Origin of the sequence: Micromonospora sp. CPCC 205546, from assembly GCF_036902715.1 — a bacterium.
Classification (GTDB): Bacteria; Actinomycetota; Actinomycetes; order Mycobacteriales; family Micromonosporaceae; genus Micromonospora.
In genome coordinates this window covers 1-57671 of the sequence record NZ_JBAKHL010000037.1, presented here as the reverse complement: position 1 = coordinate 57671, position 57671 = coordinate 1, and the positions used below count along the sequence as shown (strand labels likewise).

Below are 57671 nucleotides of genomic sequence, written 5' to 3'. Positions count from 1 at the left end.
AGCTGGTCGACGTGGCCTCCGGCGTGGCGGTGCGGCCGGGTCGGTTCACCGCGCTGGCCGCGAGCGCGCCCGAGGACGCGGCGGCGATCGTGGACCGCCTCGGCCGGTACGTCGACTCGGACGCGACGCTGCACGGCGTACCGCTGCGGGCGGTGGCGCTGGCGACGGTACGGGAGCGGATCCTGGTGGCCGACAACGACGCGCACCTGTTCACCGGGCCGCTGCGCGCGGAACTGGACCCGCACGACCGGGCCGACGACGCGGCGATCGCGGCGGCGCTGGCGGCGGCGAGCGCGACCGACGTCGTCGAGGCCCTGCCGGCGGGGCTGGACAGCGCCGTCGCCGAGCGCGGCCGGGAGTTCTCCGGCGGCCAGCAGCAGCGGCTGCGGCTGGCCCGGGCGCTGGTCGCCGACCCGGAGAGCCTGCTGCTGGTCGAACCGACCAGCGCGGTCGACGCGCACACCGAGGCGCGGATCGCGGACCGGCTCGGCGCGGCCCGGGCGGGTCGGACCACCCTGGTCTGCACCACGAGCCCGCTCGTGCTGCACCGCGCCGATCACGTGATCTTCGTGGAGGACGGCAAGGTGGTGGCCGAGGGGTCGCACACCGCACTGCTCGACGGCGAGCCGCGCTACCGGGCGACGGTCAGCCGGGGGGAGGACTGATGGGCACCGAGCTGCCGGTCGCCGACGCCGGCCAGGTGCGGCGCTACGCCCGCACGCTCGTCCGCCGCCACCCGGCGGCGCTCGGGGTCGCGCTCGGCCTGCACGCGCTGGCCGCCGCGGCCGGCCTGGTCGCGCCGTGGCTGCTCGGCGACCTGGTCGAGGGCATCGCCCGCGGCACGTCCGGCGTCACCGTCGACCGGATCGCCCTGCTGATCGCCGGGTTCGTGCTGGTGCAGTCGGTGCTGGTCCGCTTCGCCCACCTTGCGTCGGCCCGGCTCGGTGAGCGGGTGCTGGCCGAGCTGCGCGAGGAGTTCGTCGACCGGATCATGGCGTTGCCCCTGGCCACCGTGGAGCGGGCCGGCACGGGCGACCTGCTCACCCGGACGTCCCGGGACGTCTCCGCGCTGTCGAGGACGGTCCGGTTCGCGGTGCCCGAGACGCTGATCGCGATGGTCACCGGCTGCTTCATCGTCGGCGCGCTGCTCCTGGTCGACCCGCTGTTCGCGTTGCCCTGCCTGCTCGCGGTGCCGCTGCTGTGGGCCGGCACCCGCTGGTACCTGCGCCGCGCACCGGCCGGCTACCTGCGGGAGAACGCCGCCTACTCCGACATCACCGACGGCATCAGCGAGACCGTCGACGGTTCGCGGACCACGGAGGCGTTGCGGCAGCAGGCGCGCCGCCGGGCCCGCACCGACGCCGACATCCGCCGGTCGTACGCGGCCGAGCGCTACACCCTGCGGCTGCGTACGGTGTTCTTCCCGATCGCCGAGATCGGCTACGTGCTGCCGGTGGTGGCCACGCTGCTCATCGGCGGATGGTTCTACCTCAAGGGCTGGGTCAGCCTCGGCGAGGTCACCGCCGCCACGCTCTACGTGCAGCAGCTGATCGACCCGGTCGACCGGCTGCTCTCCTGGCTGGACGAGTTGCAGGTCGGCGGCGCCTCGATGGCGCGCCTGCTCGGGGTGGCCGACGCCGACCCGCCGGCCGGCGCCCCGGCCCGGTCCGCCGCGGCCTCCCCGGGCCCGGCCGATCCCGCGCCGCCGGGGGACCGTCGGCTCGCTGCCCGGGACGTCCGGTACGCCTACCGGGAGGGCCGGGACGTGCTGCACGGGGTGACCCTGGTGCCGGAGCCGGGGGAGAAGCTGGCGATGGTGGGCCCGTCGGGCGCCGGCAAGTCCACCCTCGGCCGGCTGCTCGCCGGGGTGCACGCGCCCCGCACCGGCTCGGTCACCGTGGGCGGTCGGCGGCTCGACGAACTGCCCCTGGCGGAGTTGCGGACGCACGTCGCCCTGGTCACCCAGGAGCACCACGTCTTCATCGGCACGCTGCGGGAGAACGTGGCGATGGTGCGACCGGCGGCCGACGAATCGGCGGTCCGCTCGGCGCTGGCCGCCGTCGACGCGCTCGGCTGGGCCGACGGGCTGCCGGACGGGCTGGACACGGTGGTCGGCGCCGGCGGGCACCCGCTGTCGCCCGCGCAGGCGCAGCAGTTGGCGCTGGCCCGACTGGTGCTGGCCGACCCGCACACCCTGGTGCTCGACGAGGCCACCTCGCTGATCGATCCGCGCGCCGCCCGGCACCTGGAGCGGTCCCTCGCGGCCGTCCTCGCGGGCCGTACGGTCGTGGCGATCGCGCACCGGCTCTTCTCGGCGCACGACGCCGACCGGGTCGCGGTGGTGGAGGACGGCCGGATCGCCGAGATCGGCTCGCACGACGAACTGGTGGCGGCCGACGGCTCCTACGCGGCCCTCTGGCGCTCCTGGCACGGCACGGGCTCCTGACCCGCCGCGCCCTGTCGAGGGCGTCGCCGCCGGTGCCGGCGGGCAGAGGGGCCTGTTTCCGGGTTCGAGGGTGCCGCGCCGGAGAGCCGTACCACGATGGTGGAGCGGCAGGCGACGGCGCGCACCCGTCACCGCGGCGTCGGCCGGTGACGGGGGTGCGACGTGGGCGGTCTCGAACTGATCGTGGTGCTGGGCGTCACCGTGCTGGTCGGCACGACCCTCGGCGGTCGGTACAGCGTGGCGTCCCCGGTCCTGCTCATCACGATGGGCGCGCTGCTCGCGCTCCTGCCGCCGCTGTCGCACGTGGTGCTGGAGCCCGACGTGGTGCTGCTGCTGTTCCTGCCGGCGATCCTCTACAAGGAGAGCATCACCACCAGCCTGCGCGAGATCCGCACGAACCTCCTCGCGATCACGTTGCTCGCGGTTGGCCTGGTGGTGGCGACGATGGTCGCGGTGTCGCTCGTCGCGCAGCGGTTCGGTGTCGACCCGGCCGCCGCCTGGGTGCTGGGCGCGGTGCTCGCGCCGACCGATGCCGCGGCGGTCGCCGGCCTGGCCAGGCGGATGCCCCGCCGGATCCTGACCACCCTGCACGCGGAGAGCCTCATCAACGACGGCACGGCCCTGGTGCTCTTCTCCGTCGGGCTGGGCCTGATCGTGGGCGGCACCGAACCGGGGGTGCTCGGGCTGACCGAGCGGTTCGTCCTCGCGTCGGCCGGCGGCATCACCGCCGGCCTGCTTGTCGGCGGGGCGGTGATCCTGGTCCGGCGACGTCTCGACGACCCGCTGCGCGAGGGCGCGCTGAGCGTACTCACGCCGTTCGTCGCGTTCCTCCTCGCCGAGTTCGTGCACGCCAGCGGCGTCCTGGCGGTGGTGGTCGCGGGCCTCATGCTGGCGTACGCCGCACCTCGGGTCGTCCGGGCCCGCTCCCGGGTGCTGGCGTACGGCTTCTGGGACCTCGCCACGTTCCTGATCAACGGCGGGCTCTTCGTGCTCCTCGGGCTGCAGATCCCGCGCGCCCTGCGGGGGGTGACCAGCCTGTCGGTGGTACGGGCGCTGGTCATCGCGGTGGTGGTGACCGGCGTGGTGGTGCTGCTCCGGATGCTCTGGATCCACCTGGCGGCCTTCGCCTTCCTCGTCGTCGACCGCCGGGCGGCGCAGCAGGACGAGCGGGCCAACTGGCGGGTCCGTACGGCGGTCGGGTGGGCGGGGTTCCGGGGCGCGGTCTCCCTCGCGGCAGCTCTCGCGGTGCCGGTGGCGACACCCACCGGTACGCCCGTGCACGAGCGTGACCTGATCATCTTCGCCACCGCCGTGGTCATCCTGCTGACGATGCTGATCCAGGGCACCACGCTGCCCGCCGTCGTCGGGTGGGCGGGTCTGGTCGGCGACACCCGGCGCCTCGGCGAGTTGCGCCTGGCCCGGATGCGCGCCGCCGAGGCCGCGCTGGCGGGGCTGCCCGAGGCGGCCGAGCGGATCGGCGCCGGGCCGGAGGCCGTGGAACGGATCCGGGCGGACTACGAGCAGCACCTCGACGACGTCCGCTCCACCGAGGAGGGCCACTCGGCCGAGCAGGCCCGGGAACTCGACCGGCGGCTGCGGCTCGCCGTGCTCGAACACGGACGGCGTGAGATCACCAGGCTGCGGGACACGAACGAGATCGACGACATCGTCCTGCGGGAGCTGCAGGCGGTCCTCGACGTCGAGGAGATCCGGCTGCTGGGGCCGGAACTCAACGAGTAGCGGGATTTCTCCCTGCGCTTGCCGGACCTGACACCTCACCTCGCGAGGCAGGTGACGCCTGGCGGCGGGAGGAAGCCCGCGGAGGTCACTGAAAGTAGTGCACGGGCCCGGCCCTCGGATGGCCGGAGCAGACGCGCCCGACCACGAGCAGCCAGACCGTGGGCGGCCTGCCCACGATCGGCCAGACCGTGGGCCGCCGGGCCGTGGGCCGACAAACCCGCGCCCACCCGGGACGGCGGTCGGTCAGGTGCGGCGCAGGACGCGGTACGTGGCGATGCCGCCGGTGCCGAGGGCGGCGAGGAAGACCAGCCAGACCACCGTGCTGCTGACCCCGATCGGGGGGCCGGAGTTGGCGGAGGCGGCGGCCAGCAGGCCGTCCTCGCCGGGGGCGGGCAGGGCGGCCGGGGGCAGTTCCGGCCAGCGCACCAGCCCCGTGCTCTCCAGCATCTGCATGTGGTGCAGGACGAACCGGTTGGCGTCGTCGGCGAGCTTGCGGATCACCGGGTCGCGGGTGCTGGCGCGGACCGCCCCGATGACCGGGAAGATCTTGCCGTGGGCGACCCGGAGCCGGGTGACGAAGATCTGGTCGAAGCGGGCGCCGGAGGCGTTCTGCATTTCCGTCAGCCAGCCCTTCTGCTCGGCGGTGGGCTCGCTCGGGATGCTCGCCCCGAGCTTGTTGGCCGCCTCGACCGTGAGCCGGTCCAGTTCCTCGTGCTCGGTGGCGATGCCGGCGCCGATCTCGCGTACCTTCGCGCTCTGGCCCTTCTCGGCGGCCATCTGTCCGGCGGGCATCTCCCAGAGCCCCGCCAGGCGCACCCCGTTGAGCAGGGCGGCGTCGGCCGCGTTGAGCTGCTGGCCGCCCGGCGCCGCGACGGCCACGCCGGGCAGCACCCCGAGCCCGGCGACGACGGCGACGAGCAGCACCGCCAGGCGAGGTGCGCGGTGTCCCCGCGGGCGACGGGCGGATCTGAGCGGTGCCATGTCCGTGGTGCCTCCTCGGTCCGGTCCGAACGGGTCCGGGCCGGGCGACGCCTGCGCCCTCGCCCGTCCGCGCACTGGTACGGACGGGCCGACCGATCGGTTCACCGGTCGGCCCCCGCCGGCGCCCGCCCGCGGTGGGCACGGGACGAGGGCGGGGACGGTCAGCCGGCGTCGAGGGGGTCGGCGAGCAGGTGTTCGAAGGCCAGCTCGGCCGCGCCGATCAGCGCCGCGTCGTCACCGAGCTCGGGGGTACGCAGCCGGACGTGCTCCAGGCAGGCCGGCAGGGCCACCGAGTTGAGCCGGCTGCGCACCTGGGCCGCCGACGCGAGGTAGAGGTCCCGCATGCTGCCGCCGAAGATGACCATCTCCGGGTTGAAGATGTTGACCAGGTTGGCCACCCCGAAGCCGAGCCAGTCGCCGGCCTGGCGTACCGCCGTCTGCGCCCGCAGGTCACCCCGGTCGGCGGCGTCGAAGACGGCCAGCAGCGCGTCGCGGCCCCGCGCGTCGGAGCGGCCGGCCGCGCGCAGCAGCGCGTACTCGCCGATCTCGGTCTCCCAGCAGCCCCGGGAGCCGCACTCGCAGGGCGCGCCGTCCCGGACGACCACCATGTGGCCGACCTCGCCACCGTAGCCGCCGTGCCCCGTCAGCCGGCGACCGCCGGCGATGATGCCGGCGCCGACGCCCACGTCCCCGTACAGGTAGATGACGTTGTCGCAGCCGGCCGCCGCGCCCCGGGCGTGCTCGGCGAAGGCCGCCACGTCGGCCACGTTGCCGACCGTGACCGGTACGTCGCAGCCCAGCTCGGCGCCGAGCGCGGCGCCGATCGGCTCGTCCACCCATCCGGTGGTCGGGCCCAGCCGCACCAGCCCGTCGGCGCGCCGGACCATGCCGCAGACGGCGACGCCGGCGCCGACGCAGACGGCGTCCGCCGGCGCGCCCTGCTGCATCTCCTTGACCGCCTCCGCCAGCAGCGGCGCGGCTTCCGCGGCGGTCAGGCCCCGGGGGCGGTCCAGCTCCCGACGGTCGAGCACCGAGCCGCCGAGACCGACCCGCGCGGCCCGCAGCCGGTCCACCTCGATGCTGTACGCGTACGCGTGCACCCGGTCCGACTCGGGCCGGACGACCAGCGACGGTCGTCCGGCCCGGCCGGTCTCCTTCGGCGTCCCCTCGCTGACCAGCCCGGCGCCGGCCAGGTCGGCGGTCAGCGCGCCGATGGTGCTGCGGTTGAGCCCCAGCGTGGTGGTGAGTTCGGCGCGGGTGGTGGCCCCGTGCACGTGCACGTAGCGCAGCAACGCGCCCAGGTTCTGCCGGCGGATCTCGTCCTGGCTCGGTCCTGCGCGCATCGCCGTCGTCACTTCCGGTGCCGCGCCGTCAACGGTTGCCGGTGGAGGTGGAGCGCCGGCGGGAGAACGCGTCCACGCTCGCGGCGAGCAGCAGCACCACGCCGGTGACCACGTACTTCACCCCCGAGCTGTATCCCATCAGGCCCATTCCGTTGTCGATGACCGCGACGACCGCGCCGCCGAGGACGGCGTCGAGCACCCGGCCCTTGCCACCGAAGAGGCTGGTGCCCCCGATGACCGCCGCGCCGACCGCGTAGAGCAACACGTCACTGCCACCCGTGTTGGGGTCCACCGAGTTCGCCCGGCTGGCGGCGACGATACCGCCGACGGCCGCCATCGAGGAGCAGATGACGAAGACCGAGATGCGGATGCGGTCCACGTTGATGCCGGCCCGGCGCGCCGCCTCCTTGTTGCCGCCCACGGCGTAGACGTGCCGGCCGTAGGTGGTGCGCTGGAGCACGAAGGTCCAGAAGACCAGCAGCGCCGCGATGATCGGCACGACGATCGGCACGCCCTTGAGCGAGCTGATCACGACGTTGCGGCTGCGCTCCAGGTTGAGGATGAAGACCGCCGCGCCGAGGACGAGCGCCAGCCCGCCGACACGGGCGAACACCACCGCGATCGGGTCGGTGAGCAGGCCCCGGGAGGCCCGCTTACGGTGCCGGAGCAGCTGCACGGCCGCGTAGCCGGCGACCGCCACCGCGGCCAGGAGCCAGCCGAGTACGGGCGGCAGGTTGCGGTTGGCGATGGCCACCAGCACCTCGTCGCGGACGGAGATGTTGGCGCCCTCCTCCATCAGCATCAGCACGATGCCCTGGAAGGCGAGGAACCCGGCGAGCGTCACCACGAAGGACGGGATGCCGATCTTCGCGACCAGGAAGCCGAGGGTGGTGCCGATCGCCACGCCGGTGACGATCGCGGCGAGCACGGCCACGTACCACGGGTAGCCCAGCACGGTGACCACGTTGGCGAGGATGGCGGCGCAGACACCGCTGGCGAAGCCCGCGGAGAGGTCGATCTCGCCGAGCAGCAGGACGAAGACCAACCCCATCGCGATCAGCGTGACCGCGGCGCCCTGGGTGAACAGGTTGGCGAAGTTGCCGGCGCTGAGGAACGTCGGCCGCATGACCGAGAAGACCGTGCAGAGCACGACCAGGCCGAGTACGGCGGGCAGTGCGCCGATGTCGCCGCCGCGGACCCGGCTGACGTAGTTGCGGACGTGGCTGCCGAGGGTGGGCGGCGGTGTGACGGCCGCCGGGCCGTCCTTCCGCACGACGGTGCTGGTCATTGGACGCCTCCTGGGTTGCTGCCGGCCGGCTGCGCGCCGTGCCCCTTGCCGCCGTTGGCCGGCTCGGTGGCGAGCCCGAGCCCGCCGGAGCGGCCGGCGGTGATCAGCTCGACCACCTGCGAGTGGGTGATGTCGGTGGTCTTCACCTGGGCGACCATCTGGCCGAGGTAGAGCGCGGCGACCCGGTCGGAGACGGCGAAGACGTCGTTCATGTTGTGCGAGATGAGCACCACGGCCAGGCCGTTGTCGGCGAGCCGGCGGACCAGTTCCAGCACCTGGGCGGTCTGCGCGACGCCGAGCGCGGCGGTCGGTTCGTCGAGGATGACGAGCCTGCTGTTCCAGAGCACGGCCTTGGCGATCGCGACGGTCTGGCGCTGGCCGCCGGAGAGGCTGGAGACGTGCTGCCGCAGCGACTTCACGGTCCGTACGCTCAGCCCGGCGAGGGTGTCGGCGGCCATCTGCTCCATGGTCGGCTCGTCGAGCACGATGCCGCTGCGCTTCTCCCGGCCGAGGAACATGTTCTGCACGATGTCGAGGTTGTCGCAGAGCGCGAGGTCCTGGTAGACGACCTCGATGCCGAGCGCGGCGGCGTCGCGGGGGCTGTTGATGGTCACCGGCCGGCCGTCGAAGCGGAACTCGCCGGCGTCGGTGGGGTAGATGCCGCTGATGCACTTGACGAGGGTCGACTTGCCGGCGCCGTTGTCGCCGACCAGCGCGGTCACCTCGCCCGGGTGGGCGGAGAAGGCGACGTCGCGCAGGACCTGGACGGGACCGAAGCTCTTGTCGATCCCGCGTAGCTCCAGCAGGGGGGTTGCGGACACGGGGGCTCCTTCAGGTGGAGGGGAGGTCTCGGATCCCGTCCGGCGCGAACCGCCGCCCGGCACAGGGTCCGTGCCGGGCGGCGTGCGCGTGGAATCGGGTACGGGTCAGCTGATGCCGGCGTCGGCGCAGAGCTTGGCGTACGTCCCGGCGCAGACCTCGTCCTTGGTGACGAAGCCGTCGGCGATGACGTCCTTGACGTTCTCCTTGTAGATCAGCTTCGGGGTCAGCAGGACCGCCGGGACGTCCCGGCCGCCCTCCGGGTCCTTGACCGTCTGGCCGGTCTCCTTCTTCTCACCCTTGGCCACCGCGATGGCCAGGTCCGAGGCGGCCTTCGCCTCCTCCTTGATCGCCTTGTAGACGGTCATGCACTGGTCACCGGCGAGGATGTTCTGCAGGCCCTGCGGGGTGGCGTCCTGGCCGGTCACCGGGACCTTGCCGTTGAGCTTGTTCTTCTTCAGCACCGAGATGGCCGCGTTGCCGAGGCCGTCGTTGGCGGCGAGCACACCGTCGATCTTGCCCCGCTGCTGGGTGAGCATCTGCTCGAAGATCGTGGCCGCCTGGGCGTTGTCCCACTCCGGAACGTTCTGGTCCGGGCCCTTGGTGTACTCCTTCGAGTCGAACTTCGGCTTGAGCACCGAGTCGTACCCGTTCTTGAACAGGGTGGCGTTGTTGTCGGTCGGCGAGCCGTTGAGGTAGGCCACGACGGGGTTCTTGGCGCCCTTGTCGGTGAGGCACTTGCTGAGGCCCTCGCCCTGGAGCTTGCCGACGGCCTCGTTGTCGAAGCTGACGTAGTAGGTGGCCGAGCCGCCGAGGGTGAGCCGGTCGTAGTCGATGGTGGCCACACCCTGGGACTTGGCCTTGTCGAGCACGGCCTTGCCGGTGCCGGAGTCCAGGTTGACGATCATCAGGGCGGTCACGCCGTTGGTGATCATCTGGTCGGCGATGGTCTGGAACGCCGTCTTGTCGCCCTGGGCGTTCTGGATGTCGTAGTCGACGCCGGCGGCCTCGAACGCCTCCGTCAGGAACTTGCGGTCCGCGCCCTCCCAGCGGGCGGAGGACTTGCTGTCCGGCAGGATCACGCCGATCTTCGGCTTCTTCTCGGCGGAGCCGCCGGCCTCGGAACCGGAGTCGTCGCCGCAGGCGGTCAGGCCACCGGTGGCCAGCAGGCCCACGGCGGCGAAGGTGAGGAAGCCCTTGCGCATCAGCAGGGTCCTTTCGGGGGTGGGGGATGGTGTCGGTTTGTTGTGTCCGGCAACGTATTCCGCGCCGGCCCGTGGGCACAAGAGCGCCGAGGTGGCGAGTTTGTTGTCGGCAGTAACAATTCAGCAACGTCCCTGACACGCCGCCGTCGCCCACCAGGGGAGCGCTCTCTCGTCGCCGCCGGGAGCGGCGCGGCTCAGCCGGTCGACAGCGGGGCCGTGGTCGCCCCGGTGAGCGTCACCAGATCCTGCGGGGCGAGCCGGAGCTGGAGGCCGCGCCGGCCCGCCGAGACGTAGACGGTGGGATGGTCGAGCGCCGACGAGTCGAGCACCGTGGGCAGCCGCCGGCGCTGGCCGAGCGGGCTGATCCCGCCGCGTACGTAGCCGGTGGCCCGTTCGGCCGCCGCCCGGTCGGCCAGGGTGGCCCGCTTGCCGCCCACCGCCGCCGCGAGCGCCTTGAGGTCCAGCTCGCCGGTGACCGGTACGACCGCCACCGTCAGCGCGCCGTCGACCTCGGTCACCAGCGACTTGAACACCCGCTCGGGCGGCACCCCCAGCGCCGCCGCGACCAGCGCGCCGTACTGGGGCGCGTCCGGGGAGACGTCGTACGGGTGGGTGCTGTGCGGGATCTTCCGCCTCGTCAGCAGCGCCGTCGCCGGAGTGCCCCGTCCCGCCATGACGGTCAAGCTAACCCGCAGCCACGCGACCCGCGACCCGAAAGGGCGGGACGCCGGGGTGCACCGCTCGCGCGCTACCCGACCGGCCGGCAGAGCAGCACCGTCGGCGCCCCGGCGACCCGCGTCAGCACCAGGCTGGCCGCCTCGTTCCCGGCCAGCCGCAGGTCCCGGCGGAGCTTCTCCGGCTCCAGCGCGGAGCCGCGCTTGAGGATCTCCACCCGCCCGACCCGGCGCTCCCGCAGCAGCGCCCGCAGCCGCTTGAGCGAGAACGGCAGCACGTCGGTGACCTCCAGGCAGCGGGCGAACGGCGTCGGCGTCGGCGCGTCCGCGTAGAGGTAGGCGATGCTCGGGTCGGCCAGCGTCGCGCCCAGGGTGTCGGCCAGCTCGGCGACCAGGTGCGCGCGGACCACCGCCGGGTCCGGGTCGTACAGGAAGCGGCGCGCCGGGCCGACGGCGGCCTCGACGTCGCCGGAGCCGGTCAGCTGGCGGGGGCCGGCCGATCGGTCGGCCGGGCCCTCCTTCGCGCCGGGGGCGTCGACGGAGGGCCGTTCCCTGCCGCGCAGCACGGTGGCGCGGCGGGGGACCCGCGCCAGGTCGCCGCACCACAGGGCCGCCTCGACCAGGTCGCCGTCGACGCTCACCCACTCCGCCTCGGCACCCGCCGGGATCAGTGCGTGGTCGATGCCGGGCGCCACCTTCACGACGGTGTGTGGCACCCGCTCGGCCAGCCCGACCACGAAGTCCCAGGGCGGGGAGTAGGCGTTCGGGTCGAAGATCCGCCGCCCGGTGCCGGCCCTGCGCCGCGCCGGGTCGCAGAACACCCCGTCGACCCGGCCCACGTCGAACGCCGTGGCGTCGCCGCACTCCACCGTGAACAGCTCGGCCAGCCCGGCGGCCTCGGCGTTCGCGACGGCCATCGCGGCGGTCACCGGGTCGGCCTCCACGCCGTACACCCGGATGCCGGCGCGGGCGGCGGCGAGCGCGTCCGCGCCGAGACCGCAGCCGAGGTCGGCGAGGGTGCGCACCCCGGCGGCCCGCAGCCGCCCGGCCCGCCGCGCCGCGACGACGCCGCGCGTGGCCTGCTCCAGCCCGGCCCGGGTGAGGAACATCCCCGCCGCCACCGGCCCGAACTTGCCGACCGCCCGGCGCCGCAGCTCGGCCTGGGTCAGCGCGGCCGACGCGAGCCCGGCGGGCAGGCCGGCCGAGCGGAGCGCGGCCACCGCGGTCAGCGGGTCGCCGCCGGCCACCCGCGCGGCGGCGTCGAGCGCGGCCGACCCCTCGGGCGTACGCAGGGCGGCCAACTGGTCGAGATCCACCCCGTCATTGTGGTCGGCGGACCCGACGCGCCGAGCGGCGGGTTGGCACTCTCCTTGACGGAGTGCTAGCCGAGGAATAACCTGCGATTAGCACTCTCACCCCGAGGGTGCCAGCTTCCGGGCCCCGTGGCCCGGGCGCTGAACGCCAGGCGGACCGGCACCCGCGACGACGGCCCCGCCCGGTGGCATGTGGCAGATTGACGCTGGCCGGCTTGCCGGTCGGTAACGAAACCAGTACCCCAGGAGGGTATGCCCGTGACTACCGCGACCAAGGTTGCGATCAAGCCGCTCGAGGACCGGATCCTGGTCCAGGCGAACGAGGCTGAGACCACCACGGCGTCGGGCATCGTGATCCCCGACACCGCCAAGGAGAAGCCGCAGGAGGGCACCGTCCTCGCTGTCGGCCCGGGCCGGATCGACGACAAGGGCAACCGGATCCCGGTTGACGTCTCCGTCGGCGACACCGTCATCTACTCGAAGTACGGCGGCACCGAGGTCAAGTACGCCGGCGAGGAGTACCTGGTGCTCTCCGCCCGCGACGTCCTCGCGGTCATCGAGAAGTAAGCAACCGATCAGTGTCGTCGCCCCGGTCCGGCTCGCCGGGCCGGGGCGACGTCGCTTCGAAGGGACATACATGGCGAAGATCCTGAGCTTCTCGGACGACGCCCGGCACCTGCTCGAGCACGGTGTCAACGCCCTCGCGGACGCGGTCAAGGTCACCCTCGGCCCGCGCGGGCGCAACGTCGTCCTGGACAAGAAATTCGGTGCGCCCACGATCACCAACGACGGCGTGACCATCGCCAAGGAGATCGAGCTCACCAACCCCTACGAGAACCTCGGTGCGCAGCTGGTCAAGGAGGTGGCGACCAAGACCAACGACGTCGCCGGCGACGGGACCACCACCGCCACCGTGCTGGCCCAGGCGATGGTCCGCGAGGGCCTGCGCAACGTCACGGCCGGCGCCAACCCGGCCGGCCTCAAGCGGGGCATCGACGCGGCGGCCGCCAAGGTCTCCGAGGCGCTGCTCGACCGCGCCGTCGAGGTCGCCGACAAGGAGTCGGTCGCGCACGTGGCGACGATCTCCGCGCAGGACGCCACGATCGGCGAGCTGATCGCCGAGGCGATGGAGAAGGTCGGCCGCGACGGTGTCATCACCGTCGAGGAGGGCTCCGCCCTGCACACCGAGCTGGACGTGACCGAGGGTCTCCAGTTCGACAAGGGCTTCATCTCGCCGAACTTCGTCACCGACGTGGAGTCGCAGGAGTCGGTCCTGGAGGACCCGTACATCCTGATCACCACGCAGAAGATCTCGGCGATCGAGGAGCTGCTGCCGCTGCTGGAGAAGGTCCTCCAGAACAGCAAGCCGCTGCTGATCATCGCCGAGGACGTCGACGGCCAGGCGCTGTCGACGCTGGTGGTCAACTCGATCCGCAAGACCCTCAAGGTCTGCGCGGTCAAGGCCCCCGGCTTCGGCGACCGCCGCAAGGCGATGCTGCAGGACATGGCGATCCTCACCGGCGCCGAGCTGGTCGCCCCCGAGCTGGGCTACAAGCTCGACCAGGTGGGCCTGGAGGTGCTCGGCACCGCCCGGCGCGTCGTGGTCGACAAGGAGAACACCACGGTCGTCGACGGCGGAGGCCAGTCCAGCGAGGTCGCCGACCGGGTCGCGCAGATCCGCAAGGAGATCGAGGCCTCGGACTCCGACTGGGACCGGGAGAAGCTCGCCGAGCGGCTGGCCAAGCTCTCCGGCGGCATCGCGGTCATCAAGGTCGGCGCCGCGACCGAGGTCGAGATGAAGGAGCGCAAGCACCGCATCGAGGACGCGATCGCCGCGACCAAGGCCGCGGTCGAGGAGGGCACCGTCCCCGGCGGTGGTGCCGCCCTGGCGCAGATCCTGCCGGTGCTCGAGGACGACCTCGGCTTCACCGGTGACGAGAAGGTCGGCGTCTCGATCGTGCGCAAGGCGCTGGTCGAGCCGCTGCGCTGGATCGCCCAGAACGCCGGGCACGACGGCTACGTCGTGGTGCAGAAGGTCGTCGGCAAGGAGTGGGGCCACGGCCTCGACGCCGCCATCGGCGAGTACGTCGACCTGGCGAAGTCCGGCATCGTCGACCCGGTGAAGGTGACCCGTAACGCGGTCACCAACGCCGCGTCGATCGCCGGCCTGCTGCTCACCACGGAGAGCCTCGTGGTGGAGAAGCCGGAGAAGGCCGAGCCGGCCGCCGCCGGCGGGCACGGCCACAGCCACGGGCACGGCCACGGCCACCAGCACGGCCCGGGCTTCTGACCCTCGCCGTACGCCTCGTCGGGGCGCACCGTCCGCGTGACGGTGCGCCCCGACGCCTTCCGTCCCACCGGCGCGACTACCGGCCGGCCGGCGCATCGGAAACACTGGCCCGATGAGCAGCACGACGCGCGGCTACGCCGCCCTGGCGGGGGTCACCGCCGCCACGGTGGCGATCGGCTCCGCCGAACTGGTGGCGGTGCTGACCGGCCCCCGTTCGGCGCCACTGGTCGCCGTCGGGGGGCTCGTGGTCGACACGGTGCCCGAGCCGCTCAAGCAGCTCGGCATCGCCCTCTTCGGCACGTACGACAAGATCGCGCTGCTGGTCGGCACGGGCCTGCTGCTCGCCGCCTTCGCGGCGCTGCTCGGTGTGCTGTCGCTGCGCCGGTTGGCGGTCGGCCTCGCCGGCATCGCCGTCTTCGCCGCCCTCGGTGTGGCCGCCGCCGTGACCCGGGCCGGCGCCGGGCCCGCCGACGCGCTGCCCTCGCTGGTCGGCGCGGGGCTCGGTGCGGTGGTGCTCTGGGCCTTCGTCGCCGGTCCGCTCGAACTCGACCCGTGGCCCTGGTCCCCGCCCACGCCGCCGTCCGCCCGAGGGGCCACGCCGCCGCCCGTCCGAGGGGCCACGCCGCCGTCCGCCGGAACCCCCGCGTCGCCGGCCGTCGCGGCGTCCCCGCAGCCGTTGGAGCCCAGCGACCCGGCGTCGCGGCGACGGTTCCTGACCGGGGCCGGACTCCTGGTCGGCGCGGCCGGGGTGGTCGGGCTCGGCGGTCGGTGGCTGGCCGGCCGGCGGGGGGTGTCGGCGGCACGGGAGGCCGTCGTGCTGCCCGCCCCCGTGGCGCCCGCCCCGGCGGTGCCGGCCGGGGCGGACCTGTCGCTGACCCGGCTCGCCCCGTACGTCACGCCGAACCTCGGCTTCTACCGGATCGACACCGCGCTGGTGGTGCCGCAGGTGGACCCGGAGAGCTGGCGGTTGCGCATCCACGGCCGGGTGCGCAACGAGATCGAGCTGAGCTTCGCCGACCTGCTGGCCCGCCCGATGGTCGAGCGGTACGTCACCCTCGCCTGCGTCTCCAACGAGGTGGGCGGGGACCTCGTCGGCAACGCGCGCTGGCTGGGCGTGCCGATCCGGGAGCTGCTCGACGAGGCGGAGCCGGAACAGGGCGCCGACCAGGTCGTCGGCCGCTCGGTGGACGGGTGGACCTGCGGCACGCCCACCGCCGTGCTCCGGGACGGGCGCGACGCGCTGCTGGCGGTGGGGATGAACGGCGAGCCGCTGCCGGTGGAGCACGGCTTCCCGGCGCGGATGGTGGTGCCCGGCCTGTACGGCTACGTGTCGGCCTGCAAGTGGGTCACCGAACTGGAGCTGACCAGCTTCGCGGACTTCGACGCGTACTGGGTGCCGCGCGGCTGGTCGGCGCAGGGGCCGGTGAAGACCCAGTCCCGGATCGACACGCCCCGCCCCCGCAACCGGCTCACCGCCGGTGCCGTCACGGTGGCCGGGGTGGCCTGGGCGCAGCACCGCGGCATCCGCCGCGTCGAGGTACGCGTCGACGACGGACCCTGGCGCGAGGCGGAGCTGGCTCCCGTGGTGTCGGTGGACACCTGGGTCCAGTGGTCGTGGCGGTGGGACGCCAGCCCGGGGGAGCACACCCTCACCGTCCGGGCGACCGACGTCACCGGCGAGACGCAGACCGGGCGGCGTCAGGCGGTCGCCCCGGACGGCGCCACCGGCTGGCACGCCGTCACCGTGACGGTGCGCTGAGCCGAGCGCCCTTCCCGGTCCCGGGACGGGGCCCGCGTGCGGCCGCGGGGCAGGGCTCACGCCCGGCCGGGAACGCCGCGACGCCGCGTCCCTCGGGCGGGGACGCGGCGTCGGTGCGGTCTACGGAAGGCTGTGGTTCAGGCGATCTTGCGCTGGGCGGGGACGGTCGACCGGTGCGGCTGACCCAGTCGGGCCTCCAGCCGGGCCACGTCGACGCGGCTCTGGCGGCGGTCGGCCAGGTCCTCCCAGCCGACGGCGAGCAGCCGCAGCCGCTCCGACTCGCTGAACCCGCCCCAGACGCCGTACGGCTCGCGGACGGCGAGGGCGTGGGCGGCGCACTCGGCCCGTACGGGGCAGGCGCGGCAGACGGCCTTGGCACCGGACTCCCGGCGCAGGCGCGACGAGCCCCGCTCGCCGTCCGGGTGGAAGAACTGCGCGCTGTCCCGGCCCCGGCAGGCACCGAGCCGTTGCCAGTCCCACAGGTCGACGATGGGTCCGGGCAGTCTGCGTACGTTCGACATCAGCACCCCTCCTCCCGCGCGGCACCGCGCAGATCCTGGTGAATCGGCGTCCGGGCGACGGTCCGCGCAGGCGCGCCGTTTCCGGCCTGGGCCTGGAGTACCCGGGCGGTCGCCGACTCACACACCTGTGATCGAAAACTTCCGGCAAGAGGTGGCATATGCCCCACTTGTCGGAAAAGTTCGGAGGATTGCCGGAACCCCCTCGCGACCCGACCCGGTCATGGTCTGCTCTTGGGCGGAGAGGAGACCCACTGTGCGTACGGTTCTCGTGTGCGTTCGGACACCGCTCGCGGCGCAGCATCTCGCGTCCGCGGCGGCACGGCTCGGCTTGTCCGCCGTGGTGCGGACGGCGGTCTCCGATCCCGAGGTGATGTTGCGACTGGCCGAGCGCCCGGCCGACGTGGTGCTCGCCGACACGGCCCTCACCCGGCCGGACAGCGCGGGCTTCGTCCGGCGGGTGCTCGCCCGCGCGCCGCAGGCCTCCGTGCTGCTGCTCGGCACGGAGGAGTCGGAGGCGGCCGCGGCCACCATCAGCGCCGGAGCCCGCGGCCTCATCCAGGGCGTCGACCACGATCTGACCAGCGCGGTGGCCAAGGCCCTGCTGCTGCTCTCCTCGCCCGGCCGGGCGGCCCGCCGTCCGGTCACCGACCCGGCCCGGGACACCGCCGCGGTCGGCGGTCCGGCCCGGGCCGCCACCGCCGGCCGCTCGCCGGCCGAGTCCGGTCCCACCTGGTCGGCGACGTCCCCCGACGGCGCGCCCGGCGCCCCGACGATGGTGCCGGCGCAGCGCGGCGACGACCCCGCCGAGCCCACCGACGAACCGGCGGAGGCCGCGCCCCCGGGACGGCGGGGCGGGCCCGGCCCGCGCGGCGGCCGGTCCCAGGCCGGGCTGACCGAACGCGAACTGCAGGTGCTGCTGGGCATGGCGGAGGGCAAGAGCAACGCCGAGATCGGCCGGGAGCTGTTCGTCTCGGAGGACACGGTGAAGACCCACGCCCGGCGGCTGTTCCGCAAGCTCGGCGCCCGGGACCGGGCGCACGCCGTGGCGGCCGGCTTCCGCGCCGGCCTGGTGGCCTGAGCCGCACGCTGGCAGGCGCCGGGCAGCAGGTCTGGGTCCGCTCCGCCCGCACCACGGGCTCCGGCACGCCGTCGCCGGCCTGCCGCGCCGCCGGAGCCCACCCGGGGGCCCGCCGGCCTCAGCGTCCGGGCTCGGGCTCCTCGTCGGTGCCCTCGGTCAGCGTGTCGTGCACCCCGTCGGCGTAGCCGCGGGCGTAGTCCCACGTGACGTAGTGGTCCGGGTCGGGGTCGTAGGCCGGCTCGTGCACCCGGGGCCGCCCCGAGCTGAGCAGGTGGCGCAGGTTGCCCCGCAGCAGGTCCCAGTCGAAGTAGTGCGGCTCCCGGCAGTCCTCGCACTCGATGACCAGCCCGCGTACCCCGATCGGCGCCAGCAGCGCCTGGTAGATCTCCAGGTCGGCGAGATCCTCCAGCACGTCCTGTCGCTCGACGTCGGTCAGCGGGTCGAGTGGGGCGTCGTCGCCCGGATCGTGCAGGCCGGCGGCCGGATCGGCCGGGTCGCCGTTGAAGGGGTCGATGGGCTCGTCGTGCACCCCCTCACCGTAGACCCAACGCCAGGGCCGCGTCCGCCCCCGGCCACCGGTGACCTGGGCCGCCACCGACCGGGGACGGCCAGGGTCGGTGGGTACGATGGGACGACGCGCCCGTCACCCGGCGTGTGCCGGTGCCCGCCCGCGCCACCTCACTGAAGCCCGTACGAGCAGCTCAGGGGAGCAATCGTGGAATTTTCGCCCAGCACCGATCTACCTGCCGGCGCGGACAGCGGCGGGCTGGGCGGCCATCTGCCCGAGCTGCCCGCCGGCTCCGCCCGGGTGGTCCCGCTCGGGTTGACCTTCGACGACGTGCTGCTCCAGCCGGGCGAGTCGGACGTGGTGCCCAGCCGGGTCAACACCGTGACGAAGCTGACCCGCAACATCGACCTCTCGATCCCGCTGCTGTCCAGCGCGATGGACACGGTGACCGAGGCCCGGATGGCGATCGCCATGGCCCGCCAGGGCGGCATCGGCGTGCTGCACCGCAACCTCTCCCTGGAGGACCAGGCGCTCCAGGTCGACCTGGTGAAGCGCTCCGAGTCCGGCATGATCACCAACCCGGTGACCGCCAGCCCCGACGACACCCTGCGCGACGTCGACTCCCTCTGCGGGCGCTACCGCATCTCCGGCGTGCCCGTCGTCGACGGCGAGGGCCAGCTGGTCGGCATCGTCACCAACCGCGACATGCGGTTCGTCTCCGACCCGGCCACCCCGGTGCACCAGATCATGACGCGTACCCCGCTGGTCACCGCCCCGGTCGGGGTGAGCAAGGACGACGCCCTCGACCTGCTGCGCCGGCACAAGGTCGAGAAGCTGCCGATCGTCGACGACTCGGGCCGGCTGCGCGGGCTGATCACGGTCAAGGACTTCACCAAGAGCGAGCAGTACCCGGACGCCACCAAGGACGACGCCGGCCGGCTGCGGGTCGCCGCCGCCATCGGGGTGGGCGACGACGCCTACAAGCGGGCCCGGGCGCTCGTCGACGCGGGCGTCGACGTGCTGATCGTGGACACCGCGCACGGCCACCAGCGGGCCGTGCTGGACATGGTCCGCCAGCTCAAGAAGGACGTGACGATCGACATCGTCGGCGGCAACGTCGCCACCTACGCCGGGGCGAAGGCGCTCGTCGACGCCGGCGCCGACGGCGTCAAGGTCGGCGTCGGGCCGGGCGCGATCTGCACCACCCGGATCGTCGCCGGGGTGGGCGTGCCGCAGATCACCGCGATCATGGAGGCGGCGCGCGCCGCGCGGCCGGCCGGCGTCCCGGTGATCGGCGACGGGGGCATCCAGTACTCGGGCGACATCGCCAAGGCGCTCGTCGCGGGCGCCGACACGGTGATGCTCGGCAGCCTGCTGGCCGGCTGCGAGGAGAGCCCCGGCGAGCTGATCTTCATCAACGGCAAGCAGTACAAGGCGTACCGGGGCATGGGCTCGCTGGGCGCCATGCAGTCCCGGGGCCAGGCGAAGTCCTACTCCAAGGACCGGTACTTCCAGCAGGACGTGACCAGCGACGAGAAGCTGGTCCCGGAGGGCGTCGAGGGCCAGGTCCCGTACCGCGGACTGCTCGCCCAGGTCGCCCACCAGCTGGTCGGTGGGCTGCGGCTGGCGATGGGATACGCCGGCGCGGAGAACATCCCCGATCTGCACCAGCGCGGCCAGCTCATCCGGATCACGGCGGCCGGGCTCAAGGAGAGCCACCCGCACGACATCCAGATGACCGTCGAGGCGCCCAACTACCACTCCCGCTGACCAACCCCTGCGACAACTGGAGTCTCCCATGCGTGACGTGGTCGAGATCGGGCTGGGCAAGACCGCGCAGCGCGGCTACCACCTGGACGACATCGCCATCGTGCCGAGCCGCCGGACCCGGGACGTCGACGACGTCTCCACCGCCTGGCAGCTCGACGCCTACCAGTTCGGCATCCCCTGCGTCGGGCACCCGTCGGACGCGACGATGAGCCCGGCCTCCGCCGTCCGGCTCGGCCAGCTCGGCGGTCTCGGCGTGCTCAACGTCGAGGGCCTGTGGACCCGCTACGAGAACCCGACCAAGGTCCTGGAGGAGCTGTCCGGGCTCGACGAGGACGCCCGCGCCACCAAGCGGCTCCAGGAGGTGTACGCGGAGCCCATCCGCCCCGACCTGATCGCCGAGCGGGTCCGTGAGCTGCGCGCCGGCGGCGGCACGGTGGCGGTGCGGGTCTCCCCGCAGCACACCCTGGCGCTGGCCCCGGTGATCCTCGACGCCGGCGTGGACATCCTGGTCATCCAGGGCACCATCGTCTCCGCCGAGCACGTCTCGACCACCGACGAGCCGCTCAACCTCAAGGAGTTCATCGCCGACCTGGACCTCCCGGTCGTCGTCGGCGGCTGCACCGACTACAAGACGGCGCTGCACCTGATGCGTACGGGCGCGGCGGGCGTCATCGTCGGCATCGGCGGCGACGAGTGGTCCACCACCGAGTCGGTGCTGGGCATCCGGGTGCCGATGGCGACCGCGATCGCCGACGCGGCGGCGGCCCGCCGGGACTACCTCGACGAGACCGGCGGCCGCTACGTGCACCTGATCGCCGACGGCGACATCCAGACCTCGGGCGACATCGCGAAGGCCCTCGGCTGCGGCGCCGACGCGGTGATGCTCGGCGAGCCGCTGTCGCTCTGCGCCGAGGCGCCGGCCGGTGGCGCCTGGTGGCACTCCGCCGCCAGCCACCCGTCGCTGCCCCGGGGCGCGTTCGAGACCGCCGGCGAGCCGCTCGGCTCGATGGAGCGGCTGCTCTTCGGCCCGGCCGACGAGCCGGACGGTCAGCTCAACCTCTTCGGCGGGCTGCGCCGCGCGATGGCCAAGTGCGGCTACCGCGACCTCAAGGAGTTCCAGAAGGTCGGCCTGGTCCTCGACCGCTGACCTGCGCAAGCGGCACCACCCGCACCGGCCGCGCCGATAGGCTCGGCCGGTGCGTCGTACCCGCCGTCGGATCCGCCCCGCGCTCGCCGTCGCCGTCGTCGCGGCCCTGGTGTTCGCGGCCTGCACCGACGGCGACGAGCGGGGCGGCTTCCGGCCGGGAGCGGTCGACGTCGGCGACCCCTACGTTCCGGGGGCCGGCAACGGCGGCTACGACGTGGCGGGCTACCGGCTCGCCGTCCGCTACGACCCGGCGACCGACCGGCTCTCCGGGCGGGCCGCGTTGACGGCCACCGCGACCACCGGGCTGTCCCGGTTCAACCTGGACCTCGCCGGGCTGGACGTGTCGCGGGTGGCCGTCGACGGCCGGCCGGCCGGGTCGGGTCGCGACGGCGACGAGCTGGTGGTCACCCCGCGCGACGGCCTCTCCCCGGGGGCCCGCTTCACCGTCGAGGTCGACTACGCCGGCGTGCCGGCGGCGAAGGCCGACGGGCAGCTCGGCAGCGGCGGCTTCCTGCACACCGCCGACGGCGCGATCGCGCTCGGCCAGCCCTGGTCGGCGGCCACCTGGTTTCCGGTCAACGACCACCCGTCCGACAAGGCCACCTACGACGTCGAGGTGACCGTCCCGGACGGGCTGGCCGCGCTGAGCAACGGGGTTCCGGGGGAGAGGACCAGCGCCGACGGCTGGACCACCTGGCGCTGGGCCGAGCGAGCCCCGATGGCCAGCTACCTGAGCACCCTGGTGATCGGCGACTACCGGGTGCACAGCGGCACGCACGCCGGCCGGCCGATGGTCACGGCGGTGCCGGCGAGCCTGCCGGCGACCGGGCCGGAGGCCGCGTCGCTGGCCCGCACCGGCGAGATCGCCGACTTCCTGGCCAGCCGGTTCGGGCCGTACCCGTTCGACTCCTACGGCGGCGTCGTGGTCACCGACGCCCGGATCGGCTACGCGCTGGAGACCCAGTCACGGCCGGTCTACGGGCCGGGCTTCTTCCGCGGTGGGCGACCCAACCCGGGCGTGGTCGCCCACGAGCTGGCCCACCAGTGGTTCGGCAACAGCGTCGCGCTGAGCCGGTGGAGCGACATCTGGCTCAACGAGGGCTTCGCCACCTACGCGGAGTGGCTGTGGGAGGAGCACGACGGCGGCCGCACCGCGCAGCGCACCTTCGAGCTGGAGTACGCCGCCACCGACTGGTCCCGGCCGTCCGTCGACCCGGGACGGTCCCGGTTGTTCGGCGCGGCCGTCTACAAGCGCGGCGCGCTCGCCGTGCACGCGCTGCGCCGCACCGTCGGCGACGACGCGTTCTTCCGCATCCTGCGGACCTGGACCACCGAGCGACGCGACGGCAACGCCACCACCGACGACCTCATCGCGCTGGCGGAGCGGGTGGCCGGCAAGCCCCTGCGCCCGCTCTTCGACGCCTGGCTCGTCGGCGGGAGCGCCCCCGCCCTGCCCTGACACGGCTGCCGTCGCCGCTCGGTAGGCTGCGGCCGGACCCGGCGCGGCACCCGCCCGTCCGGCAGCCTTCGCGCGGCGGGGCGAGCGGCACCGGTCGGTGCGGGGGCCACCAGGGTCGCCGGTGGGCAGCCGGCGACGCAGGGAGGAGACGAGGCGATGACGCTGTCGCGGCGGACGCTGTGCGCGGGCACCGGCCTGCTGCTGGCCGGGACGCTCGGGCTGGCCGGCTGCGGGTCGGCCGAGGAGCCGGCCCCGGCCCCGACCAGCGCCGTGCCGGCCGCGGCGCGCCAGTTCATCCTCGGCGCGCCGGGCGCCGGCGACGCCTACTTCCCGACCTACGGCAACGGCGGGTACGACGTCAACCGCTACACCGTCAAGGTGCGCTACGACCCGGCGGAGGACCGGCTCACCGGGACCACCACCGTGCAGGCGGCGGCGACCATCGACCTGTCCGCGTTCAACCTGGACCTGGCCGGGCTGACCGTGCGGTCCGTGACGGTGGACGGAGCCCCGGCGAAGCACGGCCGCAAGGGCGACGAGCTGGTGGTCACGCCGGCCCGCGGCCTGATCGCGGGCAACGGCTTCGTCGCCGAGATCGCGTACGAGGGCGAACCGGAGCCGCTGCGCAACGAGGCCCTCGGCCTCGGGGGCTTCCTGCACACCGACGAGGGGGCGATCGCGCTCGGCCAGCCCGAGTCGGCGAGCACGTGGTTCCCGGTCAACGACCACCCCTCGGACAAGGCCACCTACGACTTCGAGATCACCGTGCCGAAGGGGCTGACGGCGGTCAGCAACGGTGTGCCGGCGGGAAGGAGCACGACCGGCGGCTGGACCACCTGGAAGTGGGCCGAGCGCAGCCCGATGGCGAGCTACCTGAGCACCGTCGTCATCGGGAAGTTCCGGATCACCGAGGGCGAGCACAAGGGACGGCCGGTGTTCCACGCGGTCGCCACCGATCTGCCACGGGGCGCGGCGGACCGGTCGATCGCCGACACCGTGAAGGTCGCCGACTACCTGGAGAGCTTGTTCGGGCCCTACCCGTTCGGGGCGTACGGCGGGGTGGTGATCTCCGACGACCGGATCCGGTACGCCCTGGAGACGCAGAGCCGGCCGGTCTACGCGGCGAGCTTCTTCTCCGGCGGTGAGAACACCGACGTGGTCGCCCACGAGACGGCGCACCAGTGGTTCGGCAACAGCGTCTCGCTGGCCAGGTGGCAGGACATCTGGCTCAACGAGGGCCTGGCCACGTACGCGGAGTGGCTGTGGGCCGAGCACTCCGGCGGGCGTACCGTCCAGCAGGCGTTCGACGCCCGCTACGCCGGCTCGTCCGGCCAGGTCTGGCGGACACCGCCGGGCGACCCGGGGGCGGCGAACCTGTTCAGCGAGTCGGTATACCAGCGCGGCGGGATGACCGTGCACGCGCTGCGGGTGGCGGTCGGCGCCAAGGCGTTCTTCGAGATCCTGAAGACCTGGGCGGCGCAGAAGCGCGACGCCAACGCCACCACGGCCGAGTTCGTCGCGTTGGCCGAGCGGGTCTCGGGCAAGCAGCTCGACGACCTCTTCGAGGCGTGGTTGTACGGCAAGGAGCGACCCGCCCGTCCCAGGCAGCGGTGACGCGCGGCCCGGCCGGGAGGCGGGGGCGGTGACGCTCGGGCCCGGCCGGGCGGCGGCGTCGGTGCCGGCCCTCAGCGGGTGATGCGCAGCTTCGGGTTGGCGGCGAGGTAGGCGTCCGCCCGGCCGGCGCGCAGTTCGGTGAGGAACCTGCGCCCGGTCGAGGTGAGCTCCTCGCCCCGGTAGGCGCTGCCCTTGCCGACGCCCGCGCCCGGCAGGGCGACCAGCACGAACCGCTCCGGCGTGAGCCCGCCGAGGGCGTACGCGACGTCCACGACGCGCGGCCCGCCCGCGTAGATCAGCGTGTCGCCGAGCGCGTCGACCACCTGCTGGACGCGTTCCGGCTGCCGGGCCAGACCCTCGTCGAGGATCTTCGTGGCGAGTGCCTTGATCAGTTGCTGCTGGTGGCGCTGCCGGGCGTAGCCGCCGCCGGTGACGTAGCGCTGCCGCGCGTAGTCCAGCGCCTGCCAGCCGGTGAGGTGCCGTTCGCCCTTCTCGTACACCATCTGCGGCCCGACGTAGCCGCCGCCGCCCGGCGCGGGCTCCCGGTGCCGACCGTCGGGGCGGCGGTGCAGCGAGACCACCCGCTGGTCGACGTAGAGGTCCACCCCGCCGAGGCTGTCCACGAGCCGGTCGAAGCCGTTGAAGGTGAGCACCGCACCCGCGTCGAAGCGCAGCCCGGTGTAGCCGCTGACCGTGCTGCGCAGCAGCTCGTAGCCCTGCGCGGTGTTCGGCTGCTTGGGCTTGCCGGGCACCCGGCTGCCGTAGCTCATCGCGTGGGTGAGCTTGGTCCTCCCGCCCCGGTAGCCGGCCTTCGGGAAGGCCGGGATGTCGACCACGAGGTCGCGGGGGAGGGAGAAGAGGTACGCCCGGTCGAGGCCCCTGGGCACGTGCAGCACCAGCACGGCGTCGCCGTGCGGCTCCCAACCCGGCACGCTGACCCGGGTGTCCACCCCGACGAGCAGGAGGTTGAGCGGGCCGGTGATGCCGGCGCCGGGCGGTGCCGTCGGGCTCGGGCTCGGGGTGGGGCCGGCCTGCGGCGTCCCGGTGGCGCCCGTCGGCCCGATCGCGCGCCGCGGCCCGTCGTCGCGGACGAGCCGGGTGACCACCAGGGCGCCCACGGCCACCAGGACCACCGCCGCGAGGGCCGCGAGGCCCAGCACCCATCGCGGGCGTGGTGCCCCTGTCCGCTCAGTCATGCGACACCCCCGTGATGACAACGCCCCGACGGGGGCGCCGAGTTGCGGGCGGGCGCCTCCGGATCGCGGACCGCGAGCATGATCCCGCGAAAACGGGCGCTGGCGCGATGGCTACCGAGCGGTAATGATGCGGTGATGCGGTACGACGTGCTCGTCATCGGGTCCGGCTTCGGCGGCAGCGTCACCGCGCTCCGGCTGGCCGAGAAGGGCTACTCGGTCGGGGTGCTGGAGGCCGGGCGGCGCTTCGCCGACGACGAGTTCCCGCAGACCTCCTGGCGGCTGCGGCGGTTCCTGTGGGCGCCGCGCCTCGGCTGCTACGGGCTCCAGCGGCTCACCCTGCTGCGTGCGGCCGACCGGAAGGCCGGCGGCGGCGTGCTGGTGCTCTCCGGCGCCGGGGTCGGCGGCGGCTCGCTGGTCTACGCCAACACCCTCTACGAGCCGCTGGACGCCTTCTACACCGACCCGCGGTGGCGGGACGTCACCGACTGGCGCGACGAACTGGCCCGCCACTACGACCAGGCGAGGCGGATGCTCGGTGCCACCACGTACCCGGTCGTCACCCGCGCCGACCGGGCGATGCGGGTGGTGGCCGACCGGATGGGGGTGGGGCACACCCACCACCCCACCCCCGTCGCCGTGTTCATCGGCCGTCCCGGCGAGCCGGCGGCCGACCCCTACTTCGGCGGCGCGGGGCCGCGACGCACCGGCTGCACGCACTGCGGCGCGTGCATGACCGGCTGCCGGCACGGGGCGAAGAACACCCTGGTGAAGAACTACCTCTGGCTGGCGGAGCGGCTCGGCGCGCAGGTGCACCCGCTGACCACGGTCACCGCCGTGCGCCCGGCCGACGGCGGCGGGTACGCGGTGCACACCGTGCGTACCGGTGCGTGGCTGCGCCCGCGACGGCAGGTGGTCCACGCCGACCAGGTGGTCTTCGCGGCCGGCGCGCTCGGCACCCAGCGGCTGCTGCACGCCATGAAGGCCCAGGGGGCGCTGCCCGGGCTGTCGCCGCGCCTCGGCGAGCTGACCCGGACCAACTCCGAGGCGATCCTCGGCGCCTCGGTGTCCCGTCGGCGGGCCCGCGCCCAGGGGCTCGACTTCACCGAGGGGGTGGCGATCACCAGTTCGTTCCACCCCGACGCGCAGACCCACGTCGAGCCGGTCCGCTACGGCCGGGGCTCGAACGCGATGGGCCTGCTCCAATCGCTGCTGGTCGACGGCGGGCCGCGCCGGGTGCGGCGCTGGCTGGGCACGCTGCTGCGCGAGCCCCGCGCGGCGGCCAAGCTGCTGTCGGTGCGCGGCTGGTCGGAGCGGACGGTGATCGCCCTGGTCATGCAGTCGGCGGACAACTCGCTGACCACCCGGCTGCGGCGCGGGCCGTTCGGCCGGCGTCTGGTCTCGGGGCCGGGGCACGGCGCGCCCAACCCGACCTGGATCCCGGCCGGCAACCGGGCGGTCCGCCTGCTGGCCGAGGAGATCGGCGGTACGCCCGGCGGGGCGCTGACCGAGCCGTTCGACATCCCGCTGACCGCGCACCTCCTCGGCGGGGCGGTGATCGGCGCCACCCCGGCCGACGGCGTGATCGACCCGTGGCACCGCGTCTACGGCCACCCGGGCCTGCACGTGGTCGACGGGGCGGCGGTCTCGGCGAACCTCGGGGTGAACCCGTCGCTGACCATCACCGCCCAGGCGGAGCGCGCCATGTCCTTCTGGCCGAACCGGGGCGAGGAGGACCCGAGGCCGCCTTTGGGCTCGCCGTACCGTCGGCTCCGCGCGGTCGCGCCGCACCACCCCGCCGTCCCCGCGGACGCCCCGGGGGCCCTGCGTCCCTGATCCCCGCGGCCGCGCGGGCTGCTCCTTCGCGCCGTTCGTCCGGGCGTCGGGCGCCGGATCGCCGGCGGCGGGTGGGATGCGGCGGGGCGCGGCGGAGGGGGAAGGGCGGGTCGGTAGGCTTTCTGCACATGAGCACGCCTCGCCCCGTCCTCGTGGTGGACTTCGGAGCCCAGTACGCCCAGCTCATCGCGCGTCGGGTGCGTGAGGCCAACGTCTACTCCGAGATCGTGCCGCACTCGATGCCGGTCGCCGAGATGCTGGCGAAGGACCCGGCCGCGATCATCCTCTCGGGCGGCCCGTCGAGCGTCTACGCGCCGGGCGCCCCCCAGATCGACGCCGGCATGTTCTCCTCCGGGGTGCCGGTCTTCGGCATCTGCTACGGCTTCCAGGCGATGGCCCGGGCGCTCGGCGGCACGGTGGCCCGCACCGGCAACCGCGAGTACGGCGGCACCCCGCTGCGCGCCCGCCCGGAGGCCGGGGTGCTGCTGCGCGAGCTGCCGGACGACCTGCCGGTCTGGATGAGCCACGGCGACTGCGTGACCGAGGCCCCGGCGGGCTTCACGGTGACCGCCGAGTCGGCGGGCGCGCCGGTCGCCGCGTTCGAGGACGTGGCCGGCCGCCGTGCCGGCGTGCAGTTCCACCCGGAGGTCGGGCACACCGCGCACGGCCAGGAGATGCTGCGCCGCTTCCTGCACGAGATCGCCGGCATCGAGCCGACCTGGACGCCCGCGAACATCATCGACGAGCAGGTCGCCCGGATCCGCGAGCAGGTCGGCGACAAGGAGGTCATCTGCGGCCTGAGCGGCGGGGTGGACTCGGCGGTGGCCGCCGCGCTGGTGCACCGGGCCGTCGGCGACCAGCTGACCTGCGTCTTCGTCGACCACGGCCTGCTGCGCGCCGGCGAGGCCGAGCAGGTGGAGAAGGACTACGTCGCCGCCACCGGCATCAAGCTCAAGGTGGTCGACGCGCAGGAGCGCTTCCTCGGCGCGCTGGCCGGGGTCACCGACCCGGAGCAGAAGCGCAAGATCATCGGCCGGGAGTTCATCCGGGTCTTCGAGGCCGCGGCCCGCGAGGTCGCCGCGCACGGCGACGTCGAGTTCCTCGTCCAGGGCACCCTCTACCCGGACGTCGTGGAGTCCGGCGGCGGCACCGGCACCGCCAACATCAAGAGCCACCACAACGTCGGCGGCCTGCCGGAGGACCTGAAGTTCGCCCTGGTCGAGCCGCTGCGCACGCTGTTCAAGGACGAGGTCCGCACGCTGGGCCTCCAGCTCGGCCTGCCGGAGGCGATGGTGTGGCGGCACCCGTTCCCGGGTCCCGGCCTGGCCATCCGGATCATCGGCGCGGTCGACCGGGAGCGGCTCGACCTGCTGCGCCAGGCCGACCTGATCGCCCGGGAGGAGCTGACCGCCGCCGGCCTGGACCGGGGCGTCTGGCAGTTCCCGGTGGTGCTCCTGGCCGACGTACGCAGCGTCGGGGTGCAGGGCGACGGCCGCAGCTACGGGCATCCCGTGGTGCTGCGGCCGGTCTCCAGCGAGGACGCGATGACCGCCGACTGGTCCCGGCTGCCCTACGAGGTGGTCGCCCGGATCTCCACCCGGATCACCAACGAGGTGGCCGAGGTCAACCGGGTCGTGCTGGACGTGACGAGCAAGCCGCCGGGCACCATCGAGTGGGAGTGATCCCGCCTCACGCCGCCGGCGGGTAGGTCGGCGGCCCCGGCTGCGCCACGGTCGGCTGTGTCACCGTGGGCGGCGCGGCCTGCGCCGGGTGCGGCCAGGCGGGCGCGTCGGCCGGCTCCTCGGGCATCAGGAACCACATGATCGGGTACGCGAGCAGCGCGAGACCGGCGGTGAGCAGGCCGGCGACCGCGAAGACCACCCGGACCAGGGTGGGGTCGACGGCGAAGTACCGGCCGAGGCCGCTGGCCACCCCGGCGATCATCCGGTCCGTGGCGGGGCGACGGAGCTGCTTGTACGGGGGCGGGGGAGGGGTGGTGTAGGTCATGCCTCCACGGTCCGCGCCGGCCGCTCGGGCGGCCTCGGTGACCGCCCGGATCCCTACCCTGACCCGCCCCTGAGGCGCGAGCTTTCAGTCAGGAATCTGACTCTTTTCGATGGAGGTAACCCTGGCCGGGGAGAATTTGCCCCCGTGACCACCATGCTGGAGCCGCTCCGCAGGATCGCGGCATACGCAGTTTGTGCTGATTCAGTCGGCCGGGTGTTGCTGGTCCGCGCATCGGAGCGCTCCGGCACCCCCGGCACGTGGTCGCTGCCCGGCGGGGCGGTCGACCACGGCGAGGACCCGCACCACACCGTCGTGCGGGAGACCGCCGCCGAGACCGGGCTCTCCGTCACCGTGGCCGGCCTGCACGACGTGCTCGCCGACATGCGGGCGCTGCCCGGGCGGGGCATCACCATCCACACCGACCGCCTGATCTACCAGGTCTCGGTGCGGGGCGGGACCCTCGCCGACCGGGTCGACCGGCCCACCGACCTGGTCCGCTGGTTCACCCCGGCGGAGGCCCGCGAGCTGCCGCTGCGGTCGTTCACCGCGCGCGCACTGGGCCTGCCCGCCTCGTCCGCCGACATCGTGCCGGACGAGGCGCCCGAGTTCCCCTCGTTCTACGCCGTGCCCGGCCCGGACGGGCTGCACCGCGCCCAGCGCTTCGCCGCGTACGCGGTGGTGACCGACCCGGACGACCGGGTGCTGCTCACCCGGGTCTCCGACGGCTACCCGGGGGCGGGCTGCTGGCACCTGCCCGGTGGCGGCACCGACTACGGCGAGCAGCCCGGCGCCGCCCTGATCCGGGAACTGGTCGAGGAGACCGGGCAGACCGGTCGCCTCGTCGAGTTGCTGGGCGTGGCCAGCCACCGCGACGCCGCCTCCCTCGGCCCGGAGGGTTATCCGATCGACTGGCACGGCGTCCGCGCCTTCTACCGGGTCGTGGTCGACAAGCCGGCCCCGCCCACCGTGGCCGACGTCGGCGGTTCGACCTGCGAGGCCCGCTGGTTCGCCCGCGAGGAGCTGGGCGCCCTGCCCACCGACCGCCTGACCGAGGTGACGGCGGAAGCCGTCCAGGCAGCCCGCCTGGCCTGAACCCCGCCCTTCGCACCCGTCCCCGTCCGCCCGTCCCGAGGTCGGCCGGGCGACATGCCTCATCCGCTGCGACTAACGTCATGATCGACGGACGGTTCGGCGCGAGCGGGGGAGTGCGGACGGGTGGAGCAACGGCGGCGGGTCGGCGCGTACGGGATGTGTCGGGGTTCGGACGGCCGGGTGCTGTTGGCCCGGGGTTCCGCTTCGTGCCCCTTCCCGGGGGTCTGGCAGCTCCCCGGGGGCGGGCTCGAGCACGCGGAGCATCCGGCGCGCGCGGTGGTCCGCGAGTTCGCCGAGGAGACCGGTCTCACGGTGGAGGTGACCGGGCTGCGGGCCGCGCTCGCCGACGTGACGACCTTCCGTGCCGCCGACGTCGCGGTGCACACCGACCGCCTGGTCTTCGACGTCGCCGTGCGCAGCGGTGCACCACGACCGGAGCCGGCCGGTGGCAGCGACGAGGTGGCCTGGTTCACCACCGCCGAGGCGGCTCAGGTGCCGCTGATGCCGTTCACGGCCGAGCTGCTGGGCCTGCCCCTGTCGCCGCTGCCGCCGGATCTGCCCCGCTCGACGGCGGAGGGGCCGGCCACCGCGCCCCCGGCCGACCGCAGGCAGCGCTTCGGGGCGTACGGCCTGGTCACCGACCCCGCCGGCCGGGTGCTGCTCACCATGATCGCCGACGGCTATCCGGGCGCCGGCCGGTGGCACCTGCCCGGTGGCGGGACCGACCACGGCGAGCAGCCGGTCGCCGCCCTGCTGCGCGAGCTGGTCGAGGAGTCCGGCCAGCTCGGTCGGGTGGTCGAGCTGATCGGCGTCGACAACCTGCACAATCCGGCCGCGCTCGGCCCGGAGGGGCACCCGATCGACTGGCACGGTGTCCGGGTGGTCTACCGGGTGACGGTCGACGTGCCCACCGAGCCACGGGTGACCGAGCTCGCCGGCGGCTCCACCGCCCGCGCGGCCTGGTTCGCGCCCGAGCAGCTCGTCGGGCTGCCGCTGACCGGGATCGCCGTACTGGCGCTGGCCGGGGGCCCCGCAGAGGGCCGCCCGTAACCGGACATCCACGTCGCCGGCACCCGCTCACCGAGCCGGGGGAGACGGGGTCCGGTACATTCGAGGTGGGGTTGGTGGAGGAAACGGGCGATGGAGCCCGAGATGGGAATAAGAGAGCGGTTCGCGCGGTTAGACCAGATACAAGTACCGCCGGCAGCTATCGCCAAGCCCCGTTCCCCTATGCGATGGTGTACTCCGCAAAACGGCTGCCGGGCCAGAACGGTCCGGCACGAGACAGCCGGACAGCCGCCCTCGCGACGGTAAATCGATCCGGTGATGGAGGAAACGTGCCGAGAGCCCCCTGGCGCCGGCGTCGTACCACTGACAGTCCGCGTCCCGCAGGGCGTCGCTGGGCGGGCCCGTTGCGCCGCAGCAGCACGCTCGCCCGACAGGTACTGCTGGTCCGGGTCGGGCGCCGCGACGGTGACCTGCGCGGCGGCAGCGACCTGGCGACGTCCGAGCACCGCTACGTCGACCGGCCGCGCCGCCGCTACGGGTTGACGCCGGTAGAGCGCGCCGAGGTCGCCTCGATCGTCCCGGTCAGCCCCGCCCTCGGCCCGACGACCCCGGTCGACGAGTCGGGGATGTCGATCCCGCTGCTCCCCGGCGAGCGGACGGTCGCCCGGCGGATGAAGTTCGCGGTGGTCAACGCCTGCACCCTCAGCAGCCTGATGCTCGGCATGCTGGCCATCTTCCTGGCCATGCAGGGTGAGGTACGCGTCGCCGCGCTCTGCCTGATCGCCTGCGTCGTCTTCGACGGCCTCGACGGCGCGCTCGCCCGCAAGTTCGGCGTGGCCAGCCCGTTCGGCGCGCAGATGGACTCGCTGGCCGACATGTGCTCGTTCGGCCTCGCCGCCCCGGTGGTGGTCTACGCCTCGCTGGCCGGCTCGGTCTCCACGCCGGCCGCCGCGGTGGCCTGTGCCCTCGTCGCGGCGTGCGCGGCGGTCCGGCTCGCCCGGTTCAACGTCTCGCCGAAGGACGGGCGGTTCTTCTGCGGCGTGCCCACCACGATGGCGGCCGCCGTGCTCGCCCTGACCGTGGCCATCGGGCTGCCCGTGCCGGGCATCGTCCTGGTGGCCGGGGTGGCGCTGCTCGCCTTCGCCATGGTCTCCAGCTTCCCCTACGCCAAGCTCGCCCGGCTGCTGAAGCTGCCGCCGTGGCTGTGGCTCGCCCCGGTTATCGGCGCGCTGATCGACATCCGGCTCACCTTCGCCCTGATCGTGGTCGGCTACCTGGTCAGCGGCCCGGTGCTCTGGCTGCGTCAGCGTCGCACCGCCTGAGGCACGTACGCGAGAAGGGGCGCCGCGGACCGCGGCGCCCCTTCTTCGTGTCGTCCCTCGGGGCGCTCAGTGCCAGCGGGCGATGATGCTCGAGCCCCCGACGACCTTGTCCCCGGGCCCGACCAGCGGCTCCGCCGCGTCCGCGGGCAGGTAGATGTCGGTGCGCGAGCCGAACCGGATCAGGCCGAAGCGCTCACCCCGGGCCAGGAGCGCGCCGATCGGGGCGCGCTGCACGATCCGCCGCGCGATCAGGCCGGTGCGCTGCGCCACGACCACCGTGCCGTGCGCGGTGTCGAGCACCGTGTACGCGGCCACGTTGTGCTCGGCCGCCGGCTTCATCGCGTTGGCGAAGCCGCCGTCGGCGACGAAGTAGTCGACCACCTTGCCGGCCACCGGGGCGCGGTTGACGTGCACGTCCAGCACCGACAGGAAGACCGCGATCCGCAGCCACTCGCCCGCGCCGAAGCGCTCGTCGTGCAGCCGCTGCACGGACAGCACCCGGCCGTCGGCCGAGGCGACCACCGCCGACGGGTCCTCCGGCACGTCGCGCTCCGGGTCCCGGAAGAAGGCGGCCACCGGGGCTGCGGCCAGGGCCGGCAGCAGCCAGAGCTTCGAGCCGGGCCGGCTCACCCTGGCCACCGCGGCCAGGCCCAGCGCGATGCCGGCGGCGGCCACCCCGTTGGAGTCGATGTGCATGCCGCGGGTCAGCGGAACGCTGGACGGGCGGTACGCCGGGGCCATCCGGGCGGCCGAGGCGGCGTCGGCCGGGGTGTAGCGGAGCCGGTGCACCCGCAGCGGCGGCGTGTTGCGCAGCACCAGGTCGGCGCCGACGCCGTACAGCGCGCCCTGCCGGTCCAGCTCGACGGCCGCGCCCCCGGTGCGTCCCGGCGTGGCGGTCGTGGCCACACTCAGCACCGCGCCGTCGGTCAGGTACTTGGTCAGGCCCTCGACGGCGGCGCGGGTCTCCTCGGCGGTGCCGGTGAACGGCTCCCCGGCGACGACCACGGCGGCGGGCTCGGCCTCGGCGAGGGTGTCGACCACGCGGACCCGGTCGGCCACCCAGCGTCCCTGCGCGGTGACGTGTTCCCGCAGGGCCGCCGGGGTGGCCGCCGCGGAGGGCACCAGGGTGAGGGTGTCGCCGGGCAGCAGCGCGTCGATCGCCGCGGCCAGCACCGCGGACTCCGGCGTCGCGCCGACCAGCAGCGCGGCCTTCGGGTCGTTGATCCGGGCGAGCTCGGAGACGAGGGTACGGGCGGCTCGCTCGCCGATGCGGACCGGACCGGACCGGCCGGAGGTGCGCACGGCGGGGGACTGCGTCATGTCGGACGGACTCCTGACGGGGTAGAGACGGGAATCGCGGCGGGACCGCCACGGCGGCGCGGTCCGGCCGGCGCGGCGGCCAGGTCGGCGCGGGCCGGCCGGCGGAGGCGAGTTCTCCACGGCCAGCATAGGCCGCCGCCGGCGCCGGCCGCACCGCTGTGGTCAGCCGCGCGCCCGCTCGTCCCCGGCCTGCGGTCCGTCGTCCCGCCCAGAAACGACGCCGTCCACGTCGGCGGCGCGATCCCCGACGGCCTCGGGCCGGACGTCGGTGACGGCCTCCGTCGGCCACTCGTCGGCTGCCACCGGGAGCCGGTCGCCGGTCGCCGACCCGCCCGGCGTCGGTTCGCCCGGTGTCGCGCCGATGGCCGGTCCGCCCGGCGTCGGTGCGCCCGGCGTCGTGCCGATGGCCGGTCCGCCCGGCGTCGGTCCGCCCGGTGTCGCGCCGATGGCCGGCCCGTCCGGCGTCGGTGCGCCCGGCGTCGTGCCGATGGCCGGTCCGCCCGGCGTCGGTGCGCCGGTCGTGGGCGCGGACACGTCCCACTCGGACCGCCTGCCCCAGTCGGAGCGCTCGCCCCAGTCGGAGCGCCGGCCGCCCCACGCCGTCGGCTCGTCGGCCGGTGTCGGCCGGTCGAGGTCCGGGCGGGTCGGGTCGATCTCGGTGCCCTGCCGGTCCGGTGCCCGGCCCGCAGGCTGCGGGGCCGGCGGGGTGGAAGCGGGCTCGACCGCGTCAGGGGCGTCGTCGGAGCCGGCGTCGTCGCGGCCGGTGTCGTGGGCGGCGCCGGCGGGCGGGGAGGTGCCGGCGGACCGCCCGGAGCGTAACGCGCCCACCAGGCCCAGCAGGCCGATCAGGATCAGCGCGCCGGCCAGGAACCAGCCGACCGGCGGGAGGGCGAGCCCGAGCAACTGCGCGAGCAGCCACCACGCGGCGAGGCCGAGGAAGATCAGCCCGAAGGCGAACGACACGATGTCGGTGCGATGGGCCCTCATCGGGTCACCTCCAGGTTGCCGGCGTTGACGTGGACGTAGAGCCGCAACGTCCCGCCGCCCGGGCCGTCCGCCCCCAGGTCGGTGGTCTCCCGCAGCTCCCCGGCGAGCCCGCCGGAGCGCTTGCCGAAGACGACCGCGTCGCCGGCGTTGACGTCGGCCACGGTGGTGACGTCGACGTTCGGGGGCACCACCACCGTGCACTCGCCGAAGTTGACGGAGACGGTGATCTCGGTGTTCTTCTTGTCGAAGTCGATCGCGCGCAGGTCCAGCACCGTGTCACCGAAGCTGTTCTCGTACCGCAGCGCGAGGTCACGGTGGTCGGTGGGTGCCCAGGTGACGTTGCCGTCGACGCCCCGGATCCGGTCGTAGGACTCGGCCACGGTGGCCACCCCGAGCGCGGCGGCGGCCACCACACCGAGCGCGATCAGCCAGCGGGCCCGCCCGAACCAGGTGCCCACCAGCAGGCCGAGCCCGATGGTGGCCAGGGTGGCCGCGAAGTACGCCGACGCCCCGACGTCGGAGACGTCCAGCAGGTCGACCACGGCGACCACGCCCAGGGCGAGGAAGATCAGCGAGAACGTCACCGCGCCGAGGGGGGAGCGCTCGCGCGGTCGCTTCGGCGGCTTCACCCGCGGCTTCGGCGGCGAAGGCGGGGGCGGCACGACGGTCTGCCCGGCGTACGGGCCGTGCGGGGCGAACGGGGGCCGGTAGGACGGGGGCAACGGCGCGGGCACCGGGTGGGCCGGCGCCCCCGAGGTCGCGGCGGGCCAGCCCGAGGCCGGGGCGGGCCAGCCGGAGGTGGGCGGGACCGGCGGCCAGCCGACGGTCGGCGTACCCGCGGCGGGGCGGGCCGGCGGGACCGGGGCGGCCGGCGGCCAGGCGGGCAGCTCGGTGGTCGGCTCGGCGGGTCGGCCGGGGACCGGAGCGCTCCAGGCGGTGTGGGCGACGGTCGCCGGCGGGACGGTGACCGGGCCCGCCCCGGGAGCCACGGCCACGGTCGGCGGGACCGCGTACGCGGCCGGGGCGGGATGGCCGACCGGCGGCACCGGCCCGGGCGGGGCGGTGGGCGCAACGGGCGGTACGGGGTCGACCGGCGCGCCCTGGCCGCCCCTGTGGTCGCGGTTGAGCAGCAGCGCGCCGCCGATCAGGATGGTGGCGCCGAGCAGCACCGCCCGGAACGCGTCCGTGACGATGTAGCCGAAACTGATCGCGACCAGGATGCTCAGCACGATCACGGTGACGGGGGACATGCTGGACCGGCCCCGACCCAGCATGGACTCGACGGGAGAGGCGCTGTCCCCCTCGCCCGGAATGATCAGCCAGGCGGTGACGTAGATCAGGATGCCGATGCCGCCGAAGAAGCCGAGCACCGCCAGCAGCACCCGCCAGAGGACCGGGTCGGTGTTGGTGGCCCGGCCGATCGCCGCGCAGACGCCGGCCAGGTAACGGCCCTCGCGGGGGCGCACCAGCCCGTACCGCGAGGTGAAGCCGGCTCCGCCGAACGACGGCTGCGCTCCGGGTCCGGGGCCGGGCGGTGGCGTCGCGCCCGCGGCCGGCGCGGCCACGGGCGGCGGCGTGGTGGAGCCGCCGGGCGGTGTCGCGGTGGGGGGTGGCCCACCCGGCTGTGCCGCCCCGGGGGTGGCGGACTGGGCAGCTTCCTCGGTCATGCCTCGATCCTGCTGCCCCGACCCGCCGGACGGCCTCAGGAGGCGACCCTGACCCCACCCTGAGATCCCGGTGGCCCGAATGTCGGGGGCGTCCCCGTGGTCGGGGGGCGCCGCGTCGTGTGACGATCGACGCGGCGCCGCCGACGAACCGTCGTCCGCGCCGTACCCGCCGCGAACAGGGAGTCTCCGATCAGCGCCGTGACCCAGCCACCCCGCCTCTACCGCGCCCCGGAGCACCGGATGGCTGCGGGGGTGGCCGCCGGCATCGCCGACCATCTCGGCATCTCGGTGCTGCGGGTGCGGGTCGCCTTCATGGTGCTGCTGGGTTTGAGCGGGCTGGGCCTGCTGCTCTACGCGGCCTTCTGGGCGGTCGTGCCGCTGCGTCCGGGCGACACCGCCGTACCGCCCCGCAGGGACGTCGCCCAGCTCCTGCCGTTCGTGGCGATCGGCCTCGGCGTGCTGCTGGTGCAGGTGATGGTCTTCGACTCGATCGGCGCGACGGGCACCGCCGGCTGGCTGGTCGCGATCATCGCGGTCGGCGCCGGGGTGATCTGGCACCAGTCGGCTCCGGAGCGTCGGCGGCAGTGGGGCGACTCCATGCCGGTGCCCTGGCTGGGCGCGGTGGTGGAGGAGAACGACCGGCGGGCCTTCGTGCTCCGGTTCATCGGCGGCGGGGTGCTGGTCGCGGTCGGCATCATCGGCGTCGCCGCGGTCTACTCCCCGGCGCAGAACTTCGACGCCGTGCTCAACGGCGTGATCTTCGCCCTGGTCGGCCTCGCCGGGGTGGGCGTGGTGGCCGCGCCGGTGCTGTGGCGGACGTACAACCAGCTCCGGTCGGAGCGCGAGGGGCGCATCCGGGAGCAGGAGCGGGCCGAGCTGGCCGCGATGGTGCACGACCAGGTGCTGCACACCCTGGCCCTGATCCAGCGCAACGCGAGCGACGTGAAGACCGTCCAGCGGCTCGCCCGCGGGCAGGAACGTTCGCTGCGCAACTGGCTCTACAAGCCCACCGGCTCGCCCTCCGAGCGGTTCGCCGCCGCACTGGAGCAGGCCGCCGCCGAGGTCGAGGACACGTTCGCCATCACGGTGGAGGCGGTGGTGGTGGGCGACCGGGAGACCGACGAGCGGGTCGGCGCGCTGGTGGCCGCCGCGCGCGAGGCGCTGGTGAACGCCGCCCGACACGCGGGGGTGGAGACCGTCTCGCTCTACGCCGAGGTCGAGCCCGACCAGGTCAGCGCCTTCGTCCGGGACCGGGGGAAGGGCTTCGACCCGGATACGGTGGAGGATCACCGGCACGGGGTCCGGGGCTCGATCGTCGGGCGGATGAAGCGGCACGGCGGCCGGGCGGAGATCCGCTCCGGGCCGGGGGAAGGGACCGAGGTCCGGCTGATCCTGCCGATCACCCGCGACCCGGCAACGGCGGAAAGGGACAAGTGATGACCGAGCAGTCGATGGAACCGGTCGAGGGGGCGGCTGCCCGCGCCGAGCGGCTGCGGGTCTTCCTCGTCGACGACCACGCCATGTTCCGCGCGGGCGTCCGCGCCGAGCTGGGCGCGCACGTCGAGGTGGTCGGCGAGGCGAGCACCGTCGGCGAGGCGGTCACCCGGATCGCCGCCACGCTGCCCGACGTGGTGCTGCTCGACGTGCACATGCCCGACGGCGGCGGCCGGGCGGTGCTGGAGGCGATGCGGCGTACCCATCCGCAGGTCAAGTTCCTGGCGCTGAGCGTCTCGGACGCCGCGGAGGACGTGATCGGGCTGATCCGGGCCGGCGCGCGGGGCTACGTCACGAAGACGATCTCCCCGGAGGAGTTGGCCGCCGCGGTCCGCCGGGTCGCCGACGGCGACGCGGTGTTCAGTCCCCGGTTGGCGGGGTTCGTGCTGGACGCGTTCGCGGCCCGACCCGACGCCCCGGTGGCCGACCCCGAGCTGGACCAGCTCACCAACCGCGAGCGCGAGGTGCTGCGGCTGCTCGCCCGGGGGTACGCGTACAAGGAGATCGCCAAGGAGCTCTACATCTCCATCAAGACGGTGGAGACCCACGTGTCGAACGTGCTGCGCAAGCTCCAGATGTCCAACAGGTATGAGTTGTCCCGTTGGGCGGCCGACCGACGGCTCGTGTGATCCATTTCTTTTCCCCGTCATTTGGGACGCAAGTGGCGAATGTGGCGGGCGGGGGCTGACAAGCGATCAACTTCCGTCACATAATGCCCCGTCGCGTTCTCGCGTGCGGGTGGTGCGCATCCCGCGGGAACGGCGGCTTCACGCAACCCGCCGCGCGCGGGTCACCCCTGGGGAGAGGTGCACGAATCTGATGTTCGGACAACGAGGACGGCGCTGGGCGCGGATCGCCCTGGCGACCGTCGCCGGTGGCGCGCTGGCACTGGGCGCGACGGCGCCGGCCGCCGCCGCCGACAAGATCGGCGTGGCCAAGTCGGTCAAGGGCAGCAACGTCACGCTCATGCTCAACGGGCAGCCGAAGAGCACCAGTGCCCTGGCGCTCAAGATCGACGGAAAGCTCGTGCCCGCCTTCTGCATCGACTACCACACCAACGTGGCGATCGACGGCAAGTACAAGGAGGGCACCTGGGACGAGTCCCAGGTGAAGAACCTCGGCAAGGTGCAGTGGGTGCTGACCCACGGCTACCCGAACGCCGACTCCGCCAAGCTGCTGTCCGCCGCCGGCGCCACCGCCCCGGAGAAGGCCGACCTCGACAAGCTGCTCTACTTCGGCACCCAGACCGCCATCTGGAACTTCAGTGACGGCGTCAAGCTGGGTGACTGGGTCGACAACTCGAAGCTGCTCGGCAAGAAGCAGTACGACGTGGTCAAGAAGGTCCACGACTACCTGGTCAACAACGCCACCGACCAGCCCGAGCCGAAGGCCGAGCTGAGCGTCGACCCGACCAGCGCCAAGGCCACCGTCGGCGAGAAGGCCGGCCCCTTCACCGTCAAGGGCCCGGCGGGCGAGATCACCGTCGCGGCCGACGGCGGCTCGGCGGTCGACGCCGAGGGCAAGCCGGTCACCAAGACCACCAACGGTGGGCAGTTCTGGCTGGTCGCCGACGGCGCCGGCGAGGTGAAGGTGACCGTTTCCGCCCAGGACTCGGTCTCGTTCGGCCGGGTGTTCCTCTTCACCGGCGAGCGCGCCGCGCAGAAGCTGATCCTCGGTGGCAGCACCGGCGCCACTGTGACCGCCAAGGCCGAGGCCGCGTTCACCGCCGCCCCGACCGAGTCGCCGTCGCCGAGCGCGCCGGCGGAGTCGCCGTCGCCGAGCACCCCCGCGGAGTCGCCGTCGCCGACCGCCCCGGTGGAGAGCCCGGCCCCGTCGACGTCGCCCGCGAGCAACGGTGGTGACCTGCCGCTGACCGGTTCTCCGATCGCCGCCTCGATCGCCGCCGGCGTGGCGCTGCTGGCCGCCGGCGCGGTCGCCGTGCTGCTGTTCCGCCGTCGCAAGCTGCGCTTCACGGCCTGATCGACGCCCGCTCCACGGCCCCGGTACCGCCCCGCGCGGTGCCGGGGCCGTTCGCTGCTCCACCCTCCCCGGTCTGCGTCCCGGCACGCGGAGATCGACCGACCGCCGGAGTCCGTTCGGGCGACGAGCAGGCGTACGACATCGATCGCCCTCGTCCACCCGGGCGAGGAAGGTGGCCGCAAAGCCGACGCCGGCATCCTCCGGATGGGCAAAAACGGCCAACGCCCGGACGGCGCCGAACCGTGCCGGAGCGGACGCGGGGAAGGTCACAGCCGCTGTGTACGCGCTCCGGTGGGCAGCCCTGCCGAACCGTGTCTTTCCTGCTCAGAGCGGTATTTCCGGCGTACATCATGATCTTTTTTCAAGTATCGGCAACGTGGCGACCAACTAACGGCTTGATAACGGCACCTTCACGGAACGGGCCGGTGGGTGTCACAGTGGCAGCACCTCACCCCTCATGTGAGGCACTCCGTACGGCCTGACGACCACGGGCCCGCCTCTCGACGGCGCTCCGTGGTGTCTCGTGTGCGCGGTGCCGAGCGGCGGGCGAGGTGGCCCGGCGGATCGGTACATCATTCTTGTCCCGAATTCACTGCGGTGAAACCGGCTCCCGCCCCGCGGGTTGCCGGACGTGTCACCCCATACGTGCGTGAAACCCACGACGGATCCAGGTTCAGAAAGAGGAGGCCCCTCGGAATGAGAGTCTCGAAGCGGGCAGGCAGCGCGGTCGCGCTGGGCGCGGCTTTCGCGCTCGTCGCGTCCGGTTGCTCGAGCAGTGACAGCGACGGCGGGGACGCCGGCGCGAGCGCCGACGGCGCCATCACCATCGACGGCACTCAGCCGGAGGTCGGCCTGGTCCCGGCGAACACCACCGAGACCGGTGGTGGGGCGATCATCGACTGGATCTGGACCGGTCTGGTCGAGTACCCGAACGACGGCAGCGCCCCGCGCAACGCGGTCGCCGAGTCGATCGAGACGACCGACTCCAAGGTCTACACGATCAAGATCAAGAAGGACACGAAGTTCCACGACGGCACCGTCGTCAAGGCCAAGAACTTCGTCGACGCCTGGAACTGGGGCGCCTACTCGCCGAACGGCGCGCAGAACGGCAGCTTCTTCTCCGACATCCAGGGCTTCGCCGACGTCCACACCGAGGACCCGGACGGCGCCGAGGGCCCGCAGAAGGCCCCGGAGCCGAAGGCCAAGGAGATGTCCGGCCTGAAGGTCGTCGACGAGTTCACCTTCGAGGTCACCCTCGAGGCGCCGACCGCCGTGTTCCCGACCAAGCTCGGCTACAGCACCTTCATGCCGCTGCCGGACGCGTTCTTCAGCCAGGGCGCCGAGGCGTTCGGCAAGAAGCCGATCGGCAACGGCCCGGTCAAGTTCGTGTCGTGGGAAGACGACGTCCAGATCAAGCTGACGCGCTTCGACGAGTACTCCTTGAACGACAAGATGAAGATCAAGGACGTCACCGTCAAGATGTACCAGGACGACACGGCGGCGTACAACGACCTGCTCGCCGGCAACCTGGACTTCCAGCAGCAGGTCCCGGTCTCCGCGCTCGCGGGCGACAAGTGGAAGACCGACCTGGGCGACCGGGGCATCGCCTCCGTCACGCCGTCGACCGGCATCATCGCCTTCCCGATCTACGACAAGCGCTTCCAGAACGCCAAGCTGCGCAAGGCGATCTCGATGTCGATCAACCGCCAGGAGATCAGCGACAAGATCTTCTTCGGTAACCGCAAGCCGGCCGACAGCTGGGCCAACCCGCTGACCCCGGGCGCCAAGGCGGGCAACTGCACCTCCTGCCAGTTCAACGTCGAGGAAGCCAAGAAGCTCCTCGCCGAGGCCGGCGGCTTCCCCGGCGAGCTGGTCATGTACTACAACGCCGACGCCAGCCACAAGGAGTGGATGGAGGCCGTCGCGCAGCAGGTCAAGACGAACCTCGGCATCAACGCTCGCGCCGAGGGTGTCCCGACCTTCGCGGTGTTCCGCCAGAACATCAACGCCGGCAAGATGACCGGCATGTACCGCGCCGGCTGGCAGCAGGACTACCCGGACGTCGAGAACTGGATTGGCCCGCTGTACGTGACCGGCGGTTCCTCGAACGACGGCAAGTACAGCAACCCGCAGGTCGACGCGCTGGCCAAGGAAGCCGCCGCCGCGCCGAGCCTGGAGGCCGCGCACGCCAAGTACGCCGAGGCGGTCGCCCTGATCGACCAGGACGTCCCCACGGTCCCGGTGTACTTCGGTGGCCAGCAGTCCGGCCACTCGGAGAAGATCAAGAAGATCCAGCTCTCCAACGTCGGAGAGCTTGACCTCACCTCGGTCGAGCTCTGATCCGAACGGTCTGACCCCGGGTCGGGCTCACCTACCGGTGGGCCCGACCCGGGCCGTTCCGTGAGGGGTGTCACCACGCTCCTCACCACGTCTGTCGTCCCCGTGTCGGCCGTCCGACGCGCGCCCCCCGTCTGGAGGACCACCCCATGGGCCGTTATCTGTTGAGACGGCTACTCCAACTCGTTCCGGTCTTCATCGGGACGACGTTCCTGATCTACTGGCTCGTGTGGTCGGTGCCCGGTGATCCGTTCGCGGGCAAGTGCGGCGAGCGTCCCTGCCCCGACAGCTTCGTCAACATGATGACGGAGAAGTTCAAGCTCGACGAGCCGCTGCTCGTGCAGTACGGCAACTACATGCAGAACCTGTTCCAGGGTGACTTCGGGCAGACCTTCGGCGGCCGGGAGATCGGCGACATCATCGCCACGTCGTACCCGAACACGCTGAAGCTGGCCCTGGTGGCGCTCACCATCGAGGCGGTCATCGGCCTCACCGCGGGCGTGCTCACCGGCCTGCGCCGCAACGGCTTCCTGGACAACCTGGTCCTGGTCTCCACGCTCTTCCTGATCGCGCTGCCGATCTTCGTCATCGGCTTCGTGGCCCAGTGGCTGCTCGGCGTGCAGTGGGGCATCGTCAAGCCGACGGTCTCCAACGAGATGCGACTGTCCGAACTGATCGTCCCCGGCTTCGTGCTGGGCAGCGCCTCGATGGCGTACATCGCCCGGCTGGCCCGGACGAGCATCGCGGAGAACCGCCGCGCCGACTACGTCCGCACGGCGATCGCCAAGGGGCTGCCGATGCGCCGGGTGGTCGGGGTGCACCTGCTGCGCAACTCGCTCATCCCCGTGGTGACCCTGCTCGGCACCGACCTCGGCGCCCTGATGGGCGGGGCCATCGTCACCGAGGGCATCTTCCAGGTCAACGGGATCGGCCGACAGGTCTTCCGCGCGATCATTACCAAGGAGAGCGCTACCGTTGTCTCCATCGTGGTGGTCCTGGTGCTCGTCTACCTGCTGATGAACCTGCTGGTCGACCTGCTCTACGCCGCCCTGGACCCGAGGATCCGCTATGAGTGAGCGCAGTGAACGAATCGTCATTGCAGCGTCCGCGGGCACTCGTGCCCGCGCCGAGCGGAGCGAGGTGCGGGCATGAGTGACCCGAGTTCCGCCTCGATCGTCAGCACGCCGCCCGCGCAGGCTCCCGACGAGATCGGCGCGCCGACCAACGCGGGTCTGCCGGAGAACGCCCGCAAGGAGAAGCCGCGCGGCCTGCTCGGCGACGCCTGGCGCGACCTGCGCCGCAAGCCGCTGTTCTGGATCTCCGCGGCGTTCATCTTCATCTTCCTGCTGATGACCGTCTTCCCCTCGCTGTTCACCTCCGGCGACCCGGAGAACGGCAACCTGCAGAACAGCCTCGTCGGCCCGTCGTCGCAGGCCTGGTTCGGCTACGACTTCCAGGGCCGCGACGTCTTCGCCCGGGTGATCTACGGCGCCCGCGCGTCCATCGTGGTGTCCCTGCTCTCGGTGGTCGGCGTGCTGCTCTTCGGCGGCGCGATGGGGATCATCGCGGGCTACCGGGGTGGCTGGGTGGACGCGCTGCTCTCCCGCATCGCCGACGTCTTCTTCGGACTGCCGTTCGTGCTGGGCGCCATCGTGATCCTGACCACCTTCAACGGGTCGGGCACGAGCAACAGCAAGGCGGAGATCATGGCTCTGGTGAGCATCTCCCTGATCGTGCTGGGCTGGCCGGTCGTGATGCGGCTGATGCGTTCCTCGGTGCTGGCCACCAAGGAGGCGGACTACATCGTCGCCGCCCGGGCGTTGGGCGCCGGCACCGGACGGATCATCCTGAAGCACCTGCTGCCGAACTGCCTCGCACCGCTGCTGGTCTACGGGACGATCCTGGTCGGCTCCTACATCGGCGCCGAGGCGACGCTGTCCTTCCTGGGCGTCGGTCTGAAGAGCCCGGTCGTCTCCTGGGGCATCATGATCAACGAGGCGCAGAACCTCCTGCGTGTCGCGCCGTACCTGCTCTTCTTCCCCGCCGCGTTCCTCGTCACCGCAGTGCTGAGCTTCGTGATGCTCGGTGAGGCGGTCCGCGAGGCCCTCGATCCGAAACTCCGCTAGGGGAGATTCAGTTGTCCGACATTCTGGTGTCCGAGCAGTCCGCGGCCGGTGCGTCCGGCCGCCCCTCGGGCAGGTTGCTCGAGGTCGACGACCTCCGGGTGGAGTTCCGCACCCGCGACGGCGTCGCCAAGGTCATCAACGGGGTCACGTACCACGTCGACGCGGGGGAGACCCTCGCCGTGCTCGGCGAGTCCGGCTCCGGTAAGAGCGTCACCGCGCAGACCGTCATGGGCATCCTCGACACGCCGCCCGGCTTCGTCACCGGCGGCCAGGTCCGCTTCCACGGCAAGGACATGCTCAGCATGTCCTTCGAGGAGCGGCGCCGCATCCGCGGCGAGGGCATCGCGATGATCTTCCAGGACGCGCTCTCGGCGCTGAACCCGGTCTTCACCGTCGGGTTCCAGATCGCCGAGCAGTTCCGGGTGCGGCGCGGCATGAGCCGCTCCGACGCCAAGAAGCGCGCGATCGAGATGCTCGACCAGGTCAAGATCCCGAACGCCAAGGGCCGGTTCGGCAGCTACCCGCACCAGTTCTCGGGCGGCATGCGGCAGCGCGCGATGATCGCGATGTCGCTCGCCCTGGACCCGGAGGTGCTGATCGCGGACGAGCCGACCACCGCGCTCGACGTCACGGTGCAGGCGCAGATCATGGACCTGCTCGCCGAGCTCCAGCGCGAGCGGCAGATGGGTCTGATCCTGATCACCCACGACCTCGGCGTGGTCGCCGACGTCGCGGACCGGATCGCGGTCATGTACGCGGGCCGGATCGTCGAGGAAGCCAACGTCTACGACCTGTACGCCAAGCCGGCGCACCCGTACACGATCGGCCTGATCAACTCGATCCCGCGACTCGACGAGAAGGGGCAGGAGCTCCGGACGATCAAGGGCCTCCCGCCGAACCTGATGAACATCCCGCCGGGCTGCCCGTTCAACCCGCGTTGCCCCATGGCGCAGCCGGTCTGCCGGGAGAAGGTCCCGCCGCTGCTGCAGGTCGCCTCCGGCCGGGCCAGTGCCTGCCACTTCGCCGAGGAGCTGGTGAACCGTGACTGAGAACATCCTCGAGGTCCGTGACCTGGTCAAGCACTATCCCGTGACCCGGGGCGTGGTGTTCAAGAAGACCATCGGTCACGTCAAGGCGGTCGACGGGGTCTCCTTCGAGCTCAAGGCCGGCGAGACCCTGGGTGTGGTCGGTGAGTCGGGCTGCGGCAAGTCGACGCTGGCCCGGGTCCTGATGAACCTGGAGAAGCCGACCGGCGGCAGCGTGCACTACAAGGGCCAGGACATCTCCAAGCTCTCCGGCCCGGCGCTGCGGCGGCTGCGCCGGCAGATCCAGTTGGTGATGCAGGACCCGTACACGTCGCTGAACCCGCGGATGACGGTCGGCGACCTGATCGGGGAGCCGTTCGAGATCCACCCGGAGGTGGCGCCGAAGGCCAGCCGTCGGGACAAGGTCAAGGAACTCCTCGACCTGGTGGGCCTCAACCCGGAGCACATCCACCGGTACCCGCACCAGTTCTCCGGCGGTCAGCGGCAGCGCATCGGCATCGCCCGGGCGCTCGCCCTGCGGCCCGAGATCATCGTCTGCGACGAGCCGGTCAGCGCCCTGGACGTGTCGATCCAGGCCCAGGTGATGAACCTGCTGGAGAAGCTGCAGGGCGAGTTCGGCCTGTCGTACATCTTCATCGCGCACGACCTGTCGGTGGTCCGGCACCTGTCGGACCGGGTCGCGGTGATGTACCTCGGCAAGATCGCGGAGATCGGCACCGAGGACGAGATCTACGAGCGGCCGACCCACCCGTACACCCAGGCGCTGCTCTCGGCCGTGCCGGTGCCGGATCCGACCGTCCGGGACAACAAGGCGATCATCCGCCTCACCGGCGACGTGCCGTCGCCGGTGAGCCCGCCGTCGGGCTGCCGGTTCCGGACCCGGTGCTGGAAGGCGCAGGACGTCTGCGCCGAGCAGGTCCCGCTGCTGGAGATCCGTCCGGGCTCGGACCACCCGAGCGCCTGCCACTTCGCGGAGAAGCGCGAGATCGTGCAGACGCACGAGGCGTGACCCGCACGGGACCGCCTGCCGACGTCATCGTGACGACGGCAGGCGGTTCCGTCGTTTCCGGGACCGCGCCTGACCGTCCCCGGGACCACGCCGGGTTCCGGCCGGGACCGCGCGGGCTTCCCGACCGTGCCCGGCCTGCCGGGACCGCGCCGGGCCGACCCGGCACCGGTGCACGTGACGCGGGGTCGCCCGGTGCGGGTGCGGCGGTCGTCACCGGGCCCAAGCGGCATCCGTCCAGCCGGGGGCCGCGTCGGCGTACGCGTCACAAGGGGCCGCGGCCGGCGCGGAGCAGCAGCAGCGCGAGTTGCGTGCCGTCGGCGCCGAGGGCGACCCGGAAGCGCTCCAGGATCTCCCGTTCCCGGGACAGCACCAGCCGGGTGCCGCCCGAGGCCATCCGGGTCACCCCCACCTCCTGGGAGAGCCGGGCCCGTTCCTGCCACAGCTCGATCAGTGCCCGGTCGATCTCGTCGATGCGCTCCCGGATCTCGACGATCCGGGCTGCCGCGGTCGGCTCCGGAGTGCCGGTGCGCGCCTCCGGCCTGACGTCGTCGGTGCCTTTCGGCGCGTCTACCGGGGACCCCGGGGCGTCGGGGCCGGGCCGGCCCGCCTCGGGTCGTGTCAGGCTGCCGTTGGACTCCACCACGTCTGTCATCATCGGGTACCCCTCGCCGTCAGGTGCCCGGTGCCCGGATCCCGGGACGAGAAAGCCCCGGGCTCCAGGAGCCCGGGGCTTTCTCGTAGGTCTGGTCGATCAGGCGCGACCTACGGCTGCCGGACTCCCGGTGCCGTAGTAAAAGTAGAAGCGCTGACCGAACATGTCGTCGAGTATGCCGACCTTCGGCCGGCCCGCGCAAGGATTCGGCCTAACCCGTGCCCGGACGGGCGGTCCCGGCGCCGTCGTGACGCCGGGACCGCCCGCACCTCAGCCGAGGCGGGTGATGCGGTCGGCCGCTCCGGGGGCGACCGGCCCGCCGGCGCCCAGGTGGGCGATGAGCGCGTCGACGTCGAAGCCCGGGGCGGTGGCCCGGTCGGTGCCGGCCTGCAACTCGGTGAAGCCGTCCCCGCCGTTGGCCAGGAAGTCGTTCGTGGTGACCCGGTAGCTCGCGGCCGGGTCGACCGGGGCGCCCTCGAACGCCAGGGCGCTCACCCGCGAGCCCACCGGGGCGGTGCTGTCGTAGGAGTAGGTCAGCCCGGCCGAGACCTGCAGGATGCGCTGGGTGGTCTGCCCGTTGAAGCCCACGAACTGCTGCTCCAGCACGTTGCGCAGCTGCGCGCCGGTGAGGGTCTGGGTGACCACCAGGTTGTTGAACGGCTGGACGGTGAACGCCTCGCCGTAGGTGATCTCGCCCGGCGCCTCGCCCCCGGCCGAGGCCGCGTACGGCAGGGACGCCCGGATGCCGCCGGGGTTCATCAGCGCGATCTGCGCCCCGTTCGAGCGGGTGTACGCGAGTTGCGCGTCGGCGATGACGTCACCCAGCGGGCTCTCCCCGCTGGGGCGCGCGTCGCGGACGATGTCGGCCGAGATCCGGCCCACCACCCGGTTGGCGATGGGCGCGACGGCCGCCCGGTACTTGTCGGCCAGGGCCTTGGCACCCGGGTCCACCAGGTCGGGGTTGCGCACGTACGTGCCCGGGGCGCTCTGCTGCCAGGTGCCGTCCGGGTTGCGGACGCCGTTCTCGACGACGACGTTGCGGGCGGTGATCCCGGTGAACCGGCCCGTGCGCCGGTCCAGCGAGTAGTCCACGTCGGTGATGAGCTGGCCGTTGTTGCCGGCGCTGGTCACCACGCTGCGCGCACCCGAGGAGTTCGGCAGGGAGCAGGCGTAGAAGCGGTGGGTGTGGCCGGAGACGACCAGCCCGAACTCCGGCCGCAGGCCGCGGACGATGTCCACGATCGGGCCGGAGAAGTTGGCACAGTCGGAGACGCCGGGGGTGGCCGGCGGCGGCGACTGGGCGCCGCCCTCGTGCACCAGCAGCACCATCGCCTTGACGCCGAAGAGCTTGAGCAGGCCGCCCCACTTGTTGGCGGTCGCCACCTCGTCGGTGAACTTCACGGAGGTGATGCCGGCGGGGTTGACGATGCCCGGGGTGCCCTCCAGGGTCACGCCGACGAAGCCGACCGGCACGCCGTTGACGAACCGCACGTCGACCGGGGGCAGGATCGGCAGCCCGGTCTTCCTGCTCACGGTGTTGGCGGCCAGGTAGGTGAACTTCGCGCCGGCGAAGCCGTCCCCGTCCTGGCAGCCGTCCACCGGGTGGCAGCCGCCCTTGTTGATCCGGATCAGCTCGTCGACGCCCTCGTCGAACTCGTGGTTGCCGACGGAGCTGACGTCCAGGCCGATCTCGTCCATGAGCTCGATGGTCGGCTCGTCGTGGAAGGCGGCGCTGACGAGCGGGGTGGCGCCGATCAGGTCGCCGGCCCCGACGGTGGTCGTGCTCCGCCCTTCGGCCCTGGCCTCGGCGCGCAGCCTCTTCAACCAGGTGGCGAGGTACTCCACGCCGCCGGCGGGGGTGCCGTTGACCGCCGCGCCGCTGCCGCCGGGCGGATCGATGGCGCCGTGGAAGTCGTTGTAGCTCAGGAAGTTGCCCTTGACCTCGCCGCCGGTCGGGGCGGCGTAGGAGACCGCGACGGGGGTGAGGCCGGCCCCCCGGTCGTCGGTGGGGTCCGGCGCGGGCCGGGAAGCGGGGGACAGCGTGGCGATGACGGCCAACGCGAGGGTGGGCGCGGCGAGATGGCGCAGCGCCGCCCGACCGCGCGAACGCGGCTGAGTCATGGTCGTTCTCCCAGTCGTTTACGGGGGAGGAGCCGGATTTCACCGTCATCGTTCTGCATGGGGGACGGCGGCACCAGACGCGACAAGGTGACATCTTCGTCTCGACCGCGCGGGGACGGGACCCTGACGCGCGTGCCGGGGCGGGCAGCGTGGAGCGGGCTCGCGGGGGCCGGGGTGTGCGTGGCGGGAAGTGTCCGTCCGGCGGCATAGACTCGCCGTGCGATGCATCCTCTCTTCGACATCCCCGCGTCCCCGCCCGCTCCGGCGCCCGCCCCGACCTCGCCGCACCGGCCCAGGTCGGCGGCCGCCCACCTCGACCCGCAGGCCCTGGTGGAGGGCCTGAACGGGCCGCAGCGCGACGCCGTCACCCACGCCGGCTCGCCGCTGCTGATCGTCGCCGGTGCGGGCTCGGGCAAGACCCGGGTGCTCACCCACCGGATCGCCTACCTGCTGGCCGCCCGGGACGTGCATCCCGGCGAGATCATCGCGATCACCTTCACCAACAAGGCCGCCGGCGAGATGAAGGAGCGCGTCGCCCATCTGGTGGGGCCCCGCGCCCGGCTGATGTGGGTGTCGACGTTCCACTCCGCGTGCGTACGCATCCTGCGCGCCGAGCACGAGCACGCCGGGCTGAAGTCGACCTTCTCGATCTACGACGCGGACGACTCGCGCCGGCTCATGCAGATGGTCACCCGGGAGCTGGATCTCGACCCCAAGCGCTATCCGGCGCGCGGGCTGGCCGCCCAGGTCTCCAACCTGAAGAACGAGCTGGTCGACCCGGAGGAGTTCGCGGGCCGCGCGAAGGGGCCCAACGAGCGGGCGTTGGCCGAGGCCTACACGCTCTACCAGCGGCGGCTGCGCGAGGCGCACGCGTTGGACTTCGACGACCTGATCATGACGACGGTGCACCTGCTCCAGTCCCACCCGCACGTCGCGGAGAGCTACCGCCGGCGGTTCCGGCACGTGCTGGTGGACGAATACCAGGACACCAACCACGCCCAGTACGTGCTGATCAAGGAGCTGGTCTCCGGCACGGAGGGGATCGAGCCGGCGGAGCTCTGCGTGGTCGGCGACGCCGACCAGTCGATCTACGCGTTCCGGGGCGCCACGATCCGCAACATCCTGGAGTTCGAGCGCGACTTCGGCGACGCCCGCACGATCCTGCTGGAGCAGAACTACCGCTCCACCCAGACCATCCTCAACGCGGCCAACGCGGTGATCGACCGGAACACCTCGCGCAAGCCGAAGCGGTTGTGGAGCGAGGCGGGCGCCGGCGAGCCGATCGTCGGCTACGTGGCCGACACCGAGCACGCCGAGGCCGACTGGGTGGCCCGCGAGATCGACCGGCTGGTCGACGCCGACGAGACCCGCCCGGGCGACGTGGCCGTCTTCTACCGCACCAACGCCCAGTCCCGGGTCTTCGAGGAGGTGTTCATCCGGGTCGGCCTGCCCTACAAGGTGGTCGGCGGGGTGCGCTTCTACGAGCGCAAGGAGGTCCGCGACGCGCTGGCCTACCTGCGCGCGGTGGTCAACGACGACGACACGGTCAGCCTGCGCCGGATCCTCAACACCCCCCGCCGGGGCATCGGCGACCGGGCGGAGGCGTGCGTGGAGGCGCTGTCCGGCCGCGACCGGATCTCCTTCGGGGCGGCGCTGCGCCGGGCGAAGGACGCCCCGGGCATCTCCACCCGGGCGGCCAACGGCATCGCCGACTTCGTCGCCCTGCTCGACGGCGCCCGCGAGCTGGCCGAGACGGGCACCCCGGAGGAGGTGCTGGAGGCGCTGCTGACCCGCTCGGGCTACCTCACCGAGCTGGAGGAGAGCCTCGACCCGCAGGACGCGGGGCGGGTCGACAACCTCCAGGAACTGGTCAGCGTCGCCCGCGAGTACACGGAGCGGATCGAGGCGATCGGCGAGGAGGGGGAGCGGGCGACCCTGGCCGGCTTCCTGGAGCAGGTCGCGCTGGTCGCCGACGCCGACCAGGTGCCGACGGACGACCCGGACCACCAGGGCGTGGTCACCCTGATGACCCTGCACACCGCGAAGGGCCTGGAGTTCCCGGTGGTCTTCCTGACCGGCCTGGAGGACGGGGTCTTCCCGCACCTGCGCTCGCTGGGCGACAGCCGGGAGCTGGAGGAGGAGCGCCGGCTGGCCTACGTCGGCATCACCCGGGCCCGCCAGCGTCTCTACCTCTCCCGGGCGGTCACCCGCTCGGCGTGGGGGCAGCCGGCCTACAACCCGCCGTCGCGCTTCCTGGAGGAGCTGCCGACGGAGCTGGTGCGCTGGGAGCGCACCGAGGGGTCGTACACCTCGTGGGCCGGCGGGGGCGGCGGCGTGGGCGGTCGCGCGGACCGCGTGCCCGGCGGGCGCGGGGGCTTCAACGGCGGCACGCCCAAGGCGGCGCAGCTGGCGAAGCGGCTGGGCGTCGACGCCAGTCGCCTCACCACGGCGAGCGAGCTGCCGCAGGGGCCGAAGGTCGCCGTCGGCGACCGGGTCAACCACCAGCGCTACGGGCTGGGCCGGGTGCTCGCCGTCGAGGGGCACGGTCCGGGCGCGCGGGCGCAGATCGACTTCGGCGACCAGACGATGTGGCTGGTGCTCCGGCACGCCCCGGTCGACAAGCTCTGACCCGAGGCGCCGCCGGTCGCGGGGCGACCCGGGTGCGGCGGTCGCACGGACGGGCCACGGCCCGACCCGGCGGCACGCCGGACCGGGCCGTGGCCACGGCTCAGCAGGCCACGTCGATGCCCCGGGCGCGCAGGAACGGCGCGGGGTCGATCTGGTTCCACATCTGACCCTGGTGCACCTCGAAGTGCAGGTGCGGGCCGGTGGAGTCGCCGGTGGACCCCTCCAGGCCGATGGTCTGCCCGGTGCCGACCTTGTCGCCCACACCCACCTTGGTCGTGCTCAGGTGGGCGTAGTGGGTCAGGTAGCCGTTGCCGTGGTCGACGAAGACGGAGATGCCGTACCCGTCGCCGACGTCGCCGGCCTTGGTGACGGTGCCGCCGAAGGCGGCGCGGACCGGGGTGCCGGCGGGCAGCGCGAAGTCGATGCCGGCGTGCTGGGTGCCCCACCGCGGGCCGTAGCAGGAGGTGATCGCCGCGCCCTTCATCGGGATGACCCAGCCGGGCTTCGGCGCGCTGCTCTTCTTCGGCTTCGGCTTCGGCTTGGCGGTCGTCGCCTTCGGGCTGGGCTTCGCCGGCGGGCTGGCCTTCGTCGGGCTGGGCGTCGGGCTCGCCGAGAGGGCGGGCGGGGCGGTCGTCTCGCGGGCGGAGCGGTCGGCGCGGTCGGCGGCCTCCGCGCGCGACTGCGTCTGCACGGCGGCGGCCGGCACGGAGGGCTCGTCGTCCCCGGAGGCGGCGAAGGCGGCGCCGCCGAGGCCGAGACCGGCCAGGGCCGCCGCGGCGATGATCACGCGGGCGCGGCCGCCGATCCGCCTGCGGTGCCGGACGGGGGCGTCGGGGGTGTTCTCGTTCCGAATGTCTTCCTGCACGGCGGACCTTCACTGATCGAGGGGGCACTTGACCTCGAAATACTGGTGTCGCCACGCCGCGTGACGGGTATGGACACGGAGTCGCGGCGGACGCGGGACGACGTCGGCTGTCCGTCGTGTCCCTCTTCGGGCTGTTTCGCGTGGGAAAGTGATCATGCCGGCCGGTGGCGCCGGTCACAGTCGCGAAGGTGGCCCAGCTCACTTTCCGTGTGGGGCGCCCACGAAAAACCGCCCGGATCGGCAGATCCGGGCGGTCGACGGGCGATGCGCAGCGTCAGGGGTGGTTACTCGCTGTAGTACGCCTCGACTTCTAGCTTGATGTCCACTCCGCGGTCCTTGAGCCACGGCACCGGGTCGAGCGGCTCGCCCTTGACATGCACCTCGAGGTGCAGGTGGGAGCCGTAGGAGTGGCCGGTGTTGCCGACGAGGCCGAGCTGGTCGCCCGCCTTCACCTGCTGCCCCTCCTTCACGCTCAGCGCGGAGGAGTGGCCGTAGATCGCCTCGCTGCCGTCGGCGTGCCGGACGATCACCGTGTAGCCGTAGCCGCCGAACCAGCCGGCCTTCGTGACGGTGCCCGCGTGGATGGCGACGTAGGGCGTGCCCTCGGCGGCGACCAGGTCGACGCCGGTGTGCAGCTTGCCCCAGCGCATGCCGTAGGGCGAGTTGAACTCGTAGCCCTGCAGCGGGAGCAGCCAGACGTCGGACTCGGCGGACTCGTCCGCCCCGCCCCGCTCGTTGCCGCGGCTGGCGCGGTCGGCGGCGTCGGCACGGGCCGCGGCGTCCTGGTTGATGGTCGAGGCGGCCTTGAGCTCGTCGAGGACCGACGGGCTGACGCTCTTGGCGTCCGGCAGGGCGCCCGCGCCGATCGCGACGATGCCGGCGCCGACGAACGCGGTGGTGACGACCGCCGCGTAGCGGCTCCGCGGGGGGGTGGGTACGCGGCGACGACCGCGATATCGATCGGGCTCAGACGACAGGCGCTGGCGCACGCACACCCTCCGTTGTCGGGGATCCGAAGCGACTTCCTCGACGCCCGTGAAGTTCCGGTGAACGTCGCCTGGCCGCGTCGTCACCCGTCCGTGGACCTGATGACAACCGTGGACACGTTAGCCAACCACTTGTCCCGTCACAAGCCGAAGCGCCGAATTGCTACCGCGTTCTGTCCCTTTGCGTCCGTGATTGTCATGGCTCGTACCCCTCAAACGGTGCCCCCCTAACTGCCCGTTCGTCGCGCACGGTGACCAAACGGCGGAGTCGTCCGGCTTGACGCCGCGCGCCGGCGCGATCCGCCGTACGCGGGTCGACGGTGCGCCGTACGCGTGCCGGCGTGGGCGGCGGCCGGGTGAGGTTCGCCGCCCGGATTTCCCGGGCGGGGGCGGGCGGGTTACCGTTCGTTCAGTGAAGCCGCGGAGCCGGTGAAAGGGATGCGCTGATGAGCTCTCGTGTTCGGGTCGTCGTCGCCAAGCCGGGCCTGGACGGCCACGACCGTGGTGCAAAGGTCGTCGCGCGTGCCCTGCGGGACGCCGGCATGGAGGTCATCTACACCGGCCTGCACCAGACCCCGGAACAGATCGTGGAGACCGCGATCCAGGAGGACGCCGACGCGGTCGGGCTCTCCGTGCTGTCGGGGGCGCACATGACGCTGTTCCGGCGGGTGGTGGAGCTGCTCGGCGAGCGCGACGCCCGCGACATCGTCGTGTTCGGCGGCGGCATCATCCCCGAGGCGGACATGCCGGAGTTGCAGCGGATCGGCGTGGCCAAGATCTTCACGCCGGGTGCGACCACCCAGTCGATCGTGGAGTGGGTCCGGCAGAACGTCGCCCAGCCGGTCGCCTGACGCGCGGGCCGACCTGACACGAGGACCGACCTGACACGAGGACCGACCCGACGCGGGGGCTGACTCTGACGCGGGGGCCGCGGGGCCGTGGCCGGTCGACGGCCGGCACAGGACAGGGGGAGGGGCCGGACGCACCCCTCACACGTCCGGCCCCTCTATGCACGATGCCCCGCCGCCACCCCTCGACCGACAGGGCATCGGCCGCTCCCGTCGCCGCGCCGCGTTCAGCGCTCCGACACCTGACTCAACGACGCCCTCACGGAGGGGTTACGTTCCGCCGGCAACATCGCCCGGACGGCTGACATCGGGTCGAACTCGCGGAAAGGCCGCGCGACGCCGCCGATTGTGCATTACCACACAACGCGCACCCGCTCGGTTGCCGGCGGTGTCCACCTCGCTAGGCTGCGCCCAATGGCCTGTTTCAAGTGATGACAGGCGTCAAACTGTTTTCCATACGCTGGTGGCGGCGCGACGGCGCGCCGCGGAGACGGGACGGGACGCGCAAACGTGGACCTGTACGAGTACCAGGGGCGGGACCTGTTCGAGCGGCACGGCTTGCCCGTGCTCGCCGGCGGCGTCGCCACGACCCCGGAGGAGGCCCGCGCGATCGCCGAACGCCTCGGCGGTCGGGTGGTCGTCAAGGCGCAGGTGAAGGTCGGTGGCCGAGGCAAGGCCGGCGGCGTGAAGCTGGCCGAGGGCGCCGAGGAGACGGTGGCCCGCGCCACCGACATCCTCGGCATGGACATCAAGGGCCACACCGTCCACAAGGTCATGATCACCGTGACCGCGGACGTGGCCGAGGAATACTACTTCTCCTACCTGCTCGACCGGGCCAACCGCACCTTCCTCTGCATCGCCAGCGTCGCGGGCGGCATGGACATCGAGCAGGTCGCCGCCGAGACCCCGGAGAAGGTCGTCAAGGCGCCGATCGACGCCAACACCGGCGTCGACGAGGCGAAGGCGCGCGAGATCGTCGCCGCGGCAAACTTCCCGGCCGAGGTCGCCGACCAGGTCGTCGAGGCCGCCGTGGGGCTGTGGAAGGCCTTCGTCGCCGAGGACGCCACGCTGGTCGAGGTGAACCCGCTGGCCAAGACCGGCGAGGGCAAGCTGCTGCTGCTCGACGCCAAGATCACCCTGGACGAGAACGCCGCGTTCCGGCACCCGGACCACGAGGCGCTGGTCGACCAGGCCGCGGTGGACCCGCTGGAGCAGGCCGCCAAGGAGAAGGACCTCAACTACGTCAAGCTCGACGGCGAGGTCGGCATCATCGGCAACGGCGCCGGCCTGGTCATGTCGACCCTCGACGTGGTCGCGTACGCGGGTGAGCGGCACGGTGGCGTCAAGCCGGCCAACTTCCTCGACATCGGCGGTGGCGCGAGCGCCGCCGTGATGGCGAACGGCCTGGAGATCGTCCTGTCCGACCCGTCGGTGAAGAGCGTCTTCGTCAACGTCTTCGGCGGCATCACCGCCTGCGACGAGGTCGCCAACGGCATCGTGCAGGCGCTGGCCCTGCTCGAGCAGCGCGGCGAGCAGGTGACCAAGCCGCTGGTCGTCCGCCTCGACGGCAACAACGCCGAGGCCGGCCGGGCGATCCTCGACGGCGCGAACAACCCGCTGGTCCAGCGGGTCGACACGATGGATGGCGCGGCCGAGCGGGCCGCCGAGCTGGCGGCTGCGGGGGTCTGACAATGGCTATCTGGCTGACCAAGGACTCGAAGGTCATCGTTCAGGGGATGACCGGTTCCGAGGGTTCCAAGCACACCCGGCGGATGCTCGCCGCGGGCACCAACGTCGTCGGCGGCGTCAACCCGCGCAAGGCGGGCCAGACGGTCGACTTCGACGGCACCGAGCTGCCGGTCTTCGCCAACGTCGCGGACGCGATGGCGCAGACCGGTGCGGACGTGACCGTGATCTTCGTACCGCCGCAGTTCACCAAGGGCGCGGTCGTCGAGGCGATCGACGCCGGCATCGACCTGGCCGTGGTGATCACCGAGGGCGTGCCGGTGCACGACACCGCCGCGTTCTGGGCGTACAACGTCGCCAAGGGGGAGCGGACCCGGATCATCGGGCCGAACTGCCCGGGCATCGCGTCGCCAGGCGCCTCCAACGCCGGCATCATCCCGGCCGACATCACCGGTGCCGGCCGCATCGGCCTGGTCAGCAAGAGCGGCACGCTGACCTACCAGATGATGTACGAGCTGCGCGACATCGGGTTCTCGACCTGCGTCGGCATCGGCGGTGACCCGATCATCGGCACCACCCACATCGACGCGCTCGCCGCGTTCGAGGCGGACCCGGACACCGACGCGATCGTGATGATCGGTGAGATCGGCGGCGACGCCGAGGAGCGGGCCGCCGAGTTCATCAAGGCGAACGTGACCAAGCCGGTGGTCGGCTACATCGCCGGCTTCACCGCTCCGCCCGGCAAGACCATGGGTCACGCCGGCGCGATCATCTCCGGCTCGGCGGGCACCGCCGAGGCCAAGAAGGACGCGCTGGAGGCCGTCGGCGTCAAGGTCGGCAAGACCCCGACCGAGACCGCCAAGCTCATGCGGGAGATCATGTCCGCGGGCTGAGCCCCGACCGACGTACGACCGGAGGGCCGACCGTTCGCGGTCGGCCCTCCGTCGTCGTGGCCGGTGAGCTCAGTCGTTGTAGAGCGGGTAGTTGCCGCCGGCCCAGAGGACGCCGTTGCCGATGATGTTGAGCACGCCGAACGCGATCGCCAGGTAGCCGAGCACGGGCGACTGACCGGAGCGCTTGGCGTCGCGGATCGACAGGTAACCGAAGACGATCCCCAGGATGCCGCAGCAGAGCAGGCCGACGACGATGCCGAGCACGCCCCAGAGCACCGTGCGGTCACGCCCGGCCGCGGACGGCGGTGGCGGGGGCGGCGGATACGGAGTGTTCACGGCTCTCCTCCGGGCGTCGGTGCCGCGACCCTCGGTCACGTCCCTGCGCCTGAGGCTAGACCGGATCGGGGGCGGGAGATGGTGGATCACGGAACTCGTCGCCGCTGCGGGGCGGTATCGGACTGCCACCGCCGGCCCGGCATGCCAGAGTAGACGCGATGTCCTCCGTCACCCCTGATCAGCCCAGCCGTCCCGGCGCCGACGTCGGCCCCGGCGCCCGGCCGGCCGCCCCCGTCGGGCGGGGCCGGCGGGTGCCCACGCCGCGCGCCGGCGAGCC

46 protein-coding genes and 1 pseudogene (1 of these 47 running past the window's edge) are annotated in these 57671 nt (G+C 73.0%); 28 read left to right on the top strand and 19 right to left on the bottom strand.

Features of this window, described 5'->3' with window-relative positions:
- The 3 genes from V6U77_RS18330 to V6U77_RS18320 all read left to right on the top strand — a co-directional run.
- Positions 1-665 carry the end of an ABC transporter ATP-binding protein gene (locus V6U77_RS18330; RefSeq protein WP_334607555.1) on the top strand. The gene continues 1036 nt to the left of window position 1, outside the view, so 665 of the gene's 1701 nt are visible here — the last part of the coding sequence; the start codon falls outside the window, past its left edge; it ends in the stop codon at positions 663-665.
- On the top strand, positions 665-2446 hold the full coding sequence (locus V6U77_RS18325) for an ABC transporter ATP-binding protein (RefSeq protein WP_334607554.1): 1782 nt from the start codon (positions 665-667) through the stop codon (positions 2444-2446). The genes V6U77_RS18330 and V6U77_RS18325 overlap by 1 nt, the downstream gene beginning before the upstream one ends.
- 162 nt (positions 2447-2608) lie before the next feature.
- Complete coding sequence (locus tag V6U77_RS18320; RefSeq protein WP_334607553.1) at positions 2609-4186, top strand: Na+/H+ antiporter; 1578 nt, start codon at positions 2609-2611, stop codon at positions 4184-4186.
- A 243-nt stretch (positions 4187-4429) separates the two neighbouring features.
- Here V6U77_RS18320 and V6U77_RS18315 read toward each other — a convergent pair whose 3' ends face one another.
- The 7 genes from V6U77_RS18315 to V6U77_RS18285 form a co-directional block, all read right to left on the bottom strand.
- Positions 4430-5167, bottom strand: a complete 738-nt coding sequence (locus tag V6U77_RS18315) for a DUF4142 domain-containing protein (protein WP_334607552.1) — start codon at positions 5165-5167, stop codon at positions 4430-4432.
- Between the two features lie 161 nt (positions 5168-5328).
- Positions 5329-6510 carry an ROK family protein gene (locus V6U77_RS18310; RefSeq protein WP_334607551.1) on the bottom strand — a complete coding sequence of 394 codons (1182 nt, stop codon included), beginning with the start codon at positions 6508-6510 and terminating at the stop codon, positions 5329-5331.
- 28 nt (positions 6511-6538) lie between these two features.
- Positions 6539-7798, bottom strand: coding sequence for a sugar ABC transporter permease (locus V6U77_RS18305; RefSeq protein ID WP_334607550.1), 1260 nt, complete (start codon positions 7796-7798; stop codon positions 6539-6541).
- On the bottom strand, positions 7795-8619 hold the full coding sequence (locus tag V6U77_RS18300) for an ATP-binding cassette domain-containing protein (RefSeq protein WP_334607549.1): 825 nt from the start codon (positions 8617-8619) through the stop codon (positions 7795-7797). The genes V6U77_RS18305 and V6U77_RS18300 overlap by 4 nt, the downstream gene beginning before the upstream one ends.
- Positions 8620-8724: 105 nt before the next feature.
- A complete protein-coding gene (locus tag V6U77_RS18295) occupies positions 8725-9822 on the bottom strand; it encodes a sugar ABC transporter substrate-binding protein (protein ID WP_334607547.1) in 1098 nt (365 codons plus the stop codon).
- Between the two features lie 194 nt (positions 9823-10016).
- Complete coding sequence (gene ybaK, locus V6U77_RS18290) at positions 10017-10496, bottom strand: Cys-tRNA(Pro) deacylase (protein WP_334607546.1); 480 nt, start codon at positions 10494-10496, stop codon at positions 10017-10019.
- Between the two features lie 74 nt (positions 10497-10570).
- On the bottom strand, positions 10571-11812 hold the full coding sequence (locus V6U77_RS18285) for a THUMP-like domain-containing protein (protein WP_334607545.1): 1242 nt from the start codon (positions 11810-11812) through the stop codon (positions 10571-10573).
- Between the two features lie 249 nt (positions 11813-12061).
- Here V6U77_RS18285 and groES point away from each other — a divergent pair, with 249 nt between their 5' ends.
- The 3 genes from groES (at position 12062) to V6U77_RS18270 (ending at position 15858) form a co-directional block, all read left to right on the top strand.
- Positions 12062-12376, top strand: a complete 315-nt coding sequence (gene groES, locus V6U77_RS18280; RefSeq protein ID WP_121399825.1) for a co-chaperone GroES — start codon at positions 12062-12064, stop codon at positions 12374-12376.
- Between the two features lie 70 nt (positions 12377-12446).
- The gene (groL, locus tag V6U77_RS18275; RefSeq protein ID WP_334607544.1) at positions 12447-14099 is read left to right on the top strand and encodes a chaperonin GroEL; all 1653 of its coding nucleotides are present in this window, start codon (positions 12447-12449) and stop codon (positions 14097-14099) included.
- A 112-nt stretch (positions 14100-14211) separates the two neighbouring features.
- A complete protein-coding gene (locus V6U77_RS18270; RefSeq protein ID WP_334607543.1) occupies positions 14212-15858 on the top strand; it encodes a molybdopterin-dependent oxidoreductase in 1647 nt (548 codons plus the stop codon).
- Between the two features lie 137 nt (positions 15859-15995).
- On the opposite strand, the gene V6U77_RS18265 is transcribed toward V6U77_RS18270, so the two are convergent.
- Positions 15996-16379, bottom strand: coding sequence for a WhiB family transcriptional regulator (locus V6U77_RS18265; protein ID WP_089003203.1), 384 nt, complete (start codon positions 16377-16379; stop codon positions 15996-15998).
- Positions 16380-16632: 253 nt separating this feature from the next.
- Here V6U77_RS18265 and V6U77_RS18260 point away from each other — a divergent pair, with 253 nt between their 5' ends.
- The gene (locus V6U77_RS18260) at positions 16633-17457 is read left to right on the top strand and encodes a helix-turn-helix transcriptional regulator (protein ID WP_334607542.1); all 825 of its coding nucleotides are present in this window, start codon (positions 16633-16635) and stop codon (positions 17455-17457) included.
- Positions 17458-17575: 118 nt separating this feature from the next.
- Here V6U77_RS18260 and V6U77_RS18255 read toward each other — a convergent pair whose 3' ends face one another.
- Positions 17576-17986 (bottom strand): DUF5319 domain-containing protein, encoded by a 411-nt coding sequence (locus V6U77_RS18255; protein WP_334607541.1) that lies wholly within the window; start codon positions 17984-17986, stop codon positions 17576-17578.
- 186 nt (positions 17987-18172) lie between these two features.
- Here V6U77_RS18255 and guaB point away from each other — a divergent pair, with 186 nt between their 5' ends.
- The 4 genes from guaB (at position 18173) to V6U77_RS18235 (ending at position 23955) form a co-directional block, all read left to right on the top strand.
- Positions 18173-19735: an IMP dehydrogenase gene (gene guaB / locus V6U77_RS18250; RefSeq protein WP_334607540.1), complete on the top strand. Its 1563-nt coding sequence runs from the start codon at positions 18173-18175 to the stop codon at positions 19733-19735.
- 28 nt (positions 19736-19763) lie between these two features.
- Entirely contained in the window at positions 19764-20882 is a 1119-nt protein-coding gene (locus V6U77_RS18245; protein ID WP_334607539.1) for a GuaB3 family IMP dehydrogenase-related protein, read from the top strand.
- A 49-nt stretch (positions 20883-20931) separates the two neighbouring features.
- The gene (locus V6U77_RS18240) at positions 20932-22341 is read left to right on the top strand and encodes a M1 family metallopeptidase (protein WP_334607538.1); all 1410 of its coding nucleotides are present in this window, start codon (positions 20932-20934) and stop codon (positions 22339-22341) included.
- A 156-nt stretch (positions 22342-22497) separates the two neighbouring features.
- Positions 22498-23955 (top strand): M1 family metallopeptidase, encoded by a 1458-nt coding sequence (locus V6U77_RS18235; protein WP_334607537.1) that lies wholly within the window; start codon positions 22498-22500, stop codon positions 23953-23955.
- Between the two features lie 71 nt (positions 23956-24026).
- Here the strand turns inward: V6U77_RS18235 and V6U77_RS18230 are convergent, their stop codons facing one another.
- Complete coding sequence (locus tag V6U77_RS18230; RefSeq protein WP_334607536.1) at positions 24027-25151, bottom strand: LCP family protein; 1125 nt, start codon at positions 25149-25151, stop codon at positions 24027-24029.
- A 135-nt stretch (positions 25152-25286) separates the two neighbouring features.
- Here V6U77_RS18230 and V6U77_RS18225 point away from each other — a divergent pair, with 135 nt between their 5' ends.
- Together V6U77_RS18225 and guaA are read left to right on the top strand one after the other, a co-directional pair.
- Complete coding sequence (locus tag V6U77_RS18225) at positions 25287-26984, top strand: GMC family oxidoreductase (protein ID WP_334607535.1); 1698 nt, start codon at positions 25287-25289, stop codon at positions 26982-26984.
- 128 nt (positions 26985-27112) lie between these two features.
- Entirely contained in the window at positions 27113-28666 is a 1554-nt protein-coding gene (gene guaA, locus V6U77_RS18220) for a glutamine-hydrolyzing GMP synthase (protein ID WP_334607534.1), read from the top strand.
- Between the two features lie 7 nt (positions 28667-28673).
- Here guaA and V6U77_RS18215 read toward each other — a convergent pair whose 3' ends face one another.
- Positions 28674-28991 (bottom strand): PspC domain-containing protein, encoded by a 318-nt coding sequence (locus tag V6U77_RS18215; RefSeq protein WP_334607533.1) that lies wholly within the window; start codon positions 28989-28991, stop codon positions 28674-28676.
- 144 nt (positions 28992-29135) lie between these two features.
- On the opposite strand from V6U77_RS18215, the gene V6U77_RS18210 reads away from it, so the two are divergent.
- From V6U77_RS18210 to V6U77_RS18200, 3 genes are all read left to right on the top strand, one after another.
- The gene (locus V6U77_RS18210; RefSeq protein ID WP_334607532.1) at positions 29136-30083 is read left to right on the top strand and encodes an NUDIX hydrolase; all 948 of its coding nucleotides are present in this window, start codon (positions 29136-29138) and stop codon (positions 30081-30083) included.
- Between the two features lie 123 nt (positions 30084-30206).
- Positions 30207-31133 (top strand): NUDIX hydrolase, encoded by a 927-nt coding sequence (locus V6U77_RS18205; protein ID WP_334607531.1) that lies wholly within the window; start codon positions 30207-30209, stop codon positions 31131-31133.
- A gap of 362 nt (positions 31134-31495) precedes the next feature.
- Complete coding sequence (locus tag V6U77_RS18200) at positions 31496-32413, top strand: CDP-alcohol phosphatidyltransferase family protein (RefSeq protein ID WP_334607530.1); 918 nt, start codon at positions 31496-31498, stop codon at positions 32411-32413.
- Positions 32414-32479: 66 nt separating this feature from the next.
- Here V6U77_RS18200 and V6U77_RS18195 read toward each other — a convergent pair whose 3' ends face one another.
- From V6U77_RS18195 to V6U77_RS18185, 3 genes and pseudogenes are all read right to left on the bottom strand, one after another.
- Positions 32480-33733 carry a phosphatidylserine decarboxylase gene (locus V6U77_RS18195; RefSeq protein ID WP_334607529.1) on the bottom strand — a complete coding sequence of 418 codons (1254 nt, stop codon included), beginning with the start codon at positions 33731-33733 and terminating at the stop codon, positions 32480-32482.
- Positions 33734-34492: 759 nt separating this feature from the next.
- Positions 34493-34720, bottom strand: a pseudogene (locus V6U77_RS18190) (hypothetical protein); the annotation flags it as partial.
- Positions 34717-36387 (bottom strand): PspC domain-containing protein, encoded by a 1671-nt coding sequence (locus tag V6U77_RS18185; RefSeq protein WP_334607528.1) that lies wholly within the window; start codon positions 36385-36387, stop codon positions 34717-34719. The gene V6U77_RS18185 and the pseudogene V6U77_RS18190, both read right to left, overlap by 4 nt.
- Positions 36388-36585: 198 nt before the next feature.
- Here V6U77_RS18185 and V6U77_RS18180 point away from each other — a divergent pair, with 198 nt between their 5' ends.
- From V6U77_RS18180 to V6U77_RS18145, 8 genes are all read left to right on the top strand, one after another.
- On the top strand, positions 36586-37824 hold the full coding sequence (locus V6U77_RS18180; RefSeq protein ID WP_334607527.1) for a PspC domain-containing protein: 1239 nt from the start codon (positions 36586-36588) through the stop codon (positions 37822-37824).
- Positions 37824-38510: a response regulator transcription factor gene (locus V6U77_RS18175; RefSeq protein ID WP_334607526.1), complete on the top strand. Its 687-nt coding sequence runs from the start codon at positions 37824-37826 to the stop codon at positions 38508-38510. Before V6U77_RS18180 ends, V6U77_RS18175 begins: the two co-directional genes overlap by 1 nt.
- Before the next feature lie 190 nt (positions 38511-38700).
- Positions 38701-39861 (top strand): thioester domain-containing protein, encoded by a 1161-nt coding sequence (locus V6U77_RS18170; RefSeq protein ID WP_334607525.1) that lies wholly within the window; start codon positions 38701-38703, stop codon positions 39859-39861.
- 696 nt (positions 39862-40557) lie between these two features.
- Positions 40558-42201: a peptide ABC transporter substrate-binding protein gene (locus tag V6U77_RS18165; protein ID WP_334607524.1), complete on the top strand. Its 1644-nt coding sequence runs from the start codon at positions 40558-40560 to the stop codon at positions 42199-42201.
- Positions 42202-42347: 146 nt separating this feature from the next.
- A complete protein-coding gene (locus V6U77_RS18160) occupies positions 42348-43274 on the top strand; it encodes an ABC transporter permease (protein WP_334607523.1) in 927 nt (308 codons plus the stop codon).
- A gap of 72 nt (positions 43275-43346) precedes the next feature.
- Positions 43347-44324 (top strand): ABC transporter permease, encoded by a 978-nt coding sequence (locus V6U77_RS18155; protein ID WP_334607522.1) that lies wholly within the window; start codon positions 43347-43349, stop codon positions 44322-44324.
- A 26-nt stretch (positions 44325-44350) separates the two neighbouring features.
- Entirely contained in the window at positions 44351-45373 is a 1023-nt protein-coding gene (locus tag V6U77_RS18150; RefSeq protein WP_334607567.1) for an ABC transporter ATP-binding protein, read from the top strand.
- The gene (locus tag V6U77_RS18145; RefSeq protein ID WP_334607521.1) at positions 45366-46379 is read left to right on the top strand and encodes an ABC transporter ATP-binding protein; all 1014 of its coding nucleotides are present in this window, start codon (positions 45366-45368) and stop codon (positions 46377-46379) included. Before V6U77_RS18150 ends, V6U77_RS18145 begins: the two co-directional genes overlap by 8 nt.
- A 262-nt stretch (positions 46380-46641) precedes the next feature.
- Here the strand turns inward: V6U77_RS18145 and V6U77_RS18140 are convergent, their stop codons facing one another.
- Both V6U77_RS18140 and V6U77_RS18135 read right to left on the bottom strand, forming a co-directional pair.
- On the bottom strand, positions 46642-47034 hold the full coding sequence (locus V6U77_RS18140; RefSeq protein WP_334607520.1) for a chorismate mutase: 393 nt from the start codon (positions 47032-47034) through the stop codon (positions 46642-46644).
- 267 nt (positions 47035-47301) lie between these two features.
- Positions 47302-49152, bottom strand: a complete 1851-nt coding sequence (locus V6U77_RS18135; protein WP_334607519.1) for a bifunctional metallophosphatase/5'-nucleotidase — start codon at positions 49150-49152, stop codon at positions 47302-47304.
- 222 nt (positions 49153-49374) lie between these two features.
- Here V6U77_RS18135 and pcrA point away from each other — a divergent pair, with 222 nt between their 5' ends.
- Complete coding sequence (gene pcrA, locus V6U77_RS18130) at positions 49375-51780, top strand: DNA helicase PcrA (RefSeq protein ID WP_334607518.1); 2406 nt, start codon at positions 49375-49377, stop codon at positions 51778-51780.
- A gap of 100 nt (positions 51781-51880) precedes the next feature.
- Here pcrA and V6U77_RS18125 read toward each other — a convergent pair whose 3' ends face one another.
- Both V6U77_RS18125 and V6U77_RS18120 read right to left on the bottom strand, forming a co-directional pair.
- On the bottom strand, positions 51881-52645 hold the full coding sequence (locus V6U77_RS18125) for a M23 family metallopeptidase (protein ID WP_334607517.1): 765 nt from the start codon (positions 52643-52645) through the stop codon (positions 51881-51883).
- Between the two features lie 284 nt (positions 52646-52929).
- Positions 52930-53634 (bottom strand): M23 family metallopeptidase, encoded by a 705-nt coding sequence (locus V6U77_RS18120; RefSeq protein ID WP_334607516.1) that lies wholly within the window; start codon positions 53632-53634, stop codon positions 52930-52932.
- Between the two features lie 443 nt (positions 53635-54077).
- Here V6U77_RS18120 and V6U77_RS18115 point away from each other — a divergent pair, with 443 nt between their 5' ends.
- The 3 genes from V6U77_RS18115 to sucD all read left to right on the top strand — a co-directional run bounded on the left by V6U77_RS18115 (position 54078) and on the right by sucD (position 57058).
- Complete coding sequence (locus V6U77_RS18115; RefSeq protein WP_334607515.1) at positions 54078-54482, top strand: cobalamin B12-binding domain-containing protein; 405 nt, start codon at positions 54078-54080, stop codon at positions 54480-54482.
- A gap of 507 nt (positions 54483-54989) precedes the next feature.
- Positions 54990-56168, top strand: coding sequence for an ADP-forming succinate--CoA ligase subunit beta (sucC, locus tag V6U77_RS18110; protein ID WP_334607514.1), 1179 nt, complete (start codon positions 54990-54992; stop codon positions 56166-56168).
- Between the two features lie 2 nt (positions 56169-56170).
- Positions 56171-57058: a succinate--CoA ligase subunit alpha gene (gene sucD / locus V6U77_RS18105; RefSeq protein ID WP_334607513.1), complete on the top strand. Its 888-nt coding sequence runs from the start codon at positions 56171-56173 to the stop codon at positions 57056-57058.
- Positions 57059-57127: 69 nt separating this feature from the next.
- Here sucD and V6U77_RS18100 read toward each other — a convergent pair whose 3' ends face one another.
- Entirely contained in the window at positions 57128-57394 is a 267-nt protein-coding gene (locus V6U77_RS18100; RefSeq protein ID WP_334607512.1) for a DUF4190 domain-containing protein, read from the bottom strand.
- Between the last annotated feature and the right edge of the window lie 277 nt (positions 57395-57671).

Bases quoted from the DNA above. Each gene is read 5' to 3' on its own strand.
- V6U77_RS18115 (WP_334607515.1), top strand. From the start codon at position 54,078: ATGAGCTCTCGTGTTCGGGTCGTCGTCGCCAAGCCGGGCCTGGACGGC.
- V6U77_RS18270 (WP_334607543.1), top strand. From the start codon at position 14,212: ATGAGCAGCACGACGCGCGGCTACGCCGCCCTGGCGGGGGTCACCGCC.
- V6U77_RS18155 (WP_334607522.1), top strand. From the start codon at position 43,347: ATGAGTGACCCGAGTTCCGCCTCGATCGTCAGCACGCCGCCCGCGCAG.
- V6U77_RS18265 (WP_089003203.1), bottom strand. From the start codon at position 16,379: ATGTCGAACGTACGCAGACTGCCCGGACCCATCGTCGACCTGTGGGAC.
- guaA (WP_334607534.1), top strand. From the start codon at position 27,113: ATGAGCACGCCTCGCCCCGTCCTCGTGGTGGACTTCGGAGCCCAGTAC.
- V6U77_RS18195 (WP_334607529.1), bottom strand. From the start codon at position 33,733: ATGACGCAGTCCCCCGCCGTGCGCACCTCCGGCCGGTCCGGTCCGGTC.
- V6U77_RS18215 (WP_334607533.1), bottom strand. From the start codon at position 28,991: ATGACCTACACCACCCCTCCCCCGCCCCCGTACAAGCAGCTCCGTCGC.
- V6U77_RS18305 (WP_334607550.1), bottom strand. From the start codon at position 7,798: ATGACCAGCACCGTCGTGCGGAAGGACGGCCCGGCGGCCGTCACACCG.
- V6U77_RS18135 (WP_334607519.1), bottom strand. From the start codon at position 49,152: ATGACTCAGCCGCGTTCGCGCGGTCGGGCGGCGCTGCGCCATCTCGCC.
- pcrA (WP_334607518.1), top strand. From the start codon at position 49,375: ATGCATCCTCTCTTCGACATCCCCGCGTCCCCGCCCGCTCCGGCGCCC.
- V6U77_RS18230 (WP_334607536.1), bottom strand. From the start codon at position 25,151: ATGACTGAGCGGACAGGGGCACCACGCCCGCGATGGGTGCTGGGCCTC.
- groL (WP_334607544.1), top strand. From the start codon at position 12,447: ATGGCGAAGATCCTGAGCTTCTCGGACGACGCCCGGCACCTGCTCGAG.
- sucD (WP_334607513.1), top strand. From the start codon at position 56,171: ATGGCTATCTGGCTGACCAAGGACTCGAAGGTCATCGTTCAGGGGATG.
- V6U77_RS18165 (WP_334607524.1), top strand. From the start codon at position 40,558: ATGAGAGTCTCGAAGCGGGCAGGCAGCGCGGTCGCGCTGGGCGCGGCT.
- V6U77_RS18245 (WP_334607539.1), top strand. From the start codon at position 19,764: ATGCGTGACGTGGTCGAGATCGGGCTGGGCAAGACCGCGCAGCGCGGC.
- V6U77_RS18160 (WP_334607523.1), top strand. From the start codon at position 42,348: ATGGGCCGTTATCTGTTGAGACGGCTACTCCAACTCGTTCCGGTCTTC.
- V6U77_RS18175 (WP_334607526.1), top strand. From the start codon at position 37,824: ATGACCGAGCAGTCGATGGAACCGGTCGAGGGGGCGGCTGCCCGCGCC.
- ybaK (WP_334607546.1), bottom strand. From the start codon at position 10,496: ATGGCGGGACGGGGCACTCCGGCGACGGCGCTGCTGACGAGGCGGAAG.
- V6U77_RS18225 (WP_334607535.1), top strand. From the start codon at position 25,287: ATGCGGTACGACGTGCTCGTCATCGGGTCCGGCTTCGGCGGCAGCGTC.
- V6U77_RS18140 (WP_334607520.1), bottom strand. From the start codon at position 47,034: ATGATGACAGACGTGGTGGAGTCCAACGGCAGCCTGACACGACCCGAG.
- V6U77_RS18325 (WP_334607554.1), top strand. From the start codon at position 665: ATGGGCACCGAGCTGCCGGTCGCCGACGCCGGCCAGGTGCGGCGCTAC.
- V6U77_RS18310 (WP_334607551.1), bottom strand. From the start codon at position 6,510: ATGCGCGCAGGACCGAGCCAGGACGAGATCCGCCGGCAGAACCTGGGC.
- V6U77_RS18185 (WP_334607528.1), bottom strand. From the start codon at position 36,387: ATGACCGAGGAAGCTGCCCAGTCCGCCACCCCCGGGGCGGCACAGCCG.
- V6U77_RS18295 (WP_334607547.1), bottom strand. From the start codon at position 9,822: ATGCGCAAGGGCTTCCTCACCTTCGCCGCCGTGGGCCTGCTGGCCACC.
- V6U77_RS18235 (WP_334607537.1), top strand. From the start codon at position 22,498: ATGACGCTGTCGCGGCGGACGCTGTGCGCGGGCACCGGCCTGCTGCTG.
- groES (WP_121399825.1), top strand. From the start codon at position 12,062: ATGCCCGTGACTACCGCGACCAAGGTTGCGATCAAGCCGCTCGAGGAC.
- V6U77_RS18315 (WP_334607552.1), bottom strand. From the start codon at position 5,167: ATGGCACCGCTCAGATCCGCCCGTCGCCCGCGGGGACACCGCGCACCT.
- V6U77_RS18170 (WP_334607525.1), top strand. From the start codon at position 38,701: ATGTTCGGACAACGAGGACGGCGCTGGGCGCGGATCGCCCTGGCGACC.